The 51,003-nt window shown below is 50.7% G+C and carries 36 protein-coding genes, 1 tRNA gene and 1 rRNA gene; 18 read left to right on the top strand and 20 right to left on the bottom strand.

All coding sequences use genetic code 11. The features are described 5' to 3' along the window. Positions 1 to 524: 524 nt before the first annotated feature. Positions 525 to 1,082, bottom strand: a complete 558-nt coding sequence (locus ACFOE0_RS13615; protein ID WP_115138840.1) for a CBS domain-containing protein — start codon at positions 1,080 to 1,082, stop codon at positions 525 to 527. A gap of 302 nt (positions 1,083 to 1,384) precedes the next feature. Here ACFOE0_RS13615 and ACFOE0_RS13620 point away from each other — a divergent pair, with 302 nt between their 5' ends. After that, positions 1,385 to 2,341 carry an HNH endonuclease gene (locus ACFOE0_RS13620; RefSeq protein WP_248937763.1) on the top strand — a complete coding sequence of 319 codons (957 nt, stop codon included), beginning with the start codon at positions 1,385 to 1,387 and terminating at the stop codon, positions 2,339 to 2,341. A 395-nt stretch (positions 2,342 to 2,736) separates the two neighbouring features. On the opposite strand, the gene ACFOE0_RS13625 is transcribed toward ACFOE0_RS13620, so the two are convergent. Then, positions 2,737 to 3,795, bottom strand: a complete 1,059-nt coding sequence (locus ACFOE0_RS13625) for a metallophosphoesterase (RefSeq protein WP_248937764.1) — start codon at positions 3,793 to 3,795, stop codon at positions 2,737 to 2,739. Between the two features lie 193 nt (positions 3,796 to 3,988). Between ACFOE0_RS13625 and ACFOE0_RS13630 the strand changes: the two genes are divergently transcribed. From ACFOE0_RS13630 to ACFOE0_RS13640, 3 genes are read left to right on the top strand one after another with little or no spacing between them, the layout of a single operon-like run. Beyond that, entirely contained in the window at positions 3,989 to 4,339 is a 351-nt protein-coding gene (locus ACFOE0_RS13630) for a hypothetical protein (protein ID WP_248937765.1), read from the top strand. Beyond that, the gene (locus ACFOE0_RS13635; RefSeq protein WP_248937766.1) at positions 4,336 to 5,451 is read left to right on the top strand and encodes an HlyD family secretion protein; all 1,116 of its coding nucleotides are present in this window, start codon (positions 4,336 to 4,338) and stop codon (positions 5,449 to 5,451) included. Before ACFOE0_RS13630 ends, ACFOE0_RS13635 begins: the two co-directional genes overlap by 4 nt. Further along, complete coding sequence (locus ACFOE0_RS13640) at positions 5,441 to 6,445, top strand: DUF2955 domain-containing protein (protein WP_248937767.1); 1,005 nt, start codon at positions 5,441 to 5,443, stop codon at positions 6,443 to 6,445. The genes ACFOE0_RS13635 and ACFOE0_RS13640 overlap by 11 nt, the downstream gene beginning before the upstream one ends. 55 nt (positions 6,446 to 6,500) lie before the next feature. On the opposite strand, the gene ACFOE0_RS13645 is transcribed toward ACFOE0_RS13640, so the two are convergent. Continuing rightward, positions 6,501 to 7,007, bottom strand: a complete 507-nt coding sequence (locus ACFOE0_RS13645; RefSeq protein ID WP_248937768.1) for a porin family protein — start codon at positions 7,005 to 7,007, stop codon at positions 6,501 to 6,503. A 438-nt stretch (positions 7,008 to 7,445) separates the two neighbouring features. Between ACFOE0_RS13645 and ACFOE0_RS13650 the strand changes: the two genes are divergently transcribed. Beyond that, the gene (locus ACFOE0_RS13650) at positions 7,446 to 9,797 is read left to right on the top strand and encodes a hypothetical protein (RefSeq protein WP_248937769.1); all 2,352 of its coding nucleotides are present in this window, start codon (positions 7,446 to 7,448) and stop codon (positions 9,795 to 9,797) included. A gap of 177 nt (positions 9,798 to 9,974) precedes the next feature. Here ACFOE0_RS13650 and ACFOE0_RS13655 read toward each other — a convergent pair whose 3' ends face one another. Next, positions 9,975 to 11,201, bottom strand: coding sequence for an acyltransferase family protein (locus tag ACFOE0_RS13655; protein ID WP_248937770.1), 1,227 nt, complete (start codon positions 11,199 to 11,201; stop codon positions 9,975 to 9,977). Positions 11,202 to 11,368: 167 nt separating this feature from the next. Between ACFOE0_RS13655 and ACFOE0_RS13660 the strand changes: the two genes are divergently transcribed. After that, entirely contained in the window at positions 11,369 to 12,232 is an 864-nt protein-coding gene (locus ACFOE0_RS13660) for a LytTR family DNA-binding domain-containing protein (RefSeq protein WP_248937771.1), read from the top strand. Positions 12,233 to 12,255: 23 nt separating this feature from the next. Here the strand turns inward: ACFOE0_RS13660 and yjjG are convergent, their stop codons facing one another. Then, positions 12,256 to 12,930 (bottom strand): pyrimidine 5'-nucleotidase, encoded by a 675-nt coding sequence (gene yjjG / locus ACFOE0_RS13665; protein WP_248937772.1) that lies wholly within the window; start codon positions 12,928 to 12,930, stop codon positions 12,256 to 12,258. A gap of 261 nt (positions 12,931 to 13,191) precedes the next feature. Between yjjG and ACFOE0_RS13670 the strand changes: the two genes are divergently transcribed. Further along, entirely contained in the window at positions 13,192 to 13,704 is a 513-nt protein-coding gene (locus ACFOE0_RS13670; protein WP_248937773.1) for a hypothetical protein, read from the top strand. A 48-nt stretch (positions 13,705 to 13,752) separates the two neighbouring features. Here the strand turns inward: ACFOE0_RS13670 and ACFOE0_RS13675 are convergent, their stop codons facing one another. Continuing rightward, complete coding sequence (locus tag ACFOE0_RS13675) at positions 13,753 to 16,191, bottom strand: serine/threonine-protein kinase (protein WP_248937774.1); 2,439 nt, start codon at positions 16,189 to 16,191, stop codon at positions 13,753 to 13,755. Next, positions 16,191 to 17,768 (bottom strand): sigma 54-interacting transcriptional regulator, encoded by a 1,578-nt coding sequence (locus tag ACFOE0_RS13680; RefSeq protein ID WP_248937775.1) that lies wholly within the window; start codon positions 17,766 to 17,768, stop codon positions 16,191 to 16,193. Before ACFOE0_RS13680 ends, ACFOE0_RS13675 begins: the two co-directional genes overlap by 1 nt. A 284-nt stretch (positions 17,769 to 18,052) precedes the next feature. On the opposite strand from ACFOE0_RS13680, the gene ACFOE0_RS13685 reads away from it, so the two are divergent. Continuing rightward, entirely contained in the window at positions 18,053 to 18,217 is a 165-nt protein-coding gene (locus ACFOE0_RS13685; RefSeq protein WP_248937776.1) for a hypothetical protein, read from the top strand. Between the two features lie 540 nt (positions 18,218 to 18,757). After that, the gene (locus tag ACFOE0_RS13690; protein WP_248937778.1) at positions 18,758 to 23,218 is read left to right on the top strand and encodes an SslE/AcfD family lipoprotein zinc metalloprotease; all 4,461 of its coding nucleotides are present in this window, start codon (positions 18,758 to 18,760) and stop codon (positions 23,216 to 23,218) included. A gap of 71 nt (positions 23,219 to 23,289) precedes the next feature. Here the strand turns inward: ACFOE0_RS13690 and ACFOE0_RS13695 are convergent, their stop codons facing one another. The 3 genes from ACFOE0_RS13695 to ACFOE0_RS13705 form a co-directional block, all read right to left on the bottom strand. Further along, positions 23,290 to 24,369 carry a phosphotransferase enzyme family protein gene (locus tag ACFOE0_RS13695; RefSeq protein WP_248937779.1) on the bottom strand — a complete coding sequence of 360 codons (1,080 nt, stop codon included), beginning with the start codon at positions 24,367 to 24,369 and terminating at the stop codon, positions 23,290 to 23,292. Then, positions 24,362 to 25,228: a nucleotidyltransferase family protein gene (locus ACFOE0_RS13700; RefSeq protein ID WP_248937780.1), complete on the bottom strand. Its 867-nt coding sequence runs from the start codon at positions 25,226 to 25,228 to the stop codon at positions 24,362 to 24,364. The genes ACFOE0_RS13695 and ACFOE0_RS13700 overlap by 8 nt, the downstream gene beginning before the upstream one ends. 87 nt (positions 25,229 to 25,315) lie before the next feature. Next, the gene (locus ACFOE0_RS13705; RefSeq protein ID WP_248937781.1) at positions 25,316 to 26,365 is read right to left on the bottom strand and encodes a hypothetical protein; all 1,050 of its coding nucleotides are present in this window, start codon (positions 26,363 to 26,365) and stop codon (positions 25,316 to 25,318) included. Positions 26,366 to 26,629: 264 nt separating this feature from the next. Between ACFOE0_RS13705 and gmk the strand changes: the two genes are divergently transcribed. From gmk to trmH, 5 genes are all read left to right on the top strand, one after another. After that, positions 26,630 to 27,253, top strand: coding sequence for a guanylate kinase (gene gmk, locus ACFOE0_RS13710; protein ID WP_115138875.1), 624 nt, complete (start codon positions 26,630 to 26,632; stop codon positions 27,251 to 27,253). Between the two features lie 60 nt (positions 27,254 to 27,313). After that, on the top strand, positions 27,314 to 27,592 hold the full coding sequence (gene rpoZ / locus ACFOE0_RS13715) for a DNA-directed RNA polymerase subunit omega (protein WP_115138876.1): 279 nt from the start codon (positions 27,314 to 27,316) through the stop codon (positions 27,590 to 27,592). A gap of 24 nt (positions 27,593 to 27,616) precedes the next feature. Continuing rightward, complete coding sequence (spoT, locus tag ACFOE0_RS13720) at positions 27,617 to 29,722, top strand: bifunctional GTP diphosphokinase/guanosine-3',5'-bis pyrophosphate 3'-pyrophosphohydrolase (protein ID WP_115138877.1); 2,106 nt, start codon at positions 27,617 to 27,619, stop codon at positions 29,720 to 29,722. An 18-nt stretch (positions 29,723 to 29,740) separates the two neighbouring features. Further along, complete coding sequence (locus ACFOE0_RS13725) at positions 29,741 to 30,124, top strand: RidA family protein (RefSeq protein ID WP_115138878.1); 384 nt, start codon at positions 29,741 to 29,743, stop codon at positions 30,122 to 30,124. Between the two features lie 68 nt (positions 30,125 to 30,192). Continuing rightward, entirely contained in the window at positions 30,193 to 30,879 is a 687-nt protein-coding gene (gene trmH / locus ACFOE0_RS13730; RefSeq protein ID WP_248937782.1) for a tRNA (guanosine(18)-2'-O)-methyltransferase TrmH, read from the top strand. A gap of 88 nt (positions 30,880 to 30,967) precedes the next feature. On the opposite strand, the gene ACFOE0_RS13735 is transcribed toward trmH, so the two are convergent. Both ACFOE0_RS13735 and ACFOE0_RS13740 read right to left on the bottom strand, forming a co-directional pair. Further along, positions 30,968 to 33,367, bottom strand: a complete 2,400-nt coding sequence (locus tag ACFOE0_RS13735) for a cadherin-like domain-containing protein (RefSeq protein ID WP_248937783.1) — start codon at positions 33,365 to 33,367, stop codon at positions 30,968 to 30,970. 117 nt (positions 33,368 to 33,484) lie between these two features. Continuing rightward, a complete protein-coding gene (locus ACFOE0_RS13740; protein ID WP_248937784.1) occupies positions 33,485 to 36,616 on the bottom strand; it encodes a PKD domain-containing protein in 3,132 nt (1,043 codons plus the stop codon). Positions 36,617 to 36,865: 249 nt separating this feature from the next. Here ACFOE0_RS13740 and ACFOE0_RS13745 point away from each other — a divergent pair, with 249 nt between their 5' ends. After that, entirely contained in the window at positions 36,866 to 38,539 is a 1,674-nt protein-coding gene (locus ACFOE0_RS13745; RefSeq protein ID WP_248937785.1) for an AMP-binding protein, read from the top strand. Positions 38,540 to 38,615: 76 nt separating this feature from the next. On the opposite strand, the gene argH is transcribed toward ACFOE0_RS13745, so the two are convergent. The 5 genes from argH to argC form a co-directional block, all read right to left on the bottom strand. Beyond that, the gene (argH, locus tag ACFOE0_RS13750) at positions 38,616 to 39,980 is read right to left on the bottom strand and encodes an argininosuccinate lyase (protein WP_248937786.1); all 1,365 of its coding nucleotides are present in this window, start codon (positions 39,978 to 39,980) and stop codon (positions 38,616 to 38,618) included. 35 nt (positions 39,981 to 40,015) lie between these two features. After that, entirely contained in the window at positions 40,016 to 41,230 is a 1,215-nt protein-coding gene (locus tag ACFOE0_RS13755; RefSeq protein WP_248937787.1) for an argininosuccinate synthase, read from the bottom strand. 66 nt (positions 41,231 to 41,296) lie between these two features. Further along, positions 41,297 to 42,208 (bottom strand): ornithine carbamoyltransferase, encoded by a 912-nt coding sequence (locus ACFOE0_RS13760; RefSeq protein WP_248937788.1) that lies wholly within the window; start codon positions 42,206 to 42,208, stop codon positions 41,297 to 41,299. 84 nt (positions 42,209 to 42,292) lie between these two features. Next, a complete protein-coding gene (gene argB, locus ACFOE0_RS13765) occupies positions 42,293 to 43,084 on the bottom strand; it encodes an acetylglutamate kinase (protein WP_248937789.1) in 792 nt (263 codons plus the stop codon). A 46-nt stretch (positions 43,085 to 43,130) separates the two neighbouring features. Further along, complete coding sequence (argC, locus tag ACFOE0_RS13770; protein ID WP_248937790.1) at positions 43,131 to 44,123, bottom strand: N-acetyl-gamma-glutamyl-phosphate reductase; 993 nt, start codon at positions 44,121 to 44,123, stop codon at positions 43,131 to 43,133. A 286-nt stretch (positions 44,124 to 44,409) separates the two neighbouring features. Here argC and argE point away from each other — a divergent pair, with 286 nt between their 5' ends. The 3 genes from argE (at position 44,410) to ACFOE0_RS13785 (ending at position 48,879) form a co-directional block, all read left to right on the top strand. Then, entirely contained in the window at positions 44,410 to 45,570 is a 1,161-nt protein-coding gene (gene argE / locus ACFOE0_RS13775) for an acetylornithine deacetylase (RefSeq protein WP_248937791.1), read from the top strand. Positions 45,571 to 45,709: 139 nt separating this feature from the next. Then, positions 45,710 to 48,340, top strand: a complete 2,631-nt coding sequence (gene ppc / locus ACFOE0_RS13780; RefSeq protein ID WP_248937792.1) for a phosphoenolpyruvate carboxylase — start codon at positions 45,710 to 45,712, stop codon at positions 48,338 to 48,340. Continuing rightward, the gene (locus ACFOE0_RS13785; RefSeq protein WP_248937793.1) at positions 48,337 to 48,879 is read left to right on the top strand and encodes a DUF1439 domain-containing protein; all 543 of its coding nucleotides are present in this window, start codon (positions 48,337 to 48,339) and stop codon (positions 48,877 to 48,879) included. The genes ppc and ACFOE0_RS13785 overlap by 4 nt, the downstream gene beginning before the upstream one ends. A 115-nt stretch (positions 48,880 to 48,994) precedes the next feature. On the opposite strand, the gene ACFOE0_RS13790 is transcribed toward ACFOE0_RS13785, so the two are convergent. The 3 genes from ACFOE0_RS13790 to rrf form a co-directional block, all read right to left on the bottom strand. Then, positions 48,995 to 50,269, bottom strand: coding sequence for a CinA family nicotinamide mononucleotide deamidase-related protein (locus ACFOE0_RS13790; RefSeq protein ID WP_248937794.1), 1,275 nt, complete (start codon positions 50,267 to 50,269; stop codon positions 48,995 to 48,997). Positions 50,270 to 50,670: 401 nt separating this feature from the next. Then, a tRNA-Asp gene (locus ACFOE0_RS13795) sits at positions 50,671 to 50,747 on the bottom strand. A gap of 12 nt (positions 50,748 to 50,759) precedes the next feature. After that, positions 50,760 to 50,875 (bottom strand): 5S ribosomal RNA (gene rrf, locus ACFOE0_RS13800). Positions 50,876 to 51,003 lie beyond the last annotated feature (128 nt).

The following is a 51,003-nucleotide window of genomic DNA, read 5'->3' on the forward strand; positions in this document are numbered from 1 at the left end:
CCAGAGGCCGTTTTCAACACTGCTTTTCCATCTCTTCGGCCCTTGCCGACCTGACCTGCAATCAGCGCTGTTTGTCGCTGTGTGCCGTGTCAGTGAGGGCGCATTATAGGGAGCAAATTCGTTTGCGCAAGCGCTTTTTCGTAGAAAAATGCACTTTTTAGCAAATACTTACGCCCCCCTTACTTGAGCACAAGAAGGGCACATAATGCCCACCTGTTATCCACTAAATTATCCACAATCAGCAAATTTCGAGGCCTGATTGGGAAGATCACCGACTCACAAGCAATGTCGATTTAATCGCCTATTCATGGGGGTTTGAGCCAAATCTAACGATTTTGAACAGGATCAGACGCCACGCCATCTCAGATGTTTCTACTTACTATAAGGAAGAGAGAACGGACATCCGCGGAACGCGATGTCCGATTGAGATGAAAGCGCCACTTATATAGCTATCTACTACTTATATAGCTACGCATATAAAAGAAGAGTCAGACACAGGCAGCTGTGGCTGACTCAAATGCCCACTACCCCAGATGGTTGAAAATCTGCATAAAGGAAGGCGGCTCTTTAATATTGATAGGCACACCCAGTTTGCGCGCCAGGTCATTGGCCGAGATCATGCCACGGATATGGTGCAGTTCATGATCGATCACCAGGATATGATGCAAACCGTTTTCCTGTAGTGCCCTAACCACATCCCCTACCGTTGCCGAAGATAGCTGTTCAAAGTCTAACGACAGAACCTGATCCCTTGGGATCATCAAGTCTTTTACCGACACATCCTCAGGACTCACTCGCTCCTTGGTTGCCTGCTTCACCATGTTCTGATGGAACTCCCTCAGGGTAATCACCCCCATAAACTTATTACGCTTATCCACCACCAGACGCATAAAGGTATGGGTTCGTTCGAATATCTCCAGCGCCTTGGGCGCACTGGTATCAAGATCGATAACCAAAGGCTGGGAGTGATCGAAGTCAGTAAAGATGGATATGGCGGGCGAATCCAACTTGGTCACATCCTCATAGGTGGACCAAATCAGATGATCAATAGATGCAGTGCTGTATAGCTCAAGGTTTCTCATTGTTTTTCTACCTGTAGTCTGACTTCAATAACTCCTTATCTATGCCTCACCTCCCCCTCAGTCAATAAAGATGAAACTGGTTTAATGACCTGTTGAATTGGTGATCATTTTGAAAGCCAAAGGTAACCACCAGGAAAGTTAACAAGCGTGGTTAAGTAAGCGGTGAATTAGCAAACATAGCCGTAAGACTAATACCTGAAATTTGAAGCGAGACCTTCCACAAATCTTGTGACCTTAACCGCTGACATATAAATATCAGTAACTTAGATTTGGAGATAAAAAATAACCAAAGGAAAACAAGGATGTATTGGTGGGTCAATCACAAGCAAACCTTCAAGCAAGAGACTGAAGGTGGATATATCTGGTCACCAAAGCGAAACAAAAATGGTGCAAGAAACCAGACGTACGAGAATCTAACAAAAGCACGTATTGGCGATATTATCTTTTCCTATGCGCATACATACATCTCAGCTATCGGTGTTGTCGTAGCTGAGCACTACCCGAGTTCTAAGCCTGACTTCGGACAAGCCGGTTCAAATTGGGAAGAACACGGCTGGCGGGTTGATGTGGATTGGATACGATTGCCCACATCGTTCAAGCCGAAGCTTCATATCGATAGTTTTAGAGAGCTACTACCAACGACACACTCTCCTTTAAAACCAAACGGTGACGGGAATCAGTGTTGCTATTTGGCCCACATTTCTGATGCTTTGGGTAAGTTACTTTGGGAACTGGCTAAACTTGATGCCAACCTTCCCGCTATGATTGATAAGCACGATCCAGCAGGAAAACGTGACTATCTGGGTCTAGACCACACTACAACTCTTGCTCTTCTTAAAGTCAGAATAGGGCAAGCTAGCTACCGAAAGGCCTTAATTGAACGTGAACAACGATGTCGCGTTACTGGGATAACTAACCCTGAATACCTAATAGCCAGCCACATAAAACCTTGGCGGATATCACCTGACGAAGAGCGCCTAGACCCGGAGAATGGTTTCTTGTTTGCTCCTCACGTCGACAAGCTATTTGATCGTGGTGATATCAGCTTTGACGACAACGGTGCACTACTTGCTAAAAACAATGTCGCTCTGAATGCTTTAATGTCATGGAACATTCCCATCACAACAAATATCGGACCATTGACCGAGAACCAGCGAAAGTATTTAGCGTTTCATCGGAGTCATTTCAAATTCTCAGATGTCTATAAGAAGGCTCTCAATAACGCTGAAATACACTACCTTGAAACCGAGCCAGCTTAGGGTTTCTCTTTCTAAAAAGGAAAAACGTATTAAAAATTATCCTTCTTGCCTATACAGATACGCTAACTCCCCGTCCGAAGTTGCCGGAGGGCAATGACTTCAACAGCAAGCCCCGTCAAGGATGACGGGGCAACCACCGCTGAGCCATGGATGGCGAATCGGTGGTGGTTGCGTTGAGTGAAGTCATTTTACGATGGGTGACAAGTTCGGTTGGGGTGTCCTTGGGGATGCAAGGGGTGCTGGACAAGCAACACCCCTTGCCCGGGTGTGGGTCGGAGACCCACGACTTCCGCCGCTTGCAAAGCGGCCCTAATCACAGAAGTGCTGGCTGCAAGCCAAACTTCTGAAACGGGTTTGAGGCGGAGCCCAACTTCAGTCCGAGGGAGGACAGTAAATCAATTTCCCTCAACTATCTGCGGCACCACAGTAAACAGCTCCTCCCCTTCCCCATTAATGGTGATCTTCACCCAATGCTGAGGTGTATCGCCAAATCCCTGCACCCGGGTGAGGTTAGGTAAGAAATGCTGGGTATTGAAAGCGGTAAGCGCATCACCATCCTTATACCAGGGCACCAGCTTGGGTTTATCAACAAAGAACACATGCTTATCGCCGTGGAGCAAGAGCACCGGCTTGTTAAAGTCAGCGGTCAGAGCAAACAGCTTGTTCAGGTAGTCGTTAAAGCCTGCCCGTTTTTTGGAGGTGAAATCATCTTCGATATTGGGGTTGGCGTGGATCATAATAACCACACCTCGGGCATCACTGCTTTTGGCCCTGGCAAAGGTTTTGTCGAGCCAGTCGAGGGAAGCGGCGTTGCGCTGTTGATATTCAGCCAGACGCTCAGCTCTTGGCTTTTTGGCCGAGTCTTTGGCATCTATACCTGACCAGGGTTTGAGATTGTTATTGCTGCCCACCAAATGCTGGGTTGAGAACACCACATCCGCCTGCTCAAACATGACGTTTTCTACAAAGGGTTTAAAGCCCGGGGATTTGGCCTGCGTTGTCACCGCCATGGGGCTGACGCCCAACGTCTGGCCAGGTACAGGGAAAAACACCTTACGCAAGAAGGCCAGACGCTCCACCGGATTAAAACGGCCTGCTTTGGGCCTGTGGCAATCGGTCCACTCATTATCGCCCGGGGTATAAATCACGGGAGGTTTGATGGTTTGGATCTGCTCAAACCTGGCCCGTATCCGCTCGTCACTGCACTTAGTGGAGCCGGATTTGATATCGCCGGCATGCATCACCAGTTTTACCCGGGTATCGCCATTGATATCTTCAATCACACGTTGGAAGGCAGGAATATTGTCATCACCGTAAGGAGAGTCAGCCACCAGCGCAAAGCTGAAGTCACTGGTTCTGGCTTGATCTCCGGGTTCAATCGCTGGATTGGCAACCGCAGAACTGATAGCGACACCCAATAGTGATGTCATAGACAAGACAGACCGGACCCACATAGTGCTCTCCCTGTTTTTGTATTTGCTGGCCAGGCATCTGAAGCTCAATTCGCCATCGCAATTTCTCAGGCCGACAAGATGTATATACAAGTGCTTTCAACCAGCATGTCTCTTGTTATAACTGATTGTTTCCCGTTAACCATATTTAACCTTAAAAATGCCCAGCAGGCTTTTAATATTTGAGACACTGTTTGTGCAGGCTTACCCAGGTTATTCACGGCATGACTCTGGCTCTGAACACGACCAAGCTGTTTTGCAAGCAGATGAAAGCTCAGTTCCCTTCCCTTTCAAACCAGATATTCCAAATCTGCTGGGCATGGCAATTGGCAATGCCGCAGTGTTATTTGGTTGGTTTGTCACTTTAGCCGTAATCTGGACACATACCTTTGGTGAAGTACGTGTCTCGACAACCCAGGCTGCACTCTTGGTTGGACTGTTTGCTCTGGTGGTCACCCTTGTGGTGGAGGTCAGAACCAAGAAACAAATTATCTATAGAAAAATCAGTACTTTTGATACACCCGAAGCAGACGGAGAGCCCCGATGACAGATGCCACCGAAACAAAAGCCGACGTCCCAAAAGAGGATAAAAACGAGGGAAGCAGTCAGGCCAGAAAGTTCACTTATTACATCTTTCTGGCGGTGTTCTGCCTCTGGCTATACAGCCTGTGGGCCGACCGGATGACCCCCATGACTGATGAGGGACGGGTTAATGGTCAGATAGTGCGAATTACTCCTCAGGTATCTGGCCCTGTTGCGCAGGTACTGGTGACGGACAACTCTCAGGTGGCTCAGGGACAGTCACTGGTGCAGATAGACAAGCACCCTTTTGAGCTGAATGTGAAAGCCGCCAGACTGGCTCTGCAACAAACGACCCAATCATTCAACGCTGACTCGGCCGCCATCAATGCAGCCAAAGCCACAGAGGTTGCCGCCAGAGTAAAAGTGGATAATGCCAGACAGCATTACGAGCGCAATAAAGAGCTGGCCAGAACTGGGCTTATCAGTAAAGCGGATCTGGATGACAGCTCAGCGTCGCTGGAGACAGCTCAAGCCAATTTGAGTCAGGCCACTGCCGCACTGGAAAAGGCCAAGCAGGCTCTGGGGCCACAAACCGAGAGCAATCCACAAATCCAGTCAGCGCTGAATAAGCTTGAACAGGCCCTGCTGAATTTGTCCTACACCAATATCACAGCGCCAGCCGCCGGGGTTGTAACCAATATGAATCTGGCGGCCGGTAACTATGCCGGTGCAGGCCAGCCATTGATGACTTACGTTAACAACAGCCACCTGTGGGTGACAGCTATGGTGACAGAGAATTCACTGGCCCACCTGAAACAGGGGATCCCCGTTAAGCTGGTGTTCGATGCCTATCCGGGACAGATCTTCACCGGCCAAGTCACGACCATAGGCTGGGGCAGCAGTGGGAACGGCAGCCTGCAGGTGAACAACGCCAACGGCCTGTTGGACTCTCCTACTGTCAGCCCTGATGCCCAGCGTTTTCCGGTCAATATCAAACTGGACCCTCTGCCTGAAGGAGTCAGCCTGCGCTACAGCGGCCGGGTGACTGTGAGCTTCTTCCCCGGTGAGTCGTACATAGGTGAACGTCTGCTGGATGTGTGGACCTGGATTTGGAGTTACCTGACTTATGTCTCGTAGACCCGCCAATGCCATTATCAGGGTAGCGGTATTTCCGGTACTCCTGCTGTTTTGGCAACATGTATTCGGGACAGATTTGCCCCTGCTGGCACCGGCCATGTGCGCTGTGTTTCTTACCACGACCCACGAGCCGCCACCATTGATTATGGTGATATTAATGGGGGCAGTGCTGTATGCCACCTCTTGGTTTCAGGGCATTCTGAGTGTCGTGCTGTTCGACCAACCTGTGGTCTATTACTTTGCACTGTTTGGGGCCTTCTACTGGTGTATGCAGCGTACCCACGAGAATCCACAGGATCTGCTGGCGATTTTGCTGATTGTGTCGACCGCCATGATCGCCGTGTTCTTCAAGCAGAAAGGAATTGATGTCAGCAGTATTCCCGGAGCGCTGCTGAAGAATCTATTGATTGCCGGCTTCACCGCGTACCTGGCCTATTTTCTGTTTCCTGGGGGCGAGCCATTGTCGACTTTTCCTCCGACGGCTGAAGCGGAGCACAGGGAGATTCCAACCCTGCTGCTGGTACTTAAGACCCTGTTTATTATGCTCACCCTGGTGGTGACCATTAACCTGAATCTGGCCCAGAGCACCATTATCACTGTGGTGGTGGCGCTTATTCTCAAGGATCCAAACCCAATAGCCGGGCATACCTATGGATTGCGCCGTCTGTTGGCGACCTATGCCAGCTTGCTTTACGCCGTGCCACCGCTGATTTTCAACGTGCTGCAGACCAACATTATTGCCAGCCTGGGAGCAACTGTGGTGTGTTCACTGTTGATGGGGTGTCGGGCGGTTGAGCACAAAGCCAGTTACAACGGTATTCAGCTGATGTACTCCAGCTATGTGGTACTGATTTTCTACGGCCTGACGGCCACAGGGTTCAGTGGTGTAAGCGAAGATGCGGTTCGCTTTGGCTCGATTCTCGCCGCTGTGATACTGGGAATGATGGTGTTGGTGCTGCTTCAACCGGCAAAGTCGCAGAAAGTCAGGTCTTAGTCAGGACTTGAGCAGAGTTACTAAAAGAGGCGCAATGCGCCTCTTCTTTTAAGGATTAGAACCTGTAGCTGACTCCCAGGTTCACTGAGTCCAGATCTTCCACCAGCATCAGATATTCGACACTGAAGGTCCAGTTGCGGTTAGCGTTCCATTTCAGACCACCACCATAACTGAACTTACTGTCATCACCTTTGATTGTGGAGCCATTGGCTTTAACCTTGGCCTCCGCCTTGGCATAACCCGCCAGCGCATAGAGATCAAAGCTCTTTGTCAGGGGCAGAGTCCCTACCAGATAGCCACCGTAGTAGTAATCCAGTTCATATTCCACCTTGGTGCCATTGGTTGTGATGCTGTCATCCCCCACACCAAAACCGATTCTGGCTTCAAGACCAAGGTAATCATTGTATTGGTAACCGGTAAGCAGACTCACACCTGGCAATCTCACGCTACCTGCTCCTGTCTCCCCATCCACATAGTTAAACTGGCCGCCCAGATAACCATTGGCGAACACCGACGGCGATATCAGCATGAGTGCAGCAGCGGTTGTGGTTATAAACTTCATAAGTATCATCCTCCAAAAATGGCCAGATCAGCCACATTGATCGGCCATCGACCAACTTACTCCTCTACGCCGGGTTAATAACCTGATGAATACCTGTATTGGCAATGAACGTAGATAAGGCCTAAGACTTATTGGTCGAAATGATGAGAATTATGATCCTGAATATTTCCCGCCCACTTTGTTCAATCGCTAAAAGCTGCATCGACTATTGAGATAAAACCTCTCTCTTTGTTTGTCGAACCTCTCACTTATGACTGACCCAGACTGACTTTCAAGACCTTTCATAAGCTTTCAAATACAAAACCCCGGTTCCTTGACTACAGTTTATGAGTTCACTTCGGAAACTTAGGCTCTGCAGCAGTACCAACCAGAGTGATAACCCATTCAATCCGTCCTGAACATGGAGTTCTGAATACCCTAAATGGAGTCAAAAGGTACATGGAATATCGCAAACTAGCGCTGGCCGGCTCATTGGCCACTGTGCTCGCAGCCTGTGGCGGCAGCGACAGCACAGAAACCCCAACCCAGGAACCAACCCCCACACCACCTCCTGCCCCCAGCCCGACTTTGTCCGGTAAGGTGGCTGACGGATATCTTGTGGGTGCCAAGGTTTGTCTGGACCTTAACGAGAATAAAACCTGTGATGATGGCGAGCCTTCGGCGACCTCTGAAGCGGGTGGTGACTTTGAGCTGGAAGCGACTCAGGAGCAGATCGACACCTATCCTCTGCTGGTCGAAGTGACGGCTGATGTAGTGGACGAGGATACCGGCGAAACTGTGTCGTCGCCCTATTCGTTAACTGCCCCAGTAGGCTATGAGTTTGTCAGCCCATTGACCACTCTGGTGCAAAGTCAGATAGATCTGGGAAATACCTCAGAAGAAGCTGAAGCCCTGATCCAGGAGCTGCTGGATACTACTCAGGCTTTGAGCGAAGACTTTATCGCAGCCCAGGCCAACTCGGAGTTGACCGAAGAGCAGCAAACTGAATTTGCCCAGATGCACCAGGTTGCTCAGGTGACCGCCAGGGTGATGGCCAACAATCTGGCCGCAGTTCAGGAAGCTGCCGATGCAGCTAATATCTCCGCAGATGATCTGCTGACTCTGATTGTCGATACCGTGGTTGACTCACTGGAGACCATTGTTGAAGAAGTGGAAGCTGCCGGTGATGACTTTGACCCGGATGCAGTGGCAGAGTCTGAAACCGTGGCCGACTCCACGGGCGTCGATGGTGACACTCTGGAAGATCAGGTTGATGTGATGAATGCTCAGGCTAATGCTGCAGCAGCCAACCTGGTCGCTGAAGTCAGTGATACAGGTATTTTCTGGTTTGACGGTGACTATGACACCGACGGCCTCTACCTGGATTACGGCAGCATTATGTATGACGCCGATACCACGACCACCACAGAAGTAGAATACAGCCTGATGGACGGTGAGTTTGTCGAGTCAACCAACACTTACAAGGATCTGGTGTTGGGCGAGGAAGGCTGGCAACTGGTGAATGATCAATTTGAGATCACCACGCTGGGCGAAGATGGCACCATCACTCTGACCAACAAAGATTTCCCCGGTGACAGTGAAGTGTTGAGCGCCGAAGAGATTGCTCTGGAAGGCCTGAATACCAAGCTGTTCTTGCAGGATCAGGATAACACCTGGGTATGGCACAAAGTGATTCCTGAGGCGCAGACTTTTGCCGAAGGTGCCAAAGCCTTTGAGATTGAAGCCACCACAGTCAATGATCTTTACTCACTCTACTATTGGGATGATTGCCAAGAGGATGAGATGGTCGAAGGCCTGTGTAACAGTGTTTGGTCACGTACAGCGGATAGCGAAGATGGCCCGGCTATCACCCTGGCTTCACTGATTTCAGCCACCGCCTCAGATGGCAGCATTGAAAATCTGGTTGGTCCTTATGTGGCCTGGGATGGTCAGGACAATATTCTGGCTGAGCTGGTCGAAGGCGGCGTGGTGAATTACTACCTGGTGAAGTGGCGTGAAGACAGCACTGGTCAGTATGTGCAATCAGCCCAGGCATACGGTACTGGAACCTGGCGTCAGGAGACAGTATCCGGTGTCACTCTGGCACTGATGGCATTGCCGGACGATGTGATTGAGTTTGGCAACAGAGACGACGATGGCGAGTATCTGTTGTCTGAGTATCAGGGCGCTGTGCGTCAGGGTGACTTTGTTCCGGCTGGTACCAGTTTTGATGACGAGGTGATCTTCAATGTCACCGCCAAGAACGACATCATAGATAATGTGGACCTGAGCCTGCTGAATCCCGGCACTGAGCAGCCAGCCTTGAGCGCCTGTACGACAGGTGATTCAGATTGGGATGATGAGAATGATCGACCTGATCTTTCCACCCTGAAATCCCTGACTGAGTTCCGCAGTCTGACGAGTGATTGCCGCGGTGACAATACCGCTGTATTTACCGAAGAGGGCGTTACCGGCAGCCAGTATAAGATCTATGAGCCTGATGGCACGCTGGAAACTCTGGTGGAATTCGATGCCGAGGGCGTGGGCAGCTTCACTGACTATAACGAAGACGGTACCGAAGATGTCACAGAGTCATTTACCTGGAGCATGACAGATCAGGACGAGGTTGTGCTGGAAGTCACTGATGAAAATGACACTGTCGCACTGCGCTTTTATATGGGTCTGGTAGAGATGTCCGGCGACTATGTCTCTGTTAAAACCTATATGGAAGAAGCCGACTGGGCAGAAATGGACGGAACCGGCGGAGAAGTGTTGGGCGAAGTGTGGAAAAAGGTCACTGTGAACAACTGATCCATATATGCCACACACCGAGCCCGCTCATATGAGCGGGCTTTTTCGTTACTCAGCAAGGCAATATAGCGACTAGTAGCGCTGCTCAACTCATAGGTGAATGACGCTAAGTATCTGCAGATGTATGCCGACGGCTGTCGTTACGAAACCAAGATGGCTGAGTTCAAAGCACACTCGCTACACCAGGATTTCCCATGCCAGCGGCAGGATGAGCAGTGTTGCCAACAGCGCAGGCAAAGTCACTTGTCTGCCGCTGTTTTCCTGCCATTTCATACCAATAAAGGGTTTAAGCCAGCTGATTTTCATCCCCAGCACACATACCAACACACAGCCTGCCAGGGTTCCACCAATCACCAGAAGTAACTCTGCCACCAGGCTCATACTCTGGTCGGCGGCCACAAAGGCCAGTCCAATAATCAAACTTTGATGCACCAGATAGCTTGGATAAACCGCATTGTTCAGTGGCCTGCGCCAGGGATGATCAAAGTTGAGCCACCGTGCTGCCAACGCCAACATCAGCAATACCCCCAAGACCTGCTGCAATGAGTACACCGCCAGTCTAATCACGCCCATATAGTCTGCGTCGTCAGCCGCCAACCAGCCGTTGTAACCGGCAATAATCAACAGCAAATTCAGGGTAAACAGACCTCCAAGCAAAGGGCCTTTGTGAACCAAAGCATCCCGGAATGCCACCTGCCCAGCGAGTAAAAAGCCAAACAGAAACCAAACGCCTCCCTGCAACTCTCTGATGCTATCGCCACTGAAATGCCCACGGATACCGGCCATCAACACCACAACAAGCAATACCATTGGCCAGAATGCACGGCTAAAGCCGCCAGCCAAAACCGCTCCCATACGCCACTTTGTCAGTAGCGGTGCCACCAGAATCAATATCAGGCTATAGACCCACAAGCTGCGTAAATACCAAAGGTGATTCACATCCACATGGGGCCAAACGCCAGACTGATAGTCACTGAACAATGGGTGTTGCAGGTCAAGAAATGCCAGATAAAACTCGCCATACCCCATTTGTAGGCCCGCTTCCTGGCTCATTTGAGCGTAAAGCTGTACTGGCACAATTAGCCACAAGCCGGTAAGCAGAGGCAATAACAGGCTAATGCTGCGATTTACGGATAAGACTCCTCTTTGTCGCCAACCTTTGGCTCTCTCGAACAGGAAATAGCTGGCCGCCCCCGAGACAAACCAGATAAGCAGCATTCGCCAGGGAGAGAAGATTAACATCAGGCTTTCCAGCTCAGATGAGAGATAGTGGCTTTTAAAGTGAAAGCCCCAGCTCTCGGCATACAGCATGCCGGTGTGAAACAGGATCAGACCGGCAAACGCCAGAATCCTGAGCCAATCCAAATCATAGCGGCGTTCCTGTGGGATCATTGGGTTATTCATATCACCTCCTGTGTTTCTCGCCATACTGGCTGACAGAAATCATTCGGCCAGCCAAAAGTGATGGATGGCCGGTTTTAAGTGACAAACGGAGATGCTCAGGGACAAGGTGTTGAACTGTGATGAAGTCGGCTGCTAGGTTAAATCAACACTTTGTGCCCGGAAAACAAATGGAACTGCAACGGATTTGGCAACGTCATACAGGCGCAATCGGCGCGTTGCTGGCTATTGGCTATGTATTGGTGAATAACAGCATCAATGCCAGTTCAGTATTGATGGAACAGACCCGCAGGGGAGTTGTCGAGTTTGCCAGCTGGGAGCCATGGGTATGGGAAATGACCAGCGCCACCGGCACTCTACTGATGCTGCCTCTGATGTTCTGGTTGTTGAGACGTCCTCAGTTCAGCATGCAGACGCCCATGTTCGCCTTGATGTTACTGACAATTGGAGGTGTGGTTTTCAGTCTGGGCCATATCGGCATTATGGTGCTGCTGCGGGAGTTGATTTATGGACTGCAAGGTCTTGAGTACAACTTTAATTTCAGCTGGTTTGAGCTGATTTATGAGCTCAGAAAAGATATCTGGGGCTTCTTTTTCTGGGTCGTTGCCTACCAGCTTTATCACTATTTTCTGCAGCAGTTACTTGGGGAGGCCCGGGTGCCGGACGAACCGCCGATCAACAGTCCTCACGCTTCTGGGACTGAATCGACGCCTGAGCAGCTATTGGTAAAAAAACTCGGTCGGGAGTTTATTGTACAACTCGATGATGTTGAGTGGCTTGAATCGTCAGGGAACTATGTCAATCTGCACACGGGAGATCAGGTATACCCAATGCGGGCAACTATCACCAAGCTGACGGAGCAACTTGAATCAAAAGGATTTATTCGTATTCATCGCAGCTATGCGGTCAAATTCGCGCTGATACGCTCAATTAAGCCTATACCCAGTGGAGATGCCGAATTGGAGCTGAAGTCGGGTCAACGACTGCCGGTATCCAGACGCTTCAAGGACGCACTGAAAACCTCAGTTTGTTGACCTGACCACAACAAAACCCAGGCTTAAGCCACCAGTAATTGTCTTAACTCATCGTGGTGCGCAGTCACCATAGTCGGGGCGATAGTCTCGTCACCTTGTTGCTGATGCGGGTTGTACCAGCAGGTGTGCAGCCCGGCATTGATGCCGCCCAGAATATCTGTGTGCAGGTTATCCCCCACCATCAGCACCTTGCTGTTATCCGGCTGTCCCATCCTCTCCAGCGCATGGTGGAAAATGCCCACATTCGGCTTGGTAATGCCCACCTCTTCGGAAATTACCAGCAGCTCAAAGGCATCGGCAAAACCGGTGCGCTCCAGGCGGATGCGCTGCAGCTCGGTAAAGCCGTTGGTGATAATGCCGAGACGGGCTTTGCCATGGAGCGAGTCCACCAGCTCACGTACACCAGGCAGTGGCGCACAGATATCGGCCATGGATTGTAAAAAGTCAGAGTTCAACTGCTGCCCCGTGGTCCCCAGCTTGTCACCCCAGGCAGTAAAGCGGCTGGTTTGCAGCGTGGTGGCATCGATATCACCTGCGTTATAGGCCTGCCACAGCGGCTGGTTCAGCGCCTGATATTCGCGGTAATCATCATCGGTAAAGTCAACACCATGGCGGGAGAACATCAGCTTAAGCCCCTTTAGGGCGTCAAAGCTGAAAAGGGTTTCATCGGCGTCGAACAGGATCCATTGGTAAGGCATAGCAGTCTTATATTTGTTGTATCTATCAGTCAATCAGTGGCGGCAGTCTATCTCAGTCCGGGCAAATTCAGAATAGCGTGTCAGTATCAAAAAGTGACATGTCAGTTTGTAACATAACACGCCTATAACTTAGACCATTACACCAGTACAATGAAAAATCCCCAGGTAGTTCGCCATTTTTAGATGTTGGCACGGGAGTTGTAACTACTCGCAAATAAAGTGTTAGCCAAAAGCGCGATGAACTAAATCAGGAGGGAAGCCATGACGACACATCTGAAATCGGACACTGTCACCAAGCTGGTGCTGGACAATTGCCCCAAGGATGGAAATACCACCCCAAATCTGGTGCTGAATATAGGTCACCCCAAAGATCCAGACAGTTGGCGGCTGATGTATAACGAGTTCCAACTTGAATACATAGAAACCATACTGCACGATTCCATAGATATTCTGGTCAAGCTGGAAGACAAGTATAACGATCTGCAGTTTGCCCCGGCTGGCTCGGTGGAAAAACGCCAGGTATTTGATGGTCTGCTGTTTATCACCGGCAACCGCACCATAGAGTATCAGGATGCCGTGGCCACCAAACTAGTGGAGCCTTATCTGCTGCAGATCCAGGTTCGACCTTCGGTATTCTGGCGGCATCCGGATGGGAAATATGGTCCACACGATGGCAACAAGGTTGGATTTAGATTTGTGGTTCAGGATCCCAATGGACAGCTCTACTTTTCACATGATCCGATAATTGCAGGAAGAGATTGGGAAGAAGTCTGACTTACCCCCCTATTAACGCAGGCCTTTTCGAGGGCCTGCCTCAACACATCAGTACACACGGACTATCTCACCAACTTTCAGTCTTTCGAAGGTTGAGTCCCCCTCAAGGGAAGCCAGCCATGGCGAGCTTAACCAATTTAAAGGTAATCCCGCTTCAACGGCCTGACCTAAATAGCTATAACAAACTTCCTTATCACCCAAAAAAAGGTAAACCAGCGCAATATTGAAGCTCAATAAGGGATCTGTCGCTGACTCTTTCAAAACTTTCAAAAGCGCTTGATTGGCTTGCTCCTCTTGGTAAAGACGGGCATGAGCTTGTGCTAATGCCAAGTACTCCCAACTGCTTTGAGGTAACTCGTTTTTGAACAAAGTTAGAATCTTTTCGTACAATATAGAGGACTCACTTTCTTGGTTCTGCAGAAATTTTACATCCGCTAAATTCATGATTGTAACTGGATTATCTGGCGCTAGCTGAAAAGCAGTCATCAACTCTCGTTCAGCAGCTTTAAGCTCACTTTGCATCATCAGAGCCACTCCCAAGTTAACGTAGTTCGTCCAAGTTTTCAGTTCTGGAAGAGCAAGCAGCTCTGCATATTTAGAAGCGGCTTCAGACCAATGCCCTCGACTGAGTAAAATATCTGCCAACAACTCTCTCGCTCTAATGAATTGCGGCATATCCAAGCTCAATGCCTGCAACACATCAGCCGCTTCATTGTATTGTCCCAGACGATAATGCATCAGAGCATAGTTAAATCGGTTCAGTGCCGATGGACGCTGCTCAGCCAACCTTGCCATCATGGCAAGACCTTTAACATCAAACCCTTGCTCAAAGTACCAACGCGCCCTTAGCCCCAAAACCAGATCATCAGTGAAAAACAGCCCCTCGAGAGAGTTAAGCAGCTTATCAGCACGTTCAAAGTCGCTGCGGAGCAGAGCCAGATAAATCGCATCTATATCCAAAAATCTGGGCTGGAAACCGAAGTCAGCACTGTCCAGCAGAGCATCAGCTTTATCGAGCCATTCAGATTGACGCTGACTCCTGGCTTCCCGTTTGTACAAACGCAAGAGTTCTCGACAACTGAGCTGAAAGCGACAGCCATAGGGCTCCAACAAGTTCAAATAATCCCTGCGCCCTATCTCTTTGGCCTGATAAGACTCATGCAGGGTCAACAATTTGCGGTAATCAGCTTCATTGCTGGCCTGAGCCTGTTCGCTCTGGTCCACCTGCCAATAACGTTGCACATAGTCACCGATAAACAGCAGGTTTTCAGTGGGAAACCTGAGAGTATCCCGCTTGATCAATCTGGATTCGGCATCGACATGGCTGAGTGTCAGGGCACATTCATCCTGCTGACAGGCCAGCTCACTGATCAGCATCTGATCGGCGGCGGTTTGCTTGAGTGCCCGGGTCCAGTCCTGCTCTGAGGGGGCGATGCCGCCCGGCAGTTCAATCAGTCTGGTGTCCTGCTGCCGGGTCAGAGCTTCTGTTATCCCCTGGTATACGGCGGCGCGGATCAGAGGCAGATCCTCAATATCCTCACCTGCGGTTATCTGGGGCCTGGGTGCCAACACGTATGTGGGTGTGACAGGCCAAAACCACCAGCCCGCCACCAATACCAACATGCTCGCGACAGCGCCCCAAAGCCAGGGGCTGATGCCGCGGGGCTGGGGAGCAACGATAACAGGGGGATGGAGTAAGGTTGGATCCTGACTGACCGGCGATGGGCTGAGCTGCTGCACCAGATCAGCCGCTGACGCCGGTCGGTTGGCAGGATCGGCAGCCAATAAACTGGCCAGTAAGTTATTGACAGACTCTGGCACGCCGTCCACCTTGGGACAGGGTGAGTTAAGCATACGGGCGAACATGTCCGCCTGCTCATCCTCCTGTTCAAAGGGGTGATCGCCTGTCAGCATGCGATACAAAAGCAAGCCTACGGCATAAAGATCACTTTGCTTACCGGCAGCCTCGCCTCGCAGTTGTTCAGGGCTGATACTCAGACAACTACCGAACGCCTGTCCTGGCTGCCACTCACGGCGGGCAATACCAAAATCACCGATTTTAAGTTGGTCCTGCTGATCAAAAATCAGGTTTTCCGGTTTGAGATCGCCATGAATAATCTGTCGGCTGTGGGCGGCATCAAGACCTGCCGCAATCTGGCGGGTAAGTTCAAGGGCGTGCTGCCAGGGCAAAGCTCCCTGACGTTGCAGACGGGCAGCCAGATTGTCTCCGGGCAGATACTCCATCACCAACGCAGGCATACCATGATGGGTCAGCAGGTCATAAACCACCACAATATTGGGGTGATTCAGCTCGGCGAGGAGCTTTGCCTCTGAAGTAAGTGAATCCGCCTGAAAATCATAAAGCAGCTTGATCGCCACCCAGCGGGAAAGCCTGGGATCCCAGGCTTTATAAACCCGTCCATGACTGCCGCTGCCAAGTTCTGTTTCAAGTAGATAAGGACCGATAGATTCCGGCTGCGCCTGCATCAGGGACAATCCACTCCTATTTCATTCAAACGTCTTCTAAGCGCCTGTTTTGATACCTGCAGCCTTTCAACCATCAACTCAAGGTCACCATCGCACTGCTCAAAACACTTCTGCAGTTCACCTTCCGACAGCTTGCTGGCCCGCTGCAGTGCGGGACTGGCATCTATCCGTAAATAGAGTGCGGCGCGGGAAATTCCCAGAGCATCAGCCGCCATTTTTATCTGCCAGTCGCTGGCTGACAGAGCTTGCATGATCTCATCATCCTCAATATCTCTGGGCTTACGACGGGCCACCCTGGGCAGCTCCACCACGGGTTTATGCTCGGCCGGGGCCTCATCTTTAATCTGTAATTCGTTGGCAATGCCTTCAACAAAACCATACCAGTCAAATGATTCAAGTCTGTGACAGGTCATTAATCCCAATGCCAGTTGATTGGCCGTATGTCTGAGCTGTCTGACGTTACCCGGCCAGTTAAGTTGAGCACAGCGGGCAAATAACCAGGCCCAATAACCAAAGCTGTCAGCTTCAGCATGCAGCAGCTTATGCTCCTGCCCGGTTTCAATCAGGGCATTGCACAGGAAATGGCTGAACAGTACACCGAAATCTTCAGGTCTTTCGCGCAGAGGAAGCAGCTCAATCACCAGGCCTGACAGGCGTTGCAACAGAGGTAACTTAAAGGACTCGGCACCAATCAGCTTTTCCAGATTGGCATCGGTAGCGGCAACAAAGCGCACGTCCAGTTGTCTGGGCTTTTCACTGCCCACAGCCTGCACAACCCCTGTTTCCAGCGCTCTGAGTAAGGTAGTTTGCACCTCCAGAGGTGCCTCTCCCAACTCATCCAGAAACAGAGTACCGCCATCTGCCTGCTGAAAGCTGCCATCCCTGCTGGAGGCTCCGGTAAAAGCGCCTTTAACACTGCCAAACAACTCGCTGCTGGCAAGCTCTCTGGGGATACAGGCCATATTGACGCTGACAAAGGGTTTGTTTCGTCGCTGGCCAGCGTTGTGAATGCCATTGGCCACCACTTCTTTACCGGTTCCGGATTCACCACGGATAAGCACCGGCAGCTTCAGGTCAGCCACATTGGAGATCAGGCTTCTGACCTGACTCATATTATCGCTGCCCCCCAACAGGCCGGGCACAGAGTCCACAGCAACAGGCTCTTTAGGTGAGGCGTAATGCAGTAACACGACTATCCGGCCTGACAGCGTCAGTACCACGCCGTCGCTCAGGTCAGCGTCACTCAACTGCAGGTAGTCTACTGTGTGGCCGTTAAGGTCTGTCACCTGAGTGCTGCTGTTACGGCAATCCAATTGCCAGCCACCAGAACATTTGGACAGGTTCAGCCCAGAGCGACTGACATAGGGGTCTGCCAGCGGACGCACCGCGCCGCCGGAGAGATGAAATCCCGGTTCAAGTCGACTTAATGCCCAGCTACCCTGACTGGCAGTGAGCTGGCTGTAGGCCCCAACCATAGAGAGATCAGGGTGAAAAATAAGGGTTGAAGTCAGTACCTGGCGATGTTGCGCCTGACGCAACGCCGCAGGTCTGAAGTTAAGGGTTTGTCCATCGAACATATTCCCCTCCTCGAGCATCCTACTCTGTAGTGGCACACCATTGACCCATTACTCCACACTAACACCCGAAAACACCAAACTCCACCCACAAAACAGCATATTCGACCAGCACTTATTCACTAACCAGCCCAACAAATGACACTAACCTGTCACTGACACGTCAAAAAAACCAATTACCATAAGCACTGCAGATATCCTGCTGATTTTTAAATACTAAAAACATGGCATGGTTCTTTCGTTATTCCGGTATCACAGACAGTAAGGTTTCAAACCGGGAGGGAATGATGGACAAGCAAAATACAGAAGAACAAAGACGCGCGGAAACAGAAGCGAAACAGCAGCCAAAGTACTTTGGCTTGCCCGTCGAGAACTTTATGACTCCCCCTTGTTGGGCGGAGCTGATTTCAGATATCCCACTGATCGCCAGTAACGATCCGGTTTACCAATAACGCAAAACCATAAGCCGTCATCAGGCAGGGCAATACGCCCTGCCCGGCTGCATTTCTGTAACAGAGCGTCAAATACCTTGCCCCCAATCCCGGCTGCAACAAAATATTTAACGCCATGATTTAGTTAAATAATTAGGGTCTGCTGACCTTTGAAGATGGTTTTTGCAGCTCTTTGTCGTTGTTTTATACAAAGCAACGCGATTGTAGTGTAGTTGTTCTACACAAATGAGCGTTAATGCAGTAGAAAGCGACGACAAACGCTGCCCGAAGGGCTCGGCTATACGCGCTTTACTCTTTGTTGCAAGGTATTTGCTTAGGCCCACTAGGCGGCACACCTTGCGTCGCGATTAAAGCGCGTCTATCTCGAGCAAAATTCAACCATGAAAGGTCAACAGACCCTAGTGATAACTACTACCCCAATGTAAAATCCCGCCACTTCCCGATATCTCGCTCAAGTTCAAGCTTTGTACAACCGCTTTAACTAGTTACCCCCATGAACTCTGAGCCACGGCACTGGCCGTCTTCATACCAAGGAAAATCATGAAAAAGTCTTTAGTCGCTTTGTCTTTACTGACACTGCTGGCCGGTTGTGGCGGCGGTGATGACGCGCCAACAACGCCACCTCCCGGGCCGGATATTCCTGAACCGGAAATTCCGCAAACTCTGGCTGCAAGTTTGTCTCTGAACGGTAATCTGGTGCTGGGCAGCAGCGTAAGCTGTAATGGTCAGAGCGCGTCCAACTTCGAAATTAAAGTCGGCGATGATGTCAGCTGTGAATATCAAAGCACAACGCTGGCGAGTTTCAGTGATGTGCAGCCGGATGCCGCTGCCCGCGAAGCGACACCGACCCAACGCAAGACTCTGTATCTGACCAAGGCCAATGAGTTTGTTGATAACTCGCAAGCGGCCAACAATGCGGTCACTCTGATCAACACTATGGGCGTTACCCGGGGTGACATAGTGGAGCTTGAGCTGAACACCTTGCAGGCGCTTAAGTTTGAAAACCACTATCGCCACGATCTGGATATGTCGACAGAAGAGTTTGCCGGGCTGCTCGAACAGCAGGCCAACGACAGCCAGACCGACAAGCAGCCATCCACTCACGTACCGGACATCAAACCGGAAGTGACTCCCGGCGCGTCACCGGATCTGAATGCCGGCTTTGTCGCTGCCGATGCTGAGTCCAACTATCAGTACCAGCCAAAAGAGACCATTCCAACCATAGCCGTCCTGACTGACAGTCAGAGCAAGCCGGTATCCGGGGTCAGCTACTTCAGCCGCAGCGGCCGTGGTGTCACTAATGATCAGGGTGAATTTGAGTTCTTCTGGGGCGACAGTGTCAGCTTTGGTATCGACACCTTTGAACTGGGCACAGTGCGCGGCAACCAACAGAGCTTTACCCTGCAGCAACTGGCTGAAGGTGATAAAGGCAATAACGCCGAAGCTCTGATAAAACGCTATGCCTCTGAAGAGGCAGGCCACTGGCAGTTACCGACTCAGGTCACTCAGGTATTTGCTCAGTACCCTAACGTCATCAATGAGATCATCTCACTGTCGCTGACCAGTGAAGCCAGAGAGTTGGACCTCGGCAATGGCACCACTCAGGTGATCCCGGCTGAGTTCACTGCGCAGTTCAAGCAGGGACAGGCGGCAATCATCGACCAACAGCTTTGCCAAAACCAGTGCGATGACACTGGTGCTCTGCTGCGTCAGGCAAGCGTAAAACAGCAAAGCACAGATGAAAGCGGCCAGATCCTGGCAGACATTCAAAAGCTGTGGGGCAGCAGCCTGGAAGCGCAGGCCAATGGCTGGAAACCGGTTGAGCATTTCCACGTGTTCCACGACAGCACCAACTTCTACGGCAGCACAGGTAACGCCCGAGGTCAGGCTGCCGTGAACATTGCCAATACCGCGTTCCCAGTGGTGATGTCCCGTAACGACAACAACTACTGGCTGCCATTCGGTGCCAAAAAGGCCTGGGACAAAGATACCCTGGCGTACATTACCGAAGCACCATCGACTGTGGTGCCAGAGCTGGTCGGCGGAGAGACTGCCACCTTCAACCTGCCTTTTATCAGCATTGGTGAAATCGGTCAGGGCAAGGTGATGGTAATGGGTAATGCCAGATACAACTCAGTACTGGTTTGCCCCAATGGCTTCAGCTGGCACGGTGGCATAGATGACGCAGGTCAGTGTCGCTTAAACAGTGACAGCAATGATATGAAGTACTTCTTCCAGAACAGCTTCAAATATCTGACGGACAAAGACAGCGGCTTTACCGTGGGTACCAACATTCCTCACGTTTACTTTAAGCGTCACGGCCAGGTTGCCGGTGAGCAGGAAAATTTTGTTATCGCCGATACCTTTGGCGTGACCACTGAACAGGTCAGCAGCTTCGCCGGTTTGGATCCGCAAACCATGCCACTGCTGATTATCAACGGCTTTGGATACCTGATCGACCCTAATGGTAACCATTATGATCTGCCAATGCGCGCCGATCTGAGCCGTCCTAAGTTGAGTCAGGACGATGCCACTGCACTGATCGATTATGTCAGCAAAGGTGGCAACATCATGCTGATGGAAACCATCCAGAATACTCTGGATGCAGGTGCTGTGTCTCGTCTGCTGGACAGCGCAGGTATCGCCTTCGGCATGGGTGGCTCTGTGGTTGCCAACGGCAATGGCCATGTGAATGGTCACCCCGGCAAAGCCCGTAGTCAGCGTGGTGAAGGCATCTGGGTGATTGAGCGTTATGCCGCAGTTGAGGGCGACGATGGCACGCCCGCTCTGCCCTATCGCATTGATGAAAATGGCAAAGTGGTGTGGCTGTATCAGGAGCAAAACAAGCCGGATGATAAACCTCAGCTGGAACTGGCTCACTGGACTGAATCAGGAGAAGACGGTCAGCCAGTCAATCATCCGGCATTTATCGACGAAGCAGGCAAAACAGACGCCGAGATCCAGGCAGAGAAAACCCGGGTACTGGCTGCCTTCACCAAGGCTGATGGCACACCCGCCTATGCCGAGTGTAAAGACCCCAACTATCACTATGAGATCAACTGTCTGGAGTATCGCCCCGGCAATGGCATTCCGGTTACCGGTGGTATGTTCGTGCCTCGCTATACCGAGTTGGATCTGGGAGATGCTCAGGCCCGCGCCATGGTTAAAGCGGCAGATTTAGGTACCAATATCGAACGCCTGTATCAGCACGAGCTCTACTTCCGCACCAAGGGTAAGCAGGGTGAACGTCTGTCCAGCGTGGATCTGAACCGCATCTACCAGAATATGTCTGTGTGGCTTTGGAACAATCTGGACTATCGCTACGAGTCTGGTGCCAATGATGAGCTGGGCTTTAAGCGTTTTACCGAGTTCCTCAACTGCTACAGTGATGATCGCGCACAAGGCGGCACCTCCTGCCCGGCGGATCTGAAACAGCAACTGCTGAGCAACCAGATGATCCTGGGTGAAGATCAGGGTCAGTACGCGGGTTATATGAACCCGAGCTATCCGCTGAACTATATGGAGAAGCCACTGACCCGCCTGATGCTGGGCCGCACCTTCTGGGATCTGGATATCAAAACAGATATCCGTCAGTTCCCGGGTGAAGCCACAGGCACTGTTGGCAGCGATGAGTTCACACTGACGCTGGGCAGTAACACCGCGGCCTGGTTTGCCGGTAACCGTCAGCCAACCGGTCAGTGGGCCGTGGCTCACCAGCCATTTACTGTATCGGTTAAGGGAACACAGGCACCTGTCACCATCACAGTGGCACTGGCGGATGATCTGACAGGTCGTGAAAAGCATGAACTGGGGCTGAAACGGCCACCTCGCATGACCCAAAGCGTTACCCTGAATTCAGACACCATAGGTAACACTCACACCATGACTGTGCCTTATGGTGGTCTGATCTATGTTCAGGGCAGTGCTAAAGATATGGTGCAGGTTAGCCTCACAGATACAGTTGACGCACCTTTGTACCAACTGTCTTCCGGCCGCTGGCTCAACCCGGTTGATTCACCTGCTCCCATAGGTGAAGTGGTATCAAACAGCTTTATTTATACTGCGCCAAAGGCCAACCTGAATGCTGACAACTATGACGGTGTCATTGCCAGATTTGCAGCCGAGTTGGATACCTTTGCAGACGATCTGAATGACTTCTACGCCAGAGATGAAGGTCTGAATGGCCAGGCCAACCGCAAAGCCACAGATATCAGCATTCCGGCCAATCGCCACCACTTTGTCAATGATGTGGCAATCAGCATAGGGGCGGCTCACTCGGGCTACCCTGTGATGAACTCAGGCTTTAACACTGAAAGTCGCAACATTCAGCTGGCACCGCTGAACTCCTGGTTACTGTGGCATGAGGTTGGCCACAATGCCGCCGAAGCACCGTTCAATGTGGAGGGTGCGACTGAAGTGGTGAACAACCTGCTGGCGCTATACATGCAGGACAAGCACCACGGCAAGATGAGCCGGGTTGAGCAGGATATCCGCATTGCCCCAGACTTTGTGGCCGCAGAGCAAGGCCATGCCTGGGCCATGGGTGGTGCCGGTGAGCGCTTGGTGATGTTCGCCCAGCTGAAAGAGTGGGCTGAAACTGAGTTTGATATCAAGACCTGGTATCCAGGCAAGCTGCCTGCTTACTATGATGAAACTCAGGGCGTTCAGGGGTGGAACCTGTTCAAGCTGATGCACCGTCTGAGCCGCAATGCCGACGATGGCGAGTTTGAGCTGATAGGTGACAACATGTGTTACGGCCAGAACCTGGGCCAGAGTGACAAGCTGATGCTGTGCGCCTCTTATGCCGCACAGACTGACCTCAGCCAGTTCTTCCAGGACTGGAATCCAGGCAGCAAAGCGGTTATCTACCCGGGAGACCCTCAGCCTCAGTTTGAAGGTGGTGTGACCGATGCGGGTGTCGCCAAAGTGCGTGCTCTGGGACTGCCAAAGCCAAAACTGGATCCTGCATCCATCGACAGCATTACAGTAATAGTCAGATAATCCATTACAGATGTTAAAAAGGAGAGCCTCGGCTCTCCTTTTTTTCATAACCATTCGAGTATGATTGGCATCTAACCCAGCATTGGTTTCAGAGTAGCTTCCTGAGCCAGCAGGCTTTGATAAAGGCTAAACTGGTTGGCCGCGCGATCCAGGTTATGGTTATCGCGATGAATATGGAAGTAAGTGTCACCCAACAGATGATCCGTCAGGAAGCGCACCCCAATCATCAAAGGCATGATACGGGCACCCAGCCACAAACTCTGACGTTCAGCGTCGGTCAGCACCTCACCCATAGCCTTGGTGTAACCGGCCGCCAGCGCCGCGAAGATTTCAGGACGGGCCAGCACCTTGTTCAGCTCTGTTGAGTCTTCAGCTTCCGGCGAACAGAAGGTACGCACCATATCACCGAAGTCATACATCAGATGACCTTTCATGCAGGTGTCGAGATCAATGATCGCCATCGCGCTCATATCCCGCTTATCAAATAGCATGTTATTGATTTTGGTGTCATTATGACAAATGCGCAGGGGCAGCTTTGGCTCAAGTTCCCGCAACTCATCAAACAGACCTGTCTGGCCCAGCGCAAACTCTACCCACTCGCGGCAGGCTTCAACCCGACCCAAAGGATCCTTTTCGGCAGCCTCTCTCAGGGCTTCAATCCGGCCCGGCAGGAAATGGAATTTAGGGATAACATCGTGGATTTGATTGGCATCCAGATCACTCAGGCTGCGGGCAAAGTGACCGAAGGCATGCGCCGCGATTTCTGCCTGTTCAGCTGACTCAACCACATCAATACTGTGGCTGTACGGAAGATAGCTAATGGCACGCCAGAACCCCTGCTCGCCCAAATCAACACCCAGCTCCTGGTTGCTGCATTTATGAGGGCACACCACCTGCAACTGGTAGTCACCACTGTCGCGCTTGGCACACAGATGCTCGCTGATAATGCCAGCATTACCCACCAATCCCCATGGCGTTGGGAATACCTGAGTGTTCAGGCGCTGCAGAACAAAGTCACCGGTCTCGGAACGCACCAGAAAGGTATCGTTAATATGGCCATTGCCCAGTGGTGCTACTTTGGCATCCTGGTTGGCTTCGTCTCTGGTCATTCCAAAGTGAGGCAGAACCTGCTGCCATACAAACTCATTCACCGGCTAACTCCATTAATTTTTGTTTTACCCAGCTGGCGTCTTCCGGATAGGTCACACCCAGCCAGTTGTCCTGTGCCACGGCAATTCTGACCACCTGACCTTTATCTATGGCTGATTGCACTACCGTTGGCAGAAAACACTCAGACTTCTCAAGATGGGCGGACGTGTTGGCAAACTCTGCCAATGCCGATTCCAACATAGGGAAGATGTTGGCTTTAAAGCCCCAGCAGGTCATGGACACAGGTGCATCCTTGCTGATTTCCAAACGCTGCCCATCCAGCTCGCCCTTCAGAACACCACTCTCCTGACGGATATCCAGCCATTCGGCGACGCTGGTCAGCTGCTCATCAGCCACCTGACAAACACCACGGTTAACGCCGCCAAATTCCGACAAAGTGCGATTCAGTGGGTAGGCAACCATCAGCCAGTCATCCGTGGCGCTCAAACCATTCACCAGGGCCGTAAACGCTGAGTCACCATAGTAATCATCTGCGTTGATCACCGCCAGCGGCCCTTCCACCAAATGGCGGGCAGCATAAAGTGCATGGGCTGTTCCCCAGGGCTTGCTTCTGTGGCTGATATCCACAGTGACCGGCAGATCATTAAGCTTCTGATAGCAGAAGTGATAGTCAAAATCAGCAGGCATCACCTCAGCCAACTGAGCAGACAGGGTTGATTCCAGCTCAGGACGGATCACCAACACGCTGCGGCGAAAACCAGCCTTATAGGCAGACTGAAGCGACAGCTCCAACATGGTTTCACCATTTGGACCAAGGTTGGCCAACTGTTTATCGCCGCCGAAGCGACTGCCCATACCGGCAGCCATAATGACCAGAGTAAGCTCTGCTGAATTGCGCATTTGGAATTTCGTTTTAATTTTATTGTTGAAACACAACAGCCGCATAAAGCGGCTGTTGATTCAGTTAAGGCGGGAAGTTTAAAGCATTTACAGATAGGGGGCAAAAGCCCTGTGGGCTTCCAATCTTGATTGAGTGCCCTTTAAAGAAAACTTGTAACCACACAGCTGAGCATTGCCCCGCATCGCCACATCCTGAATAACTGCCCTGGCATCCAGCGGAGAGAACCAGGCTTCGGTGACAGTGTCAGCTGTCATAAGTACCGACACCGGACGATACTCGCTGCCGTTATTGAACTTCAGCACGGAGCAGCGCTGATCGCCTTTGGCGCTGGCCAGAGACCATAACTCACCCGCTTCACCTTTATCACCCAACCAGCTCATCACCAGTCGGCCGTCCACCAGCCCCAATGAGAAGCCATCCGGCAGCTTAACCTCATCTCTGGCCACAGCTGGCTCAGCGGGTTGCTGCACAGTGATCTCATCCATCTGAGTCTCTTCAGCGCCTTGAGGCCAGAGAGCGACAGCCGCCGTCAGGATGATCACGGCAGTCACGGTTATCGCAGCGCCGGGAAGCAATCTGGGGTTGGCGGCGAACAGAGCCTTCAGTTCTGCAATTGGATCTGCCTGTGTCGTGCTTTCTCTGCGGACGGCATCAACTTCATCTTCAATGGCATCATCGGCACAGACGGTAAAATCTTCTGCATACTCATCACCGGCTTCACCAAATACAGGTTCACGACGCCTGCGGCCCGCCGATGTCGGTACACTTTGCCCGGGTGCCAAATATCCCTGCTCAGTCCCTTTAATCACAGCTAAAGTCTGTCTGGCAATCAAAACTGTGGGCGCGGCAGCAACCACAGCGGTAATCAATGCACCCGAGCCAACACCGAATACCATCAAAACCCAGGCGAGCAGATACAGGCCGGTCAACACTAAACCATATACCGAAGCCTTGCTGCCTGCTCTTAGGCTGGCGGCAAAGATGACAAAACAGAGAGGCGCAGCCAGGATCAGCAATAATGGAGAGATGCCAAACAATGCTGGCAGAATTAACAACAAGGCCCAGCACGCGGCACAAATGGCAAGAAAACGACTACGGGTGTCAGTCCCCTTCAGACAAAACAACGACCTGAACAAGCTATCACTCCTTTTATTCGAATTGCTGGCAGCTTAAAACATCCCTTGGACGCTGTCAGCCCAGCCGGTAAATCAATTAGCGATTTGACCCCGGTTATCAGGCAATTTCCGCATAACGGTAAGGCAAAGTCTGCTTCTATGTACTGACAAATCCACCCTGACACCAAGATCCCGGCGTCAAACTCTGGTACTGGGGCCACTCACCCAGCTATAATATCTGGCTATTCTGAATTTATTCTTTAATTTTGATAGCGGATATTAGCTATGAGCGCGCGTGGTAATTTGTTTATTGTTTCTGCCCCCAGTGGAGCAGGAAAATCCTCTTTGATTTCGGCTTTGCTGTCTGACAAGCCGAAGGATATGCAGGTGTCTGTATCCCATACCACTCGCCAGCCCCGTCCGGGTGAAGTCGATGGTCAACACTATCACTTTGTATCGGTAGAAGAATTCAAATCACTGATTGAAGAAGGTGCCTTCTACGAGTGGGCTGAAGTTTTCGGTAACTACTACGGCACCTCACGCACAGTGATTGAGCAAACCCTGGCCCAAGGCATTGATGTCTTTTTGGATATCGACTGGCAAGGTGCCCAGCAGGTAAAAGCCCTGATGCCGGAAGCCGTTGGCGTTTTTATTCTGCCACCTTCCCGCGCTGAGCTGGAAAGTCGTTTGACCGGTCGGGGTCAGGACAGCGAAGAGGTGATTGCCGGTCGTATGGCCCAGGCAGTTTCTGAAATGTCCCACTATGCTGAATATGACTTCATCATAGTTAATGATAACTTTGAGACAGCTTTGAATGACTTACGCACTATCATTCGCAGTCAGCGATTGACAGCCGCTGGTCAGATCCGCACCCACAGTGGTATGCTTAATGATCTGTTGGCAGAATAACTGCCTTCATGTACAATTTTGCGTCATTTTTTCCACCCGAAAATACTGGAGTTTCAATACATGGCTCGCGTAACTGTTGAAGACGCCGCTAAGCAAATCGGCAACCGTTTTGACATGATCCTGGTTGCAGCGCGTCGCGCTCGCCAAATCGCCGTTCAGGGTAAAGACCCAATGGTTGAAGAGCAGAACGATAAGCCTACCGTTATCGCCCTGCGTGAAATTGAACTGGGCCTGGTTAACGCCCAGACTCTGGATGCAGATGAGCGTCAGAGTGTACGTGAACGCGAAGCTGCCGAACTGGCTGCTGTTACCGCAATCGCAGAAGGCCGTTCGCTGTAATTTTTGTAATGTAAGGAGAGCTGCTTGTATCTGTTTGAAGGTCTCAAGGAGTCTGCGTCCGGGTATTTAGAGCCCGAGCAAGTTGAATTACTCAAGCAGGCCTATCAGGTGGCAAAAGATGCCCATGAAGGGCAGATGCGTACCAGTGGCGAACCTTATATTACCCATCCGGTTGCGGTAGCCCGCATCCTAGCCGAAATGCGTCTCGACCATGAGACGCTGATGGCTGCTCTATTACACGACACCATTGAAGATACCTCCGTAACCTTTCAGGATTTGGCGGAGCTTTTTGGTGCCTCGGTGGCAGAGTTGGTGGAAGGCGTATCCAAACTGGATAAGCTGAAATTCCGCGACAAGAAAGAAGCCCAGGCGGAAAACTTCCGCAAGATGGTGATGGCCATGACCCAGGATATCCGGGTCATTCTGATCAAGCTGGCTGACCGCACTCACAATATGCGCACCCTCGGCGCTCTGCGCCCTGACAAACGTCGCCGTATTGCCAGAGAAACGCTGGAGATCTACGCCCCCATCGCCAACCGTCTTGGCATTCACAATATTAAAAATGAGCTTGAAGACCTGGGTTTTCAGGCTTATTACCCCATGCGATACCGCGCACTCAAAGGTGCACTCACCAGTGCCCGTGGCAATCGCAAGGCGATCATCGACAATATCTACGACGCGATTGTCACCCGCCTGGAAGACAACGGTATCAAAGCCGATGTTAAGGGCCGGGAGAAGAACCTCTTTTCCATCTATAACAAGATGCGTCACAAAGAGCTGTCCTTCACCGAGATAGCCGATCTGTACGCGTTTCGTATTATCGTCGACAGCGTTGATACCTGTTACCGGGTACTGGGCGCCATGCACAGCCTGTACAAGCCCAAGCTGAAACGCTTCAAAGACTATATCGCCATCCCCAAAGCCAACGGTTATCAATCACTGCATACCTCGCTGATTGGCTCCCGTGGTATCCCCATTGAAATTCAGATCCGTACCGAAGATATGGATCAGATGGCCGACAAAGGGGTTGCTGCCCACTGGATCTATAAAAACGGTAGTCCACAGGCAGAGGAAGGCACCACTACTCAGGTTCGCGCCCGTAAATGGATGCAGAGCCTGCTGGAGTTGCAGCAAAGCGCAACCAACTCCTACGAGTTTGTGGAAAACGTTAAGACTGAACTCTTCCCGGAAGAGATCTATGTATTTACGCCGGACGGCCGCATCCTTGAACTGCCATTGGGTGCAACCCCCGTGGACTTTGCCTATGAAGTCCATACCGATGTGGGTAACTCCTGTGTCGGTGCCAGGGTCAACCGTCAGGCTTATCCGCTGAGTCAGCCACTCAAGAGTGGTCAGACAGTGGAGATTATTACCTCCAAGCACAGTCGCCCCAATGCGGCCTGGCTGAACTTTGTGGTGACAGCCAAAGCCCGCTCCAAGATACGTCAGCTGCTGAAGAGCCTGACTGCCGACGACGCTGTGGCACTGGGTAAACGTTTGCTCAACCACGCTCTGGATGGAGTGAAGCTGGAAGAGATCGACCCAGAGCAGATCACCAAGGTGGTGGCTGAAACCAAGCACGAGACCTTTGAAGAGTTACTGTCGGATATCGGTCTGGGCAACGCCATGAGCGTAGTGATCGCCCAACGTTTGCTTGGTAAGTCTGAGCCTGAGTCCAAAGGCGAGCAAAACCTGATGCCAATCCGTGGCGCAGAAGGCATGCTGGTGACCTTCGCCAACTGCTGCCGCCCCATTCCCGGCGATACGGTGATTGCCCATGTTAGCCCGGGTAAAGGCCTGGTGGTGCATATGGAAAACTGCGCCAACATTCGTGGCTACCAGCTGGAACCGGAAAAGTATATTCCAGTGCAGTGGGACAATGTGGACGGTGCAGAATATCAGGCCAACCTGCGTATTGAGATCGTTAACCATCAGGGCGCACTGGCCAAGATCACCTCAATTATTGCCGCCGAAGGCTCCAATATTCACAACCTGAGCACGGAAGAGCGCGACGGTCGTGTCTATCTGATTAATTTGAGGATCTCTGTTCATGACAGGGTCCATCTGGCCAACGTAATGCGCCGGATCCGGGTATTACCGGAAGTATTGCGTACCTCTCGAAACCGTTGATAACAAGGATAATATCCAATGGCAGAAAAGATCATCATCGCAACTGACAAGGCTCCCCAGGCTATCGGCACCTACTCCCAGGCGGTTAAAGTCGGTTCAACCGTATACCTGTCCGGTCAAATCCCGCTGGATCCCGCTACCATGCAGATGGTCTCCGACGAGTTTGAAGCTCAGGTGGTACAGGTATTTGAAAACCTGACTGCCGTTTGCGAAGCCGCCGGAGGCTCGCTGGCCGATATCGTTAAGCTGAATATCTTTATGACAGACCTGAGCAACTTTGCCACTGTCAATGAAGTCATGGGCCGCTATTTCCAGCAGCCTTATCCTGCACGCGCCGCCATTGGTGTAAAGCAACTACCGAAGGACTCGCTGGTCGAAATGGACGGCGTGATGGAGCTGTAGGTAATACTGTATATTTAAAGGGCGCATTGGCGCCCTTTTGTTTATCTGTCGTTTAGAAGGATTTTTTCATGAGCCCGGAACGCTTCGCCCGCATCAACGAGATGCTGGACAACCGGCAGCCTGATCTGACCATATGTCTGGATCAGGTCCACAAGAACAACAATATCGCCGCCCTGGTGCGAACCGCAGATGCCGTGGGTATCCATGAAGTCCATGCAGTTTGGCCCGATCCCGCTATGTGGGTATCGGGTAATACCGCTTCCGGCAGCCAACAATGGGTAAAGACCCACAAGTACCAGGATATTCATCAGGCGCTGGATGTCATTCAGGGTCAGGGCATGCAGATAGTTACTACAGGTATGACACCGGATGCCGTCGACTATCGCGAGCTGGATTACACCAAGCCCACCGCATTTGTACTGGGACATGAGAGAGACGGCGTCAGCGATTGCGCCACCAGCCGTGCTGACTACCACGTCACTATTCCCATGGTAGGTATGGTGCAATCACTCAATGTTTCCGTCGCAGCAGCCCTGCTGATGTATGAAGCCCAGAGTCAGCGTCTTGCCGCCGGTATGTATGGCCAACGTAAGTTGGATGACGCCTACTGCCATAAAATGCTGTTTGAAAATGGTCACCCCATCTATGCCAAAGCCTGCCGTCGAAAATCACTGCCCTACCCTAGGCTGGATGAGCATGGTCAGATAGCCGCAGATGATGATTGGTGGGCACAGATGAGGCTGGCTGCGGGTTAGTAGCCAACACTGCAGCATATTTGCACATGCTTTGAGTAAACAAAGAAGCCACCCTTGGGTGGCTTCTTCACGACAAGTGGCTGTCAAGTTATCGAAGATCCACTTTATCGATGCTAAAGCTGTCGATATCTATAGAGTCATTAGCTCCACGCCCATTAGCCGAATCAGGTAAAACATTGGTTTCAAATAGGGTAATACCATTCTGCCCTAGCAGCTCTGAAGGTAACGCAGCAGGCCTGGATGCTAGCTTAGCCCAGCGTCTGTTAGCATCATTTACTAACCAAAGAGCATGATCACCGGTATAATCAACAGGGAAACTATCCCGATCTATCCAGTCTAAATAAAACTCATGACTCTGAAATACGTAATACTGTTGGCCAATAACACTGTATAAGTCCCAAACTCTTTCATTATAAAGTCTACATTCATCTTCCAATGTAGCTTCCCATTGAGGTGATTCACAGAAGCCATTAGTATTTCTATAGCGCCTTATAGCAACTTCACCAGAGGCGCCCTGCCTCCACAATCCCGGCATCAGAGTAAACTCATCCACACTTAGTATTCCATCCCGATTCCGGTCAAGCGTACTCACGGTTAAAGCCCTGCCATCGTCGTAAATTTCCACCCAAAATCGCTGTAATGGCTCAAAGAAATTCCACCCTAGATCATAAATTCCCGGCAGGTTATCTTCATCCCACTCCACCTCTTCCTGTTCAAGCAGGTAACCACCTCCACTACTTGAATCTGATTGCAAAGTGCTCACAACTATTGGGTCGGAAGATATGGCCACTAAATCAAGATCAATTTCAGCACTCTCATTCGATTTAATCTTGAGAGAACCATTATCCTCCAAACTGTAAGTTGCAGGAATTGAAATAGGCTGAAAACTTCCGTCACCAGAATATTGCTTAGATAATAAGGTGGCGGAGCTATTCTCACCTACCTGCAACTTGATTGAACGCTGAATTGACTCTTCGAAAGAACCCTCATAAGGATTTTCAATGGCAAACACCCTTCCCGGAACAGGGATTGAATAAGAGCCTCCAGACTCCAACAGGTCCACGACGGGCTGGAGCCCATCACCTTTAATTGTAGATACCGACTCATAATTTGTTGTCGAAACAACAAATGGTAAGTCCGTATCTGGATACCGTTTAAGCAACTCATGTTTTATCAAAAATTTGGCAGCATAATCTTCAACATCAATCCACTTTATCGTTGAAGATAGTCGATACATCTCTACATTAACTAAATCCCGGGCCTCAGCGTTATACTCTAACGAAGTTGATATCAGAGCGCCTCCTGAAGGAAAGGAGATGATGGTGTTACCTTCTTCTACAGTCCAGGTAAATAACGAAGACGCCTCAGGGCTGAAAAATTTACCTGTGCCGTCAGAAGAAAAGATGATTCTATCCTGAGAAGCTTCATCTTCCCTATGTGGAAAAAAGTATCTCCCAGAAATTGATGAAGCATCAGGGTTTAATATAATCGAGTCTGGATTACCTATAACTGCAGACTCTGCGTCCATATAGATATCAGGGTAATCTTTCTGAACCATTTCCAAGTAGATACTGACTTGATTCTGGTCATTGGCCAGTTCCAGCACGTCAGCTACCCCGCCCGGCAGCCCTATTTCTGGGTACTCAGACGAATAGCTAAGAACCAGCTTAATTGCCGTCGCAATGGGAAGAATCAACCGACCATCATACTGCTTACTTATCTCAATATACTTATCCTTGGAACAGATATCCTCCCCGCCATTAGCTTGTTTCATCAAGGCGTAAATTGCTGTTGATACGTTGGTGACATTAACTCCAACAATCTCTTCACTACTAAGCAAACTATCGTCACCGGCAAGCTCCTGAAGGCTCTCAAAATCTCCAAGTAACGACACCAGCTTCATTTTGCTGTCGGCTTCTAACCCGACAGCAGTGACCTTCACCAACTCATCGGCGAAAGAATCATCAATATTAATATCTGCAGAATAATTACCATTAGTGTCAGTAACTACATCGATACTCTGATGCGCTATTTCCACGCTCACTTTTGCATCCATCACAGTCGCATCAGTCACCTTTCCCTGGAGTGTCAGGGCTAAAATGTTGGCTTTTACAGTAACATTCACATCTGCGCTGGTACTGGCACCTTTATCGTCAGTCACCGTCAGAGTAAATACTATAATCTGGTCCTCACTGACCTCCGGAGCGGTAAAACTCAGGGTTCCAGTCACATTTCCCTGAGTCACGACATCAGGTCCAGATTTTTTAACCCAACTGTAAGAAGCTATACTCCCATCGGAGTCAGTAACCTCAGCAGTAATAGTCGCAGGACTCTTCTCTTGAACCGTAATGTCAGAAAGAGTAACAAAAGGGGCTGTGTTTACCGGTTCAGGCGTTGGAGCCGGCTCAGTTGTATCTCCATCTCCCCCGCAAGCACTCAGAAAAAGAGTCAATATAGCCAGCAAAGCTACTTTTTTATTATTCTTCATTAGGCCAAATCCTTTTTAATCTTATAACCCACTAATAAAACACATTAAGATGAAAAGCCATTGAATGGTAACTAAAACCTTTAATCAAGATAGCTTCACCATGTATTTCATTTACTATCAATCAGGTATTGGAATGGGTCTGGACTCTACCTTTATGCGATAAACATTATTATCACTCACATTCCAAAGGATATGTTTATCTGCGGGAAAATCCTGTAATTCATCTTCCAACAAAAATGGATCATAGTAAAATTCATGAATTTGGTTAATATGATATTCATCATCTACCACATCATACAACTCCCAAATTCTTTCATTATAAAGCCTACATTCATCTGCCAAGGTAGTTTCCCACTGAAGTGGCTCACAATATTCATAACCCGCCCCACGATAGCGCCTGACAACCATTTTACCGGACTCGTTAATCATCCAAAGACTAGGCATAACCAAAAATTCGTCATTACTAAGCACTCCATCTTCGTTGTTATCCCAAGTGCTTACAGTCAGTGCTTCACCATTAGCATAAATTTCGATCCAAAAGTTATATAATGGCTCTCTAAAATCCCAAGGAATAGCATAAATACCGGGAGCCATTTCGTTTGTCCAACCGCTCATATTCTTCTTAAATAAATACCCTCCATCCAAACGATAAACATTTGGGTCGGTCACATAAGCAGTTGCAGGCGTTTGTTTATCGATAGCAACATTTAAATTTTGGATAAGATTATTCTCAGGTTCGACATTCAACGTGCCGGTACTATCGATGTTAAATGTTGCAGCAACACTAATCTCCTGATGTTCTCCTGAACCATCGTAGTGCATATAGCTCAGAGTCGCTGAGTCATTCTCCCCAATATACAGGTCAAGAGTAGTCTCGGCCGATCTTATAGGGTCATATTTTCCTTGCACTTCATCATCAATTGAAAGCGTTCTGGGTGTCACGTTAACAGTATAATTAGCACCCGCTTGAATGACCTCCTGCATAGATAGCATACCATCGTCCTTAGTCGCAGACTGACTAAAGAAATATGCCATGGAAGTTTCATCCGGGAGATCGGGTGCCGAATATGTATTAACATCATTAGTTTCTATCACCATCTGAGCTGACTTGGCATCATTATGGAACCATCTAATCAATATTGATGGTCTATATGTCTCTACGAAAACGGTTTCGCCTGTAGAAGGGTGTTGTATAGAAGAGCTGGAAACTAATAAGCCGTCACCGGCAAAAGTGACTAACGTTCCTTCCTCTGTGACCGTCCAGGTCAACGCTGAGTTTGAATATCCATAATAGTGGCCGGCCCCTCCTTCATTAAGGAACATTCTATTATAATCGATATCGTTATCCTGAGGATGAAAGAAATAACTGCCAGATACCTGATATCCCTGAGTATTTCTATCTATGACTTCTGGGTTACTAACAATAATTTGTTCAACCTCTGAATAAAGAGAACTTGGTAGATCACGTGCATTCTCAATGTAGTTATTTACTGATGCCAAGTTTTCAGCAAATACAGCTACATTTGCTACACCATTAGGAAGCCCGAGCTCAGGATTATCATCAGAATAATCCAGCACTAATTTGATCGCTGTCGCCAGCGGTAATACAAAACTAGCATCATAGTTTTCAAGAGCAGTATCAAAACTCTCTTTAGTCGCTATTTCTTCATTATTGTTGGCATACTTCATTAGGGAGTAGATAGCAGTGCTGACATTTGTGACGTTCACAGCAAAGCTCTCATCTCTGGTCAGGATATTGTCATTACCCGCAAGCTCAAGAAGACTCTCGAAATCATCTGCCAGCGAAATCAGTCTGGTGATGCTGTCATCTTCTGGCCCTACAGCGATAATCTTTACCAACTCATTCGCCAGAGAGTCATCAACCTGAACATCTATTGAATAATTTCCTTCGGAGTCAGCGACGGTATAGAATCGTTGTTCAGCCACCTCCACGGTTAACTTTGCATCTGCTACTGGAGAGTCCCACACCTTTCCCTGAAGTGTTATGACTAAGACGTTGGCTTTTACCGACACATTAACGTCACGAGCAGTGGTCTCGCCATCGTTATCGGTTGCACGCAGGCTAAATACCAATACTTCGTCTTCTGCAATAATAGGAGCGGTGAGATTCAGTGAATCAGTGTCCTCGCCAGTGAATATAGCTTGAGTCCCGGATTTTTGTATCCACTCAAAACTCTCAACAGAACCGTCAGAATCGGATACGTCTGCAGTGATAACAGCACTATCCCCCTCGTTCACGACTATGTCTGAAACTACAATGTCTGGTAGCAGATTATTAACAACATTCACCTGCACATCCCGAGAACTGGATTCCCCATCATTGTCTGTAGCCGTCAACGTAAATACCAGGATTTCATCTGACGAAACTACAGGGGCGGTGATGGCCAATACCCCAGTATTCTCACCAGAATACATGGCAGGAGTACCTGACTTCTGAACCCAGGCTATATTGCTCACGGAACCGTCAGGATCCTTAACCACCGCATTAATACTCGCAGAGCCACGTTCTCTCAAGGCTAAATCAGCAACTGAAATTTCTGGTAGTCGATTATTGACAACATTCACCTGCACATCCCGAGAACTGGATTCCCCGTCATTGTCTGTAGCCGTCAACGTAAATACCAGGATTTCATCTGCCGAAACTACAGGGGCCGTGATGGTCAATACTCCCGTATTCTCACCAGAATACATGGCAGGAGTACCTGACTTCTGAACCCAATCAAATCCACTCACAGAACCATCAGGATCACTGACCTCAGCACTAATAGTGCCACCGCGACCTTCCCTGAGTGTTACACCCGCCACCGAAATTTCGGGAAGTAAGTTGTTCACAACACTGACCTGAACATCTCTACTGGTACTGGCACCTTTATCGTCAGTCACTGTCAGGGTAAACACCAGTATCTGATCTTCACTGACCTCCGGAGCAGTAAAGCTCAGGGTTCCAGTTGCATTTCCCTGAGTCACAACCTCGGGCCCAGATTTTTTAACCCAACTGTAAGAAGCTATGCTGCCATCTGAGTCCGTGGCGTCAGCAGTAATCGTTGCGGCTTCTCTTTCTTTAACAGTTATATTCTTTAAGGTTATATTTGGCGCGTTGTTAACCGGTTGAGGGGCCGGAGCAGGGGTTGAAGCCGGAGGAGTTGTATCTCCATCATCTCCCCCTCCACAAGCACTCAGAAAAAGAGTTAATAGAGCCAGCAAAGCTACTTTGTTATTATTCTTCATTAGGTCAAATCCTTTGTGTATCTCCAAGACCAGTCACTTCACTTGGCGAACCTAAAACTCCTTCCAGCCCATCCCGGTCAATAATTCGACTGAATTTGTAACAGCAAAAATAAAACCTAACAATTACCCAACATTCCTATTCCATTAAGTCATTTGCGGTCGATCACAAAAATCGCCATACTGTTTCGGTGACACTGATAGTCAGCTAATACCAATAAAAACAACAAGAAACCACAAAGAGATCTGCTAATGGAAACTGCAATTAAGACACCGGTAGAGATGTTGTCACACTGGGTCGATATCCAGGGCGACAGCATTTATCTAAAGCAACCTATCAATGGCCAGTACAAAGAGTTCAGCTGGCGGGATGTTCAAACCCAAATGCAGCAGATTGCCGGCGCATTAAGACATTTGGGATTGCAGCCCGGTGACAAGGTGGCTGTGCTTTCCAAAAACTGTGCTGAATGGTTCATTACCGATCTGGCGCTGATGCATGGCGGCTACATCAGTGTTCCCATCTACCCTACGGCCAATGCCGATACCATCCAGTATGTGTTGGAGCACAGTGGCGCCAAGGCGATATTCGTTGGCAAGCTGGATTACTGGAAAGATCAGGAGCACGGCGTAGGGGGCGAGATTCTTCGCCTGGCTATGCCTTACGACACCATGCCAGCGCAATATAGCTGGGAGCGTTTACTGGGGCTGGGCACGCCTCTGACAGAAGTGCCTTTGCCAACGCCTGAGCAGGTAATGACCATCATCTATACCTCTGGCTCGACCGGTAAGCCCAAGGGTGCAGTGCAAACCTTCAGTGCTTATGCCTGGACCTGCCAGACTGTCGTAAGAGATCTGAAAACTCATGGTGAAGATAGACTTTTGTCCTATCTGCCACTGGCACATATTACTGAAAGAGTTGCCATTGAAGGCTCCTCTTTCTACTCGGGTTCCAGTGTCGCCTTTGTGGAAAGCCTGGATTCTTTTGTGGCTGACGTACAGCGCTGCCGACCAACCGTATTCTTCTCGGTGCCACGTTTGTGGAGTCTGTTCCAGCAGAACATTATTACCAAAGTGGGCAGTGCCAAAAAGCTGGAGCTGTTCCTGAAGATCCCACTGCTCAGCTCTCTGGTTAAACGCAAAATCCAAAAAGGCCTGGGTCTGGAGCAATGTCGTTTGCACGGTTCTGGCAGTGCCCCTATTCCCCCTTCACTGCTGGAGTGGTACCACAGTATCGGTATCGATATTTGTGAAGCCTGGGGTATGACTGAAAACTGCGCTTATTCAATCATCAACCATCCATTCAATGTTAATAAACTGGGAACCGTGGGTAAGCCGGTAGATGGCTGCCAGGTGAAGATGGGTGAAAAAGATGAATTGATGATCAAGAGCCCGGGGCTGATGCGGGAGTATTACCTGCAGCCAGAGGCCACTGAAGCCGCATTCGACGCCGATGGTTTCTTCCATACAGGTGATGTTTGCGCCATAGATGAAGATGGATGCATCAGCATTACCGGCCGGGTGAAAGACAACTTCAAAACGGCCAAAGGTAAGTATGTTGCACCTGTGCCTATCGAGCGCATGCTGGCCCAGGATGAACACGTTGAACTTATTTGTGTCATCGGCTCAGGTCTGCCTCACCCTGTCGCTCTGGTGCAGCTGTCTGAGGGGGCTTCCAGCCAGGCGAGAGACCATGTTCGCGCGTCACTTAAAGAAACCCTGGATAGTGTTAACCCACATCTGGAGTCACATGAAACCGTAGATGCCGTGGTGGTCGTCAATGAGCCATGGACGATTGAAAACGATGTGCTGACGCCAACACTGAAAATCAAACGCCACGTGTTGGAAAAGCTCTTCAGCGAAAAAGTTGACGGTGTTCGTGGAGCCAAGGTTGTTTGGGAAGATGAGGTTGACCAGGCCAAACGCTGATTGCCCCCGCCCCTGATAAACAGCAATTAAAAAGCGCACCATAAGGTGCGCTTTCTTTATCGCGTTATTGGCAAAATTAACCAACCTTGGCAGCCAGGGCGGCAGCGACCTGATTGGGTGCAGTACCGCCTAATACATCCCGCTTGTTCAGGCAGGATTCTATGGTCAGGATCTCATACACGTCCTGCTCAATCACATCGGCAAAGCTCTGCAGTGTCGTTAGTGTCATATCCTCAATCGCCACGCCATCGGCGATCGCCTTAACCACAACCTCACCCACTACATGGTGCGCCTGACGGAACGGCATGCCCTTGGCGACCAGATAATCCGCCAGCTCTGTGGCATTGGCGTAGCCCTGTTGAGCAGCCGCTTTAGTGTTGTCACGCTTCACCTTAAGACCGGAGAGTACCAGCGCCGTCATATCAAGACAGATACTCCAGGTATCCATCACGTCAAACAGCCCCTCTTTGTCTTCCTGCATATCCTTGTTATAGGCCAGTGGCAAAGCTTTCATTGTGGTCAGGATCCCCACCAGGCTGCCATAGACCCGACCCGCCTTGCCGCGGATAAGCTCCAGTGCATCCGGATTCTTCTTCTGTGGCATCAGGGATGAACCTGAGGTGACATCATCTGCCAGCTCAATAAAGCCAGCTTCTCCAGAGTTAAAGAAGATCAAATCTTCCGCCATCCGGCTTAAGTGCATCAGGCTGATGGAGGCGGCGGAGCACAACTCCACCACATGGTCACGGTCGGAAACCGAGTCCAGACTGTTCAGGGTTGGCGCAGCAAACCCCAGACTGGCAGCCAGCTCATAACGGTCGATCGGATAGGCTGTACCAGCCAGAGCGCCACACCCCAGCGGACAGGTATTAAGCCGGCTCAAAGCGTCATCAAGACGGCTGATATCCCGCTCCAACATCTCCACATAGGCCAACGCCCAGTGGGCAAAGGTTACGGGCTGGGCACGTTGCAAATGGGTATAACCCGGCATCACGGCTTGCTGTTCACGTTTAGCCAGCTCAATCAGTTCAGATCTGACTTTGGTCAAACGCTCGCTAATCCCCTCACCTTCAGCCTTACACCAGAGCTTAAGGTCTGTGGCGACCTGATCATTACGGGAACGCCCTGTGTGCAGTTTCTTGCCCAGATCGCCCACCTTGTCGATAAGCGCCTGCTCCACAAAGCTGTGGATATCCTCAGCGCCGCTGGCAATGATTTGCTGAGGATCTTCAGCAACCTCCACCAACAAGGCATCCAATGCCGCCTTGAGATCCTGACCTTCAGCTTGGGTCAGTACCCCAACCTTGACCAGAGCTGCCGCCCAGGCCACTGAGCCCTGAATATCCTGCTCCACCAGGCGGTAATCCACCGGCAAGGAGTCGTTAAATAATTTGAAAAGAGCACTGCTCTCACCGCTGAACCTACCGCCCCATAATGCCATGACTGTCTCCTTTATCCTTAAATGCTGGTGCTGAGTTACTTCTCGTTCAGGGCACGAATGCGACTGGCGAGAGAGTAGAGGCGGATAAAGCCTTCAGCATGCTTTTGATCGTACACATCATCCTCACCAAATGTAGCAAAGGCTTCGGAGTACAAGCTGTTGGGAGAACGCTTCTTAACGGCAGTGGCCTGACCCTTATAGAGCTTCACTACAACTTCACCGTTTACCAGTGCAGCCAGTGACTCTGAAGCAGCCAGCAGTGACTCACACAAAGGCGTGAACCAGCGACCGTCATACACAAGGTGCGCCATACGCGCAGCGATCTGCTCGCGCCACTCACGGCTGGACTTGTCCAACACCAGCTCCTCAATGGCACGCAGACCGGCATACATGACGGTACCTCCCGGCGTTTCGTAGCAGCCACGGGACTTCATGCCCACCAGACGGTTTTCAGTAATATCAATACGTCCCACACCGTGGGCTGCGGCGATCTCATTCAGCGTCATCAATGCCTGATACGGGTTCATGGCCTGCCCATTCACCTGGGTTATACGGCAGTTTTCCACCTTAAGGGTGACATAAGCAGGTGCGTCCGGCGCATCCTGCGGGTCAACTGTCATGGTCCATACCTGCTTGGATGGCTCATTCCAGGGATCTTCCAGCTCACCACCTTCATGGGAGATATGCCAGGCATTGGCGTCACGGCTGTAGATCTTGGTGGCAGAGGCTGTGGTCGGAATATCACGCTCAGCCAGGTAGGCCAGCAAGTCTTCACGGCTAACCATTTCCCACTCACGCCATGGGGCGATCACTTTCAGATCCGGTGCCAACGCAGCGAAACAGCCCTCAAAACGAACCTGATCATTACCTTTACCGGTGCAACCATGACACAGGGCATCAGCGCCCACCTTGCGGGCCACTTCCACCTGAGCCTTGGCGATAATCGGCCGGGCCATCGAGGTTCCCAGCAGATAAGTGCCCTCGTAGATCGCACCTGTTGCTATAGTGGGATAGATATACTCCTCGACGAAGGCTTCTTTCAGATCCACGATATGACACTCAGAAGCACCTGACGCCAGCGCCTTGGCCTCCAACCCCTGCAGCTCTTCCTCCCCCTGACCTACATCGGCGCAGAAGGCCACAATCTCACAGTTGTCATAGGTCTCTTTCAGCCAGGGAATGATGGCCGAAGTATCCAGTCCACCGGAGTAAGCCAGTACTACCTTTTTGACTTTCACCTTATCGTTCATCGTATTTCTATCCTTTACTTGTAGGGGCCGTTCGTCTTTGCGTCCGACTGAATATTGTTATTTGTGTTACTTACCGGTCAGCAGAGTGACCAGCAGGGCATTCTGAGCATGCATTCGATTTTCCGCCTGGGTCAGGATCAGTGAACCGTCACCATCCATCACCTCATCTGTTACCTCTACACCTCTGTGAGCAGGCAAACAGTGCATAAAGAATTTGGCACCAGCCTTGGTCATCAGTGCAGCGTTCACCTGCAGCGGAGCGAATTTGCCTTCAATCTCTTCCATGGAGGTGTTGTCGCCCATAGAGATCCAGGTATCCGTGTACACAGCATCGTGACCTTCGATCTCATTGACGTCAGAGGTCAGCACCAACTCACCACCGTACTTTGCCGCCAACTCCTGGGCCTGAGTGACCACCAGACCATCGGGGAAATGACCTTCAGGACAGATCACTGTCATCCTGGCCCCCAACAGCGCCGCGCCGAACATCAATGAATGAGTCACATTGTTACCATCACCCACATAGGCCAGTTTAAGCTGACTCAGATCATCCATGTTCTCAGCCAGACTCAGGAAATCTGCCAGCCCCTGACAGGGGTGATAGAGATCTGACAGGGCATTCACCACAGGTACACTGCCGTGCTCAGCCAGACCCTCGATTGTCTTGTGGCTAAAGGTACGGGCAACAATGGCATCGGCCCAGCAGGAGATATTGCCGGCAAAGTCCGCGACAGATTCACGCTTTCCCAGGGCTCCATTTTGCTGGTCCAAATACAGGCAATGACCGCCCAGCTTGCTGATGCCAATATCAAAGCTGACCCGGGTTCGCAGGGAAGGCTTTTCAAACAGCATCACCACACTTTTACCGGCCAGCGCCTGACTGTAATCCTGCGGATTGGCTTTGATCTCTTTGGCAAGAGCCAGAAGATCCAGAAACTGTTTTTGAGTTAAGTCTTTCAATGTCAGCAGGTGATCCATGCCTCTCTCCCTCTTTGCCCTTACGCTTTTCTTGTCTGTTGATTTTGCATTCTTAAGTTGTGATTCAATCTGACCGATACCGGCTTACAGCTGTGGCTGAATTTGAGTACCTATCAATTCGCCTTTGGTCAGTGCCAGCATCTGAGCCGCATCCCGCCAGGAAGCGACTTGTACCGCCTCACCCATCCACTGAGCGACTTCCAACGCTGCTTCAACCTTGACCTTCATGCCCTTCTCAATGACTCCCAGCTTCACCAAGTCAGCAATCTCAGCGGCATTCAAACTTGGGATCAACTGACCTTTACCATCAAGGACACCTGACACATCGGACAGCAGCACCAATTTGCCATCCACCAGTTTGGCCACTGCTGTCGCAGCCTGATCCGCATTGACGTTCAGCAGCTGTCCATCGAGATCCAATGCAATGGAGCTGATAATGGGCAACCAACCCTGCGCCAGAATAAAATTCAGGTAAGCCGGATTGCCGCCGGTGACCTGGCCCACGGCACCCAGTTGCTCATCTTTGATTTCGGCATTAAGCAGATCGCCATCCCCCAGACACAAGCCAACACTGTGAATCCCGGCAGCCCTGGCAGCCGACTGCAGCAATTTGTTGGCACTGCCCGCCAACGCGCCGGCAATAATCGGCATCTGCTCTGGCGGAGTCACCCGCAATCCCTCTTTCTTTTCTGTGGTCATGCCATTGAGCTGCAGCTGCTTATCTACAATACAGCCGCCCCCATGGACTATGACCAGGGATTTGCCCTGCTCCAGTAAACTGGCCGCAGTCTGCATTAAACGAGCAATACCCATATCGCACTCAAGCAAAGCGCCGCCAACCTTCAACACCAGTGTTTTTTGTTTCGCTGATGACATCCTGAATTCCTCAACCTATGCCTATGACTGACTGCCCAGTGGCGGTCTATTTACCAACTTTACCGAAATGAATTTTTATGCACTGAAGAGCCTGACTGGCAGCCCCTTTCATCAAATTATCTATGGCACTGACAATCACCAGGTACTGGCTCTGTTCGTCATACTTCCAACCTAGCAAACACTGAGAAGTTCCAGCGACGTCGTCCACCTTGGGGAAGCCCTGCGGCAACACATGCACCAGCTCAGCATCTTCATAACAGCTCAGAGCCTGAGCGACATCAGCGGCGGTAACCCCTGCTTCCAGCTTGGTGGTGATAGTGGCAAGAATGCCCCGTTTGAAATTGCCCAGATGCGGAGTAAAGATCACTTCGCAGCCCAGTTGACTGGAGATTTCCGGTTGGTGTCTGTGGCCCAGCACGCCATAAGGTGTCAGGCTGACTTCGCAGAAGCTGGTATTCATTTGAGCTTTACGACCGGCACCGCTAACGCCACTGACAGCGTTAATCACTGGGCGAATCTGTTTGTCCAGCAAACCTGCCAGCGGCTTTAATGCCAGCAATGATGCGGTGGGGTAACAGCCTGGAACGGCGATTAAATCGGCTTTGGCAATCTCTTCCTCTTGCCATTCAGCCAGGCCATACACTGCACTGGAAAGCAGCTGTGGATGCGGGTGGTCAAAGCCATACCACTGGGGATACACGCCGGCATCGTTGAACCGATATGCCCCACTGAGGTCAAATACCGGCTTGCCCTGCTCAGCCAGCCAGGCAACCAAATCCGCACTGACCTTATGGTCGGTGGCCAATGCAACAGCATCAGCCTGCTCAATAATGGTCGCTTTATTCTCTTTGCTCAGCGGCTTCAGTGGCTGCTTCAGAGTCTGATATGCCGGATACAGCTGACTCAGAGATTTGCCCAAATCCTGACTTTGCTCAGAGACATACAAGCCTTGGATAGAGAACTCACTTTCCTGAGACAAAAGGGCTGCCAACTGCGCGCCTGTGTAGCCGCTGGCCCCAATAATGGCTATGTTTTTCATTTAGTATTTCTTGTTTATCAATAGGGTAGAAAGGAAAAAAATAGTGGGCACAGCAAAAGCCCATGGCAAAGTGCCGATGACAAGGATTATCGTCGCAGGAAGGTAGATTCTTTGTTGAAGTCCGCTTTTGTACTGGCAGTGTTTAACAGCGCCAGGCAGCAAAATTCCATGTTCACTTTACAGCCTCAAAGATGGTAAATATTCAATCTGATTGACAGACTAACACAGAAAGCTAATTATTCAACACAAGTGAATAACTATTTTTATTATTATTTGGAATGACCCTATGAAAAAACTGCCGGATCTGCAGAGCTGTTTTCAGTCTCTGATCGCTGCCCCCTCCATCAGCTCACTGGAGGCTGAACAGGATCAGTCCAACCAGGTTGTTATTGAACTCCTGCATCAGTGGTTGACGGATCTGGGGTTTCAATGCCAGGTACAGAGCGTATTTAACAGCCGTGGCAAGCACAATTTGCTGGCCAGCATAGTGCCGCCGGGGAACCCCAAAGGGGGACTGCTGCTCAGTGGACATACAGATACAGTCCCTTACGACGATGCCCGCTGGAGCAGTGACCCATTTACCCTCACCGAGAAAGATGGGCGTTGGTATGGATTGGGAACCTGCGATATGAAAGGTTTCTTCGCTCTGGTGCTGGCGGCAGTGCAGGAGCTGCCACTGGCTGAGCTGAAGAAGCCTCTCTATATTCTCGCCAGCGCCGACGAGGAAACCACTATGAACGGTGCCAAGGCGTTTGCCGCTGAAGGTCGCATTCAGCCGGACTATGCCGTTATCGGTGAACCCACCGGCCTGCGCCCTGTGTATATGCACAAAGGGCACCTGGCCAAAGGTATACGTATTACCGGTCGCAGTGGTCATTCATCAGATCCGGATAGAGGACTGAATGCCATTGAAGTGATGAACCTGGCAATTAGTCAGTTGCTGAAACTCAGGGAGCACCTCAAGGCCAACTACAATGAATCAGTATTCAGTGTCCCCTACCCAACATTGAATCTGGGGCATATCCATGGCGGGGATGCCGCCAACCGCATTTGTGGCTGCTGTGAACTGCATATGGATATCCGTCCTGTTCCCGGCATTCCGCTGGAAGACCTCGAAGTGTTGCTGCGCCAGTATCTGTCCCCGATTCAGGATGAGTACCCGGGCACTCTGGATATCTTCAACCTTTACCCGGGTTCAGAAGCATTCCATGGCAATTGCGACACCCCATGGGTACATGATGTCGCCAGGCTTTCCGGCCATCAGCCTGAAGTGGTTAACTACGCTACAGAAGCCCCCTATCTCAAACAGTTGGGTTGCCAAACTTTGGTGCTTGGGCCGGGCAGCATAGAGCAGGCACACCAGCCTGATGAGTATCTGGATACCGCTTTTATCAAGCCCACCATCAGCTTACTTAAGGAACTGATTTATAACGCTTGCATGAAATAATCTTGAGACCGCATTCGCCGCTGTACAGGGCGTGGCAGCGCGGTATGATGAGCTGAAAACCAAAAGCAGTTGCGAATTGTATCCTGCTTCAGGCCAGTGCCTGAACCTAAGCAACGCATGTGATATTTCTGGAGCGAATATGACAGATATGTACGCCTCACTGAGATCCAACGTCAGTATGTTGGGACAGATCCTGGGCGATACCATGAAAGGCGATCTGGGAGAGACCTTCCTCGAAAAGATTGAGTTAATCCGCCAATTGGCTAAGCAATCCCGCCAGGGTGATGAAGCTGCTCGTGAGGAGATGCTGAATCTCCTGACCGCTATGCCGGATGACGAACTGGTTCCTTTTGCCAAAGCCTTTAACCAGTTCCTGAACCTGGCCAACATTGCCGAGCAGTTCCACACCATCAGCCGTAATTGTGACGAGATCATCTGTGTACCGGATCCTGTGGATCTGTTGCTGGGCCGCATGCTCAATGGCCGCATAGATGAAGACAAGATGCTGGAATGCCTTGGCAACATGGATATCGATCTGGTACTGACGGCGCACCCGACAGAAGTGTCCCGTCGCACTCTTATCCAGAAATATACCGCTGTGGTTGATTGCCTCACCAACCTGGAAAACGAGCAACTGAGCGATCGTGAACGCAAGGCTCAGAACCTGAGACTGCGTCAGCTGATCGCCCAGATCTGGCACACCAATGAGATCCGTAATGAACGCCCCACGCCAGTAGATGAAGCCCGCTGGGGGCTGGCCACTGTGGAAAACTCACTGTGGCAGGCTGTACCTGACTTTTTGCGTCAGTTGAACGATCAGATTGAAGAGCGTACCGGCAAAAAGATCCCTATCGATATCGCTCCGGTTCGCTTCTCCAGTTGGATGGGTGGCGACCGTGACGGCAACCCATTCGTTACCGCAAAAGTCACCGCCGAAGTACTGGATCGTAATCGTCATACCGCGGCCCGCCTGTATCTGAAAGACGTGGTACTGCTGGTCAACGAACTGTCGATGGAAGAAGCCAACGAAGAGCTCAAAGCGCTGACCAATAACAGCCATGAGCCGTACCGGGATATTCTCAGAGATCTGCGCCAAAAGCTGCGTAACACCATCGATTATTTGAACCTGCGCCTCGAAGGTCACAAGCCTGAAGTGGATATGGCTACCATAATCTGGCAGGAAGATGATCTGAAAACACCGCTGAATCAGATCTATCAGAGTCTGTGCGACTGCGGTATGAGCCTGATCGCCAATGGCCTGCTGCTGGATATGCTGCGTCGTCTGGCCTGTTTTGGCATTCATATGCTGAGACTGGATATTCGTCAGGATGCTGAGCGTCACAGCGATGCCATTGCTGAGCTGACCCGTTATCTGGGTATGGGCGACTATGCCCATTGGTCAGAAACCGAAAAACAGGCCTTCTTGCTGCGTGAACTCTCCAGCAAGCGCCCATTGCTACCTGCTGACTGGTGTCCTTCAGACGAAGTTGCAGAAGTACTGGCGACCTGTCGTGAAGTCGCCTCTCAACCAGCAAGCGCGCTGGGATCCTATGTTATCTCCATGGCTGGCAAGCCATCGGATGTACTGTCAGTACTGCTGCTGCTGAAAGAAACCGGCTGTCGCCACCCTATCCGTGTAGTCCCACTGTTTGAGACCCTGGATGATCTGAACAATGCCGCCGACTGTATCCGTGAGCTACTGGCGATTGACTGGTACCGAGGCTATACCAAAGGCATGCAGGAAGTGATGATTGGTTACTCTGACTCTGCAAAAGATGCCGGTGTGATGGCTGCAGCCTGGGCCCAATATCAGGCGCAGGAGCAATTGGTACAGGTATGCCGCGATGCTCAGGTGAAACTCAATCTGTTCCATGGTCGCGGTGGCACCATTGGCCGGGGCGGTGGTCCTGCTCACCAGGCAATTCTGTCTCAGCCTCCGGGCTCAGTGGATGGCCGTATTAGGGTGACCGAACAGGGTGAGATGATCCGCTTTAAATTTGGCCTGCCTAAACTGGCGGTTCAATCATTGGCGCTGTATACCTCGGCCGTAATGGAAGCGACCTTGTTGCCGCCACCAGAGCCAAAGCCAGAGTGGCGCGACTGCATGCAGCGCATTGCCGATGAGTCAGTAGGCGCTTACCGCAAGGTAGTGCGTGAAGAACCAGACTTTGTCGCCTACTTCCGCGCCGCGACACCTGAGGTGGAGTTGGGTCAACTGCCGCTGGGCAGTCGTCCGGCCAAGCGGAGAGTCGATGGAGGTATCGAAAGCCTGCGTGCTATTCCGTGGATTTTTGCCTGGTCTCAGAACCGACTTATGCTCCCTGCCTGGCTGGGAGCCGGCGAAGCACTGCGCAGTGCCATGGAACGTGGCGAAGCCGACCTGCTGAAAGAGATGGCTGCCTGGCCATTTTTCGATACCCGTCTCTCCATGTTGGAGATGGTGTATGCCAAAGCAGAACCTAATCTCGCCCGTTACTATGAAACCGTACTGGTCCCTCAAGCGCTGCATCATCTTGGCATTACTTTGAGAGAGCGTCTGCAGCTGGGTATCGAAGCGGTTATGGAGCTGACAGGCACAGATGAGCTGATGTCTCACACGCCATGGAACCGTGAGTCAGTGCAGCTGAGAAACCCCTATATCGACCCATTGAACTTCCTGCAGACGGAACTTCTGGCCCGTACCCGTAAAGAAGATGCCTCAGACAATGTACAATTGGCACTGATGCTAACTATTGCGGGTGTTGCCGCAGGAATGAGAAACACAGGATGAAGCGAGTTTTACTACCACTGATGGCTGCCGGATTAATGCTGTTATCCGGCTGTGCCGCTCAGTACAGTATCAGCCAACAGGAACTGACAGACTATCTCAACAAGGAGATCAGTTTCGACGTTAAACAGGGCAGCGGCATAGTCTCAGCCAACCTAAAACTAAATCAGGTTGAGGTACGTTTAGGTGAAAAGCCGGATACCATGACTGTGCTGGCTGACTCCAGCATTACCATCAGCAACCCTTTGCTGCCGCTGAGAGCGACCCTGACAGCTGAGTTTGAGGCCAAGCCCTGGTATGACAAGCACAACCAGGGGATCTACTTGAAAGATTTGCAGCTGACCAAGGTGGCATCCAACCCCAAAGATCTGGAAGTGGCAATCAAGGGCGTCGCGCCTGAGTTGATGCGATATATCAGAGGCTTTCTGGAAACTCAGCCTGTCTATGTGTTGAATCGTCAGGAGACCAACCAAGCCATGCTGGCCAACCTCACCGAAGAGATTAAGGTCAAACCCGGTAAGCTGGTATTGGTATTTAAGTAAGGCTTTTTTCAGGCAGGTTAACCCCACAACTAAGCCTTAAAACAAAAAGCACAGTCACTCTCTGAATAGAAAGGACTGTGCTTTTTTATTGCTTATAACAACCGTACGTAATGACTTATCTGGCGAAGCGGCCAATGGAGTCGTAATCAACAATTGGCGCTTCACCAAGCAGCTCACGACGCAGCATATCGTAGGCAACGGCGCTACTGAGTTGCCTGACAAGTTCACGGGAACGCCTTGGTAACTTAATCATCTGACTGTGTACGCCATAGCGGGTCGCCAGAGCAATGCCCACAGTACCAACAGGTTTGGCATCGGTACCGCCATCAGGGCCGGCAATACCACTGGTGGACAGCGCATAGTCGCTGTCCAGTAATGCTCTGGCACCCGCAGCCATCTCTTCCACTGTTTCAATAGATACAGCGCCATAGTCATCCAGCGTCTGAGGCTTCACCCCCAGGATTTTGACCTTGGCTTCATTGCTGTAGGTCACCAAGCCTTGCATCAAATAGGCGCTGCTACCGGGAAAGGCCACCAACTGACTGGTCAACATGCCCCCGGTACAGGATTCTGCCGCACTGAGAGTTTTCCCTTTGGCCAACAGCAGATGATGGAGCTCTTCCGCCAGTGATGGCTTATCTTCAGCAACAACACCTGTACCCAGAATAAAGTGTACCTTGCTAACCAAAGTATCCAATGCAGCGATCGCGGCTTCACCACGGGCAAACAGCTTGATCTCTATGTAGGGCATACTGGAGCGATACCCCAGAGTGACACCTTCAGGCAGTTCCAACTCCGACAGCTTGTCCTGCAACATGGACTCGCCCTGACCAAGAGTCAGCAGCTTCTTTACCTTAGTGGCGGTATCAAGCTGAAACTCCTGCTTGATAAAAGGAATGAACTGCTCGGGAATCATGCGCTTAAATTCAAATGGCACGCCAGGCGTAAAGAACAACCAGGCACGATTAAGTTTAACTCTGAAGCCACAAGCAGTCCCCACAGGGTTATCCACCATAACCGCTGATTCTGGAAGCATGGCCTGTTTGAGGTTACTCCTGGCCATCACACGATTGTGTTTGCTGAACCAATCCTCGAGCCGTTGACGCCACTCGGTGTTCTCCACCAAGGGTTCGCCCTTGGCCTCAGCCATGGCCTGTGCTGACAGGTCATCAGTGGTAGGACCCAGGCCACCGTTAACCAGGATTACATCAGCATGCAAGCTACGTTCACGAAACACCTCTACCAGATCTTCCAATCTGTCGCCCACAGTAATACGGCGGGCAACCTCAATACCTTCATCCATCATGGTATCGGCAAACCAGGCGGCGTTGGTATCCACTATTTGTCCCGACAGCACCTCTTCGCCGGTGCAGATCATTTCAAGCTTCATTGTCTGTCCCTGAATGATTTAATTGAGGTAAAGGTAAGAGAGGCTATGACAGATAGCAATAGAGTATGACGACATCTACATAAAGCAGACTGTAAACAAAAGTACGGATGAAGAAAGGCTGGAGCGAACGGGCCGATGAAGCAGTATTCCGGCGGTGCGACCTGCCGACGAGGCAAAGTGCACAGCACTTTTTCAGGAGCGTTAAATACAAAAAAGCCTCGTCATTTCTGACGAGGCTTCGTTGTAAGTGGCGGAGCGGACGGGACTCGAACCCGTGTGCCTTCGGCACGCGTAACAGGCCGACTTTCTCTAAACAAAGAGTCTAACCAACTGAACTACCGCTCGTGTAATTCTGAAAATACAAAAAAGCCCCGTCATTTCTGACGAGGCTTCGTTGTAAGTGGCGGAGCGGACGGGACTCGAACCCGCGACCCCCGGCGTGACAGGCCGGTATTCTAACCAACTGAACTACCGCTCCACTAAATTGGGCGCTTGGCAATGACCTACTCTCACATGGGGAAGCCCCACACTACCATCGGCGCAGCTGCGTTTCACTTCTGAGTTCGGAATGGGTTCAGGTGGGACCACAGCGCTATTGTCACCAAGCAAATTCTTTTTCCTACCGCCTTGGCAGTAAGAAATAATTCGGAAAGCTAATATCTAGTAAGAAATATGGTGGTCGCTACTGGGCTCGAACCAGTGACCCCCTCCTTGTAAGGGAGGTGCTCTCCCAG

The organism is Shewanella submarina (assembly GCF_042646185.1).
Taxonomy (GTDB): Bacteria; Pseudomonadota; Gammaproteobacteria; order Enterobacterales; family Shewanellaceae; genus Shewanella; species Shewanella corallii.

What these genes read in the sequence shown, in the direction of transcription:
- ACFOE0_RS13660 (WP_248937771.1), top strand. Translation starts at nt 11,369, where the DNA reads ATGGAACTGCAACGGATTTGGCAACGTCATACAGGCGCAATCGGCGCG.
- ACFOE0_RS13645 (WP_248937768.1), bottom strand. Translation starts at nt 7,007, where the DNA reads ATGAAGTTTATAACCACAACCGCTGCTGCACTCATGCTGATATCGCCG.
- ACFOE0_RS13670 (WP_248937773.1), top strand. Translation starts at nt 13,192, where the DNA reads ATGACGACACATCTGAAATCGGACACTGTCACCAAGCTGGTGCTGGAC.
- ACFOE0_RS13690 (WP_248937778.1), top strand. Translation starts at nt 18,758, where the DNA reads ATGAAAAAGTCTTTAGTCGCTTTGTCTTTACTGACACTGCTGGCCGGT.
- ACFOE0_RS13635 (WP_248937766.1), top strand. Translation starts at nt 4,336, where the DNA reads ATGACAGATGCCACCGAAACAAAAGCCGACGTCCCAAAAGAGGATAAA.
- ACFOE0_RS13620 (WP_248937763.1), top strand. Translation starts at nt 1,385, where the DNA reads ATGTATTGGTGGGTCAATCACAAGCAAACCTTCAAGCAAGAGACTGAA.
- ACFOE0_RS13675 (WP_248937774.1), bottom strand. Translation starts at nt 16,191, where the DNA reads ATGCAGGCGCAGCCGGAATCTATCGGTCCTTATCTACTTGAAACAGAA.
- ACFOE0_RS13650 (WP_248937769.1), top strand. Translation starts at nt 7,446, where the DNA reads ATGGAATATCGCAAACTAGCGCTGGCCGGCTCATTGGCCACTGTGCTC.
- argE (WP_248937791.1), top strand. Translation starts at nt 44,410, where the DNA reads ATGAAAAAACTGCCGGATCTGCAGAGCTGTTTTCAGTCTCTGATCGCT.
- ACFOE0_RS13785 (WP_248937793.1), top strand. Translation starts at nt 48,337, where the DNA reads ATGAAGCGAGTTTTACTACCACTGATGGCTGCCGGATTAATGCTGTTA.
- ACFOE0_RS13625 (WP_248937764.1), bottom strand. Translation starts at nt 3,795, where the DNA reads ATGTGGGTCCGGTCTGTCTTGTCTATGACATCACTATTGGGTGTCGCT.
- ACFOE0_RS13755 (WP_248937787.1), bottom strand. Translation starts at nt 41,230, where the DNA reads ATGAACGATAAGGTGAAAGTCAAAAAGGTAGTACTGGCTTACTCCGGT.
- rpoZ (WP_115138876.1), top strand. Translation starts at nt 27,314, where the DNA reads ATGGCTCGCGTAACTGTTGAAGACGCCGCTAAGCAAATCGGCAACCGT.
- ACFOE0_RS13700 (WP_248937780.1), bottom strand. Translation starts at nt 25,228, where the DNA reads ATGCGCAATTCAGCAGAGCTTACTCTGGTCATTATGGCTGCCGGTATG.
- ACFOE0_RS13685 (WP_248937776.1), top strand. Translation starts at nt 18,053, where the DNA reads ATGGACAAGCAAAATACAGAAGAACAAAGACGCGCGGAAACAGAAGCG.
- gmk (WP_115138875.1), top strand. Translation starts at nt 26,630, where the DNA reads ATGAGCGCGCGTGGTAATTTGTTTATTGTTTCTGCCCCCAGTGGAGCA.
- ACFOE0_RS13655 (WP_248937770.1), bottom strand. Translation starts at nt 11,201, where the DNA reads ATGAATAACCCAATGATCCCACAGGAACGCCGCTATGATTTGGATTGG.
- ACFOE0_RS13735 (WP_248937783.1), bottom strand. Translation starts at nt 33,367, where the DNA reads ATGAAGAATAATAAAAAAGTAGCTTTGCTGGCTATATTGACTCTTTTT.
- argB (WP_248937789.1), bottom strand. Translation starts at nt 43,084, where the DNA reads ATGTCATCAGCGAAACAAAAAACACTGGTGTTGAAGGTTGGCGGCGCT.
- ACFOE0_RS13725 (WP_115138878.1), top strand. Translation starts at nt 29,741, where the DNA reads ATGGCAGAAAAGATCATCATCGCAACTGACAAGGCTCCCCAGGCTATC.
- argC (WP_248937790.1), bottom strand. Translation starts at nt 44,123, where the DNA reads ATGAAAAACATAGCCATTATTGGGGCCAGCGGCTACACAGGCGCGCAG.
- ppc (WP_248937792.1), top strand. Translation starts at nt 45,710, where the DNA reads ATGACAGATATGTACGCCTCACTGAGATCCAACGTCAGTATGTTGGGA.
- trmH (WP_248937782.1), top strand. Translation starts at nt 30,193, where the DNA reads ATGAGCCCGGAACGCTTCGCCCGCATCAACGAGATGCTGGACAACCGG.
- yjjG (WP_248937772.1), bottom strand. Translation starts at nt 12,930, where the DNA reads ATGCCTTACCAATGGATCCTGTTCGACGCCGATGAAACCCTTTTCAGC.
- argH (WP_248937786.1), bottom strand. Translation starts at nt 39,980, where the DNA reads ATGGCATTATGGGGCGGTAGGTTCAGCGGTGAGAGCAGTGCTCTTTTC.
- ACFOE0_RS13760 (WP_248937788.1), bottom strand. Translation starts at nt 42,208, where the DNA reads ATGGATCACCTGCTGACATTGAAAGACTTAACTCAAAAACAGTTTCTG.
- ACFOE0_RS13745 (WP_248937785.1), top strand. Translation starts at nt 36,866, where the DNA reads ATGGAAACTGCAATTAAGACACCGGTAGAGATGTTGTCACACTGGGTC.
- ACFOE0_RS13790 (WP_248937794.1), bottom strand. Translation starts at nt 50,269, where the DNA reads ATGAAGCTTGAAATGATCTGCACCGGCGAAGAGGTGCTGTCGGGACAA.
- ACFOE0_RS13680 (WP_248937775.1), bottom strand. Translation starts at nt 17,768, where the DNA reads ATGTTCGATGGACAAACCCTTAACTTCAGACCTGCGGCGTTGCGTCAG.
- ACFOE0_RS13615 (WP_115138840.1), bottom strand. Translation starts at nt 1,082, where the DNA reads ATGAGAAACCTTGAGCTATACAGCACTGCATCTATTGATCATCTGATT.
- ACFOE0_RS13640 (WP_248937767.1), top strand. Translation starts at nt 5,441, where the DNA reads ATGTCTCGTAGACCCGCCAATGCCATTATCAGGGTAGCGGTATTTCCG.
- ACFOE0_RS13740 (WP_248937784.1), bottom strand. Translation starts at nt 36,616, where the DNA reads ATGAAGAATAATAACAAAGTAGCTTTGCTGGCTCTATTAACTCTTTTT.